53 protein-coding genes and 1 other RNA gene (1 of these 54 running past the window's edge) are annotated in these 57,278 nt (G+C 62.3%); 30 read left to right on the top strand and 24 right to left on the bottom strand.

Going from position 1 to position 57,278, the window contains the following annotated elements; all coding sequences use genetic code 11:
* Positions 1 to 420: the beginning of an RluA family pseudouridine synthase gene (locus tag M0D65_RS27125; protein ID WP_266255337.1), read on the bottom strand. It extends 795 nt beyond the left edge of the window; the window shows 420 of its 1,215 coding nt (coding positions 1-420); the start codon lies at positions 418 to 420; its stop codon lies off the left edge, out of view.
* 128 nt (positions 421 to 548) lie between these two features.
* On the opposite strand from M0D65_RS27125, the gene M0D65_RS27120 reads away from it, so the two are divergent.
* Positions 549 to 1,346 carry an outer membrane protein assembly factor BamD gene (locus M0D65_RS27120; protein WP_091016476.1) on the top strand — a complete coding sequence of 266 codons (798 nt, stop codon included), beginning with the start codon at positions 549 to 551 and terminating at the stop codon, positions 1,344 to 1,346.
* Positions 1,347 to 1,423: 77 nt separating this feature from the next.
* Here the strand turns inward: M0D65_RS27120 and rlmD are convergent, their stop codons facing one another.
* The 6 genes from rlmD to surE all read right to left on the bottom strand — a co-directional run bounded on the left by rlmD (position 1,424) and on the right by surE (position 7,456).
* Positions 1,424 to 2,728 carry a 23S rRNA (uracil(1939)-C(5))-methyltransferase RlmD gene (rlmD, locus tag M0D65_RS27115; RefSeq protein WP_266255455.1) on the bottom strand — a complete coding sequence of 435 codons (1,305 nt, stop codon included), beginning with the start codon at positions 2,726 to 2,728 and terminating at the stop codon, positions 1,424 to 1,426.
* A gap of 231 nt (positions 2,729 to 2,959) precedes the next feature.
* Positions 2,960 to 3,736: a 3'-5' exonuclease gene (locus tag M0D65_RS27110; RefSeq protein ID WP_266255336.1), complete on the bottom strand. Its 777-nt coding sequence runs from the start codon at positions 3,734 to 3,736 to the stop codon at positions 2,960 to 2,962.
* Positions 3,737 to 3,742: 6 nt separating this feature from the next.
* Positions 3,743 to 4,837, bottom strand: coding sequence for an RNA polymerase sigma factor RpoS (gene rpoS, locus M0D65_RS27105; RefSeq protein WP_091016468.1), 1,095 nt, complete (start codon positions 4,835 to 4,837; stop codon positions 3,743 to 3,745).
* Positions 4,838 to 4,848: 11 nt separating this feature from the next.
* Entirely contained in the window at positions 4,849 to 5,778 is a 930-nt protein-coding gene (locus M0D65_RS27100; protein WP_266255335.1) for a peptidoglycan DD-metalloendopeptidase family protein, read from the bottom strand.
* Between the two features lie 5 nt (positions 5,779 to 5,783).
* A complete protein-coding gene (locus tag M0D65_RS27095) occupies positions 5,784 to 6,701 on the bottom strand; it encodes a protein-L-isoaspartate(D-aspartate) O-methyltransferase (protein WP_266255334.1) in 918 nt (305 codons plus the stop codon).
* The gene (gene surE / locus M0D65_RS27090) at positions 6,698 to 7,456 is read right to left on the bottom strand and encodes a 5'/3'-nucleotidase SurE (protein WP_091016461.1); all 759 of its coding nucleotides are present in this window, start codon (positions 7,454 to 7,456) and stop codon (positions 6,698 to 6,700) included. Before surE ends, M0D65_RS27095 begins: the two co-directional genes overlap by 4 nt.
* A gap of 208 nt (positions 7,457 to 7,664) precedes the next feature.
* On the opposite strand from surE, the gene M0D65_RS27085 reads away from it, so the two are divergent.
* Complete coding sequence (locus M0D65_RS27085) at positions 7,665 to 8,639, top strand: NADPH:quinone oxidoreductase family protein (RefSeq protein WP_266255333.1); 975 nt, start codon at positions 7,665 to 7,667, stop codon at positions 8,637 to 8,639.
* Positions 8,640 to 8,761: 122 nt separating this feature from the next.
* Here the strand turns inward: M0D65_RS27085 and M0D65_RS27080 are convergent, their stop codons facing one another.
* The 5 genes from M0D65_RS27080 to ffs all read right to left on the bottom strand — a co-directional run bounded on the left by M0D65_RS27080 (position 8,762) and on the right by ffs (position 14,015).
* A complete protein-coding gene (locus M0D65_RS27080; protein ID WP_266255332.1) occupies positions 8,762 to 9,976 on the bottom strand; it encodes a CaiB/BaiF CoA-transferase family protein in 1,215 nt (404 codons plus the stop codon).
* A gap of 65 nt (positions 9,977 to 10,041) precedes the next feature.
* Positions 10,042 to 10,638: a recombination mediator RecR gene (gene recR, locus M0D65_RS27075; protein WP_091016452.1), complete on the bottom strand. Its 597-nt coding sequence runs from the start codon at positions 10,636 to 10,638 to the stop codon at positions 10,042 to 10,044.
* Positions 10,639 to 10,730: 92 nt separating this feature from the next.
* On the bottom strand, positions 10,731 to 11,057 hold the full coding sequence (locus tag M0D65_RS27070; protein ID WP_007182071.1) for a YbaB/EbfC family nucleoid-associated protein: 327 nt from the start codon (positions 11,055 to 11,057) through the stop codon (positions 10,731 to 10,733).
* Between the two features lie 138 nt (positions 11,058 to 11,195).
* A complete protein-coding gene (locus M0D65_RS27065) occupies positions 11,196 to 13,709 on the bottom strand; it encodes a DNA polymerase III subunit gamma/tau (RefSeq protein ID WP_266255331.1) in 2,514 nt (837 codons plus the stop codon).
* Positions 13,710 to 13,916: 207 nt separating this feature from the next.
* Positions 13,917 to 14,015, bottom strand: an RNA gene (gene ffs / locus M0D65_RS27060) — signal recognition particle sRNA small type.
* Positions 14,016 to 14,404: 389 nt separating this feature from the next.
* On the opposite strand from ffs, the gene trxA reads away from it, so the two are divergent.
* From trxA to M0D65_RS27010, 10 genes are all read left to right on the top strand, one after another.
* Positions 14,405 to 14,731 carry a thioredoxin TrxA gene (gene trxA / locus M0D65_RS27055; RefSeq protein WP_091016446.1) on the top strand — a complete coding sequence of 109 codons (327 nt, stop codon included), beginning with the start codon at positions 14,405 to 14,407 and terminating at the stop codon, positions 14,729 to 14,731.
* Positions 14,732 to 14,958: 227 nt separating this feature from the next.
* On the top strand, positions 14,959 to 16,221 hold the full coding sequence (rho, locus tag M0D65_RS27050; RefSeq protein ID WP_091016443.1) for a transcription termination factor Rho: 1,263 nt from the start codon (positions 14,959 to 14,961) through the stop codon (positions 16,219 to 16,221).
* Positions 16,222 to 16,412: 191 nt separating this feature from the next.
* The gene (locus M0D65_RS27045) at positions 16,413 to 16,973 is read left to right on the top strand and encodes a MerR family transcriptional regulator (protein ID WP_266255329.1); all 561 of its coding nucleotides are present in this window, start codon (positions 16,413 to 16,415) and stop codon (positions 16,971 to 16,973) included.
* A complete protein-coding gene (locus M0D65_RS27040; RefSeq protein WP_266255328.1) occupies positions 16,970 to 18,526 on the top strand; it encodes an MFS transporter in 1,557 nt (518 codons plus the stop codon). Before M0D65_RS27045 ends, M0D65_RS27040 begins: the two co-directional genes overlap by 4 nt.
* Before the next feature lie 3 nt (positions 18,527 to 18,529).
* Positions 18,530 to 19,393, top strand: coding sequence for a zinc-dependent peptidase (locus M0D65_RS27035; protein WP_266255327.1), 864 nt, complete (start codon positions 18,530 to 18,532; stop codon positions 19,391 to 19,393).
* A gap of 114 nt (positions 19,394 to 19,507) precedes the next feature.
* Complete coding sequence (locus tag M0D65_RS27030) at positions 19,508 to 19,774, top strand: type B 50S ribosomal protein L31 (protein WP_091016435.1); 267 nt, start codon at positions 19,508 to 19,510, stop codon at positions 19,772 to 19,774.
* Between the two features lie 246 nt (positions 19,775 to 20,020).
* Positions 20,021 to 21,775, top strand: coding sequence for a glycosyltransferase family 39 protein (locus M0D65_RS27025; RefSeq protein ID WP_266255326.1), 1,755 nt, complete (start codon positions 20,021 to 20,023; stop codon positions 21,773 to 21,775).
* Positions 21,776 to 21,777: 2 nt separating this feature from the next.
* The gene (locus tag M0D65_RS27020; RefSeq protein ID WP_266255325.1) at positions 21,778 to 23,157 is read left to right on the top strand and encodes an MATE family efflux transporter; all 1,380 of its coding nucleotides are present in this window, start codon (positions 21,778 to 21,780) and stop codon (positions 23,155 to 23,157) included.
* 303 nt (positions 23,158 to 23,460) lie between these two features.
* On the top strand, positions 23,461 to 24,033 hold the full coding sequence (locus M0D65_RS27015) for a helix-hairpin-helix domain-containing protein (protein WP_266255324.1): 573 nt from the start codon (positions 23,461 to 23,463) through the stop codon (positions 24,031 to 24,033).
* A 166-nt stretch (positions 24,034 to 24,199) separates the two neighbouring features.
* Positions 24,200 to 24,646 (top strand): YidB family protein, encoded by a 447-nt coding sequence (locus M0D65_RS27010; protein ID WP_091016424.1) that lies wholly within the window; start codon positions 24,200 to 24,202, stop codon positions 24,644 to 24,646.
* Between the two features lie 125 nt (positions 24,647 to 24,771).
* On the opposite strand, the gene clpB is transcribed toward M0D65_RS27010, so the two are convergent.
* Together clpB and M0D65_RS27000 are read right to left on the bottom strand one after the other, a co-directional pair.
* Positions 24,772 to 27,369: an ATP-dependent chaperone ClpB gene (gene clpB / locus M0D65_RS27005; protein WP_266255323.1), complete on the bottom strand. Its 2,598-nt coding sequence runs from the start codon at positions 27,367 to 27,369 to the stop codon at positions 24,772 to 24,774.
* A 121-nt stretch (positions 27,370 to 27,490) separates the two neighbouring features.
* On the bottom strand, positions 27,491 to 27,970 hold the full coding sequence (locus tag M0D65_RS27000) for an Rrf2 family transcriptional regulator (RefSeq protein WP_266255322.1): 480 nt from the start codon (positions 27,968 to 27,970) through the stop codon (positions 27,491 to 27,493).
* A gap of 256 nt (positions 27,971 to 28,226) precedes the next feature.
* Here M0D65_RS27000 and M0D65_RS26995 point away from each other — a divergent pair, with 256 nt between their 5' ends.
* Positions 28,227 to 28,775 carry a group III truncated hemoglobin gene (locus tag M0D65_RS26995; RefSeq protein WP_266255321.1) on the top strand — a complete coding sequence of 183 codons (549 nt, stop codon included), beginning with the start codon at positions 28,227 to 28,229 and terminating at the stop codon, positions 28,773 to 28,775.
* Positions 28,776 to 28,842: 67 nt separating this feature from the next.
* On the opposite strand, the gene moaE is transcribed toward M0D65_RS26995, so the two are convergent.
* From moaE to M0D65_RS26965, 6 genes are all read right to left on the bottom strand, one after another.
* Positions 28,843 to 29,322: a molybdopterin synthase catalytic subunit MoaE gene (gene moaE, locus M0D65_RS26990; RefSeq protein ID WP_266255320.1), complete on the bottom strand. Its 480-nt coding sequence runs from the start codon at positions 29,320 to 29,322 to the stop codon at positions 28,843 to 28,845.
* A gap of 20 nt (positions 29,323 to 29,342) precedes the next feature.
* Entirely contained in the window at positions 29,343 to 29,600 is a 258-nt protein-coding gene (gene moaD, locus M0D65_RS26985) for a molybdopterin converting factor subunit 1 (RefSeq protein ID WP_091016413.1), read from the bottom strand.
* 50 nt (positions 29,601 to 29,650) lie between these two features.
* Positions 29,651 to 30,880, bottom strand: coding sequence for a gephyrin-like molybdotransferase Glp (glp, locus tag M0D65_RS26980; protein ID WP_091016409.1), 1,230 nt, complete (start codon positions 30,878 to 30,880; stop codon positions 29,651 to 29,653).
* Between the two features lie 289 nt (positions 30,881 to 31,169).
* The gene (gene thrC, locus M0D65_RS26975; RefSeq protein WP_266255319.1) at positions 31,170 to 32,633 is read right to left on the bottom strand and encodes a threonine synthase; all 1,464 of its coding nucleotides are present in this window, start codon (positions 32,631 to 32,633) and stop codon (positions 31,170 to 31,172) included.
* Between the two features lie 9 nt (positions 32,634 to 32,642).
* Positions 32,643 to 33,974, bottom strand: coding sequence for a homoserine dehydrogenase (locus M0D65_RS26970; protein ID WP_266255318.1), 1,332 nt, complete (start codon positions 33,972 to 33,974; stop codon positions 32,643 to 32,645).
* A gap of 72 nt (positions 33,975 to 34,046) precedes the next feature.
* On the bottom strand, positions 34,047 to 35,294 hold the full coding sequence (locus tag M0D65_RS26965; RefSeq protein ID WP_091016879.1) for a pyridoxal phosphate-dependent aminotransferase: 1,248 nt from the start codon (positions 35,292 to 35,294) through the stop codon (positions 34,047 to 34,049).
* A 406-nt stretch (positions 35,295 to 35,700) separates the two neighbouring features.
* On the opposite strand from M0D65_RS26965, the gene M0D65_RS26960 reads away from it, so the two are divergent.
* From M0D65_RS26960 to M0D65_RS26900, 13 genes are all read left to right on the top strand, one after another.
* Entirely contained in the window at positions 35,701 to 36,075 is a 375-nt protein-coding gene (locus M0D65_RS26960; RefSeq protein ID WP_091016402.1) for an Mth938-like domain-containing protein, read from the top strand.
* Positions 36,076 to 36,333: 258 nt separating this feature from the next.
* On the top strand, positions 36,334 to 38,016 hold the full coding sequence (locus M0D65_RS26955) for a glycosyltransferase family 39 protein (protein ID WP_266255317.1): 1,683 nt from the start codon (positions 36,334 to 36,336) through the stop codon (positions 38,014 to 38,016).
* 31 nt (positions 38,017 to 38,047) lie between these two features.
* Positions 38,048 to 38,419, top strand: coding sequence for an SMR family transporter (locus M0D65_RS26950; protein ID WP_266255316.1), 372 nt, complete (start codon positions 38,048 to 38,050; stop codon positions 38,417 to 38,419).
* 86 nt (positions 38,420 to 38,505) lie between these two features.
* Positions 38,506 to 39,657, top strand: a complete 1,152-nt coding sequence (locus M0D65_RS26945) for a DegT/DnrJ/EryC1/StrS aminotransferase family protein (RefSeq protein WP_266255315.1) — start codon at positions 38,506 to 38,508, stop codon at positions 39,655 to 39,657.
* A 6-nt stretch (positions 39,658 to 39,663) separates the two neighbouring features.
* Complete coding sequence (locus M0D65_RS26940) at positions 39,664 to 40,692, top strand: glycosyltransferase (protein WP_091016393.1); 1,029 nt, start codon at positions 39,664 to 39,666, stop codon at positions 40,690 to 40,692.
* Positions 40,689 to 41,648, top strand: coding sequence for a formyltransferase (locus tag M0D65_RS26935; protein WP_266255314.1), 960 nt, complete (start codon positions 40,689 to 40,691; stop codon positions 41,646 to 41,648). Before M0D65_RS26940 ends, M0D65_RS26935 begins: the two co-directional genes overlap by 4 nt.
* Positions 41,645 to 42,688, top strand: coding sequence for a bifunctional UDP-4-keto-pentose/UDP-xylose synthase (locus M0D65_RS26930; RefSeq protein ID WP_091016390.1), 1,044 nt, complete (start codon positions 41,645 to 41,647; stop codon positions 42,686 to 42,688). The genes M0D65_RS26935 and M0D65_RS26930 overlap by 4 nt, the downstream gene beginning before the upstream one ends.
* 16 nt (positions 42,689 to 42,704) lie before the next feature.
* Positions 42,705 to 43,601, top strand: coding sequence for a polysaccharide deacetylase family protein (locus tag M0D65_RS26925; protein WP_266255313.1), 897 nt, complete (start codon positions 42,705 to 42,707; stop codon positions 43,599 to 43,601).
* Between the two features lie 120 nt (positions 43,602 to 43,721).
* A complete protein-coding gene (locus tag M0D65_RS26920; protein WP_091016385.1) occupies positions 43,722 to 44,183 on the top strand; it encodes a peroxiredoxin in 462 nt (153 codons plus the stop codon).
* A gap of 102 nt (positions 44,184 to 44,285) precedes the next feature.
* Positions 44,286 to 44,417: a hypothetical protein gene (locus tag M0D65_RS26915; protein ID WP_266255312.1), complete on the top strand. Its 132-nt coding sequence runs from the start codon at positions 44,286 to 44,288 to the stop codon at positions 44,415 to 44,417.
* A 102-nt stretch (positions 44,418 to 44,519) separates the two neighbouring features.
* Positions 44,520 to 46,343 (top strand): PhoH family protein, encoded by a 1,824-nt coding sequence (locus tag M0D65_RS26910; protein WP_266255311.1) that lies wholly within the window; start codon positions 44,520 to 44,522, stop codon positions 46,341 to 46,343.
* A 211-nt stretch (positions 46,344 to 46,554) separates the two neighbouring features.
* Positions 46,555 to 47,700, top strand: a complete 1,146-nt coding sequence (locus tag M0D65_RS26905; protein WP_266255310.1) for a C40 family peptidase — start codon at positions 46,555 to 46,557, stop codon at positions 47,698 to 47,700.
* A gap of 95 nt (positions 47,701 to 47,795) precedes the next feature.
* Positions 47,796 to 48,602: an SDR family oxidoreductase gene (locus tag M0D65_RS26900; protein ID WP_266255309.1), complete on the top strand. Its 807-nt coding sequence runs from the start codon at positions 47,796 to 47,798 to the stop codon at positions 48,600 to 48,602.
* A gap of 68 nt (positions 48,603 to 48,670) precedes the next feature.
* On the opposite strand, the gene M0D65_RS26895 is transcribed toward M0D65_RS26900, so the two are convergent.
* On the bottom strand, positions 48,671 to 49,681 hold the full coding sequence (locus M0D65_RS26895) for an inorganic phosphate transporter (RefSeq protein ID WP_266255308.1): 1,011 nt from the start codon (positions 49,679 to 49,681) through the stop codon (positions 48,671 to 48,673).
* Positions 49,681 to 50,307, bottom strand: coding sequence for a DUF47 domain-containing protein (locus M0D65_RS26890; protein WP_266255307.1), 627 nt, complete (start codon positions 50,305 to 50,307; stop codon positions 49,681 to 49,683). Before M0D65_RS26890 ends, M0D65_RS26895 begins: the two co-directional genes overlap by 1 nt.
* Before the next feature lie 555 nt (positions 50,308 to 50,862).
* Here M0D65_RS26890 and M0D65_RS26885 point away from each other — a divergent pair.
* The 4 genes from M0D65_RS26885 (at position 50,863) to M0D65_RS26870 (ending at position 54,511) form a co-directional block, all read left to right on the top strand.
* Positions 50,863 to 51,315, top strand: a complete 453-nt coding sequence (locus M0D65_RS26885; RefSeq protein ID WP_266255306.1) for an AlpA family transcriptional regulator — start codon at positions 50,863 to 50,865, stop codon at positions 51,313 to 51,315.
* A complete protein-coding gene (locus tag M0D65_RS26880) occupies positions 51,308 to 51,664 on the top strand; it encodes a hypothetical protein (protein WP_266255305.1) in 357 nt (118 codons plus the stop codon). Before M0D65_RS26885 ends, M0D65_RS26880 begins: the two co-directional genes overlap by 8 nt.
* The gene (locus tag M0D65_RS26875) at positions 51,664 to 52,746 is read left to right on the top strand and encodes a hypothetical protein (protein WP_266255304.1); all 1,083 of its coding nucleotides are present in this window, start codon (positions 51,664 to 51,666) and stop codon (positions 52,744 to 52,746) included. Before M0D65_RS26880 ends, M0D65_RS26875 begins: the two co-directional genes overlap by 1 nt.
* A 655-nt stretch (positions 52,747 to 53,401) precedes the next feature.
* Positions 53,402 to 54,511 (top strand): phage/plasmid replication protein, II/X family, encoded by a 1,110-nt coding sequence (locus M0D65_RS26870; protein ID WP_266255303.1) that lies wholly within the window; start codon positions 53,402 to 53,404, stop codon positions 54,509 to 54,511.
* A 137-nt stretch (positions 54,512 to 54,648) separates the two neighbouring features.
* On the opposite strand, the gene M0D65_RS26865 is transcribed toward M0D65_RS26870, so the two are convergent.
* Positions 54,649 to 55,839 (bottom strand): hypothetical protein, encoded by a 1,191-nt coding sequence (locus tag M0D65_RS26865; protein ID WP_266255302.1) that lies wholly within the window; start codon positions 55,837 to 55,839, stop codon positions 54,649 to 54,651.
* Between the two features lie 484 nt (positions 55,840 to 56,323).
* Positions 56,324 to 57,034, bottom strand: coding sequence for a hypothetical protein (locus tag M0D65_RS26855; protein ID WP_266255300.1), 711 nt, complete (start codon positions 57,032 to 57,034; stop codon positions 56,324 to 56,326).
* Positions 57,035 to 57,278: the final 244 nt, after the last annotated feature.

Here is a 57,278-nt window from a genome sequence, read left to right as displayed (position 1 = left end):
CGACAGCGGCACAGGTTCAGGCGTGAACGCGAGTTGCTCGGGAAGCAGATCGGGAATCAGTTCGATGACCGCATCGAGCGGTACCGGTTGACGGATTTTCGCGGGCGCGCCATCCACCCGCACACGTTGCGCCTCGATCCAGCTTTGCAGGCGGCTGCGGGAAAATTCCGGAAATACCTTCGCGAGGACCTTGTCGAGCCGTTCGCCGGCAAGTTCGGCGGGCACCGCGACCACGCGCGGCACCGTTTCTGCCGATCCGGCCTCCGCGGAGGCCGGCGCAAGCGGCACCAGCGCGTCGCCGGCGAGGTCGTCGTCGAGCGAATCCACCCCTGCTGCGTCGGCGGCCTCTGCACCTGGGCTATAATCTTCGTTGCTATTCTGGACGCCGGCAGCGGCTACCGGAGTATAAGAGCGGGTCATCGAGTCTGGGTCACCTGGACGTAAAGCTAGACTGGGAAATGCGAGCCTTGAACACCATTATGAATACGGGCCTGGGGACGGCAACCGCTGAAGCGGCTGTCCAGAAGACTACGGCCCGAAAGACGATCATGAACGTGGCCCGCTATATCGCGTGCGCAGCGGCCGTTGTACTGGTGGCGGCCTGTCACGGGCTACCGCAAAAGACCGACGAAACGGCCACATGGGCGAATAACAAATTATATACGGAGGCCCAGGATGCGATGAACGGCAGCGACTGGGGCAAGTGCGCGAAATATTTCGAAGCACTCGAAGGTCGCGACCCGTTTGGCCACTTCGCCCAGCAGGCACAGATCAACGTCGCGTACTGCAACTGGAAGGATAGCGAAACCGACGCTGCCGACCAGGCCGTCGACCGCTTTATCCAGCTGCATCCGGATCACCCGGACATCCCTTACGCGTATTACCTGAAGGGCATGATCCACTTCAACGACGACCTTGGTCTGTTCGGCCGCTTCTCGGGCCAGGACATGAGCGAGCGCGATCCGAAGTCGCTGCGCGAGTCGTATGACGCGTTCAAGGTCGTGGTCGACCGGTTCCCGAACAGCAAGTACGCACCCGATTCCGCGCAACGCATGCGCTACATCGTCAACGCGCTCGCGTCGCACGAAGTCCATGCGGCCGATTACTACTATCGCCGCGGCGCTTACGTGGCGGCGATCAACCGCGCGCAGCTGGCCATCCAGCAATACAAGAACGCGCCCGCCATCGAAGACGCACTGCACATCATGATGCTGTCGTATCAGAAGCTGGACCAGCCGCAACTGGCCGACGACACGAAGCGCATCCTGGCCGGCACCTTCCCGGACAGCCCGTATATCACAGGGCATGCGCGACCGGGCAAGGAAAAATCGTGGTGGCAGTTCTAGGCCACACGTAGTCCGCCCGCAAAACAGAACGCCACGGCAATCGCCGTGGCGTTTTTCTTTACCGCTCCTGCCGCAGGCTAATCGCGCTCGAACAACGCAATCGATTCGACGTGCGACGTATGCGGGAACATGTTCACCACGCCCGCCCCCTTGAGCCGGTAACCCGCCTCGTGAACCAGCAGGCCGGCATCGCGGGCCAGCGTTGCGGGGTTGCACGACACGTAGACGATGCGTTGCGGCAGCGGCCCGGTGCCGCTCTGCGCGATCTCCGCCAGCGCCTTCGCGATGGCCAGTGCGCCTTCGCGAGGCGGATCGATCAGGTACTTGTCGAATGCACCGAGCGCGCGGATGTCGTCGGCGGTGACTTCGAACAGGTTGCGGCACGCAAACGACGTATGCCCCGCCACGCCGTTCTCCTGCGCGTTTTCGAGCGCACGCGTAGTGAGCACCTCGCTGCCTTCTATACCCACCACCTCACGCGCCAGCCGCGCGAGCGGCAGCGTGAAGTTGCCGATCCCGCAAAACAGGTCGAGCACGCGGTCGTTCCGCGCCGGCGCGAGCAATCGCAGCGCACGCCCCACCAGCACACGGTTGATCTGGTGATTGACCTGGGTGAAGTCGGTGGGCCGGAACGGCATCCGGATATCGAATTCCGGCAGCGTGTAATCGAGCGGAACATCGAGCGGATAGAACGGCACCACCGAGTCCGGTCCTTGCGGCTGGAGCCAGAACTGCACCTTGTATTCGTCGGCGAAATCGCGCAGATGCTGTTCGTCGGCGGCATTGATCGGTTCGAGCACGCGCAGCACGAGCGCGGTCACGGATGCGCCGACCGCGAGTTCGATCTGCGGCATGCGGTCGCGAATCGACAGCGATCCGACCAGTTGACGCAGCGGCACGAGCATCGCCGAAACGTGCGGCGGCAATACTTCGCAGCTCGTCATGTCGGCAACGTAGCTGCTCTTGCGTTCATGGAACCCGACCAGCACGCCGCCCTTCTTCTCGACGTTGCGCACCGTGAGCCGCGCGCGATAGCGGTAGCCCCACGACGGCCCGTGAATCGGCCGGAAGATGGTCTCCGCTCGCAGCTTCGCCAGATGCGCAAGGTTGTCTTCGAGCACGCGCTGCTTCACGGCGATCTGCGCGCGCACATCGAGGTGTTGCATCGAGCAACCGCCGCAAGTGCCGAAGAACCTGCACTTCGGTTTCGTGCGAATCACGCTTTCGCGCAGTACCTCGACGACTTCCGCCTGTTCGAAACTCGGTTTCTTCCGGTAGCTCGCATAGGTAACGCGTTCGCCTGGCAACGCGCCTTCGACGAAGATCACCTTGCCGGGCGTACCGTCTTCGGTGACCGTGCGGCCGACGCCGCGCGCTTCCATATCGAGCGAATCGATTTCCAGAATGGGGGCCGCGACTTGGGCGACGTCGGCAGCGGGGGCCGCCTGCGCAGGCTTTCTTTTGCCTTTACGCATGCGATGACGGGCAGTTTCGGACACCTGCAGCTTCCTGACAGACTAATGGGGAAGGCGAGATTGTAGACGAACGGCGGGCGGCGCCGGGGATCTGACGGTGCGCGCGGCCTGCGGGCAGCGCAGCACGTAGTTGCGGAGTCAGGCTTCGAACGCAGCCAGATACTGGGCCCAGTGCTGCGCGGGCTCCAGTGCCAGCGAGTTCTTCACGAGCACGATCTCGTCGTCGTATTCCGCCTGCGAAAGCCCACCGCGCATCAACTGGAAGCGGCAGTACAGCAGATACGTATTCACGACGTCAGTCTCGCAATAGTTGCGGATTTCTTCGAGACGCCCTTCCTGGAACGCGTGCCACACCTGGCCGCCATCCATCCCGAGCTTGCCGGGAAAGCCGCACAGCTTCGCGAGCGCATCGAGCGGCGCATTCGCGCGTGCCTGATACATCGCGAGTACGTCCATCAGGTCGGTGTGACGCGAATGATAGCGGCTGATGTAGTTGTTCCACTTGAACTCGCGATCGTCCTCGCCGAGATCCCAGTAGCGCGACGCGCGCACGCCGTGCAGCAGCGCGCGGTAGTGCAGTACCGGCAGGTCGAAGCCACCGCCGTTCCACGACACGAGTTGCGGCGTGTACTTTTCGATGGTGCGGTAAAACGACTGGATCAGCGCAGCCTCGCCGTCTTCCAGCGAGCCGAGCGAGCGCACCCGAAAGCCCGCATTGTCGCGAAACACACAGGAGATCGCCGCGATGCGCTGCAGATGATGCTGCAGAAAGTCGCTGCCGGTCTTCTCGCGGCGCGCCGCAAACGCATGCTCGGCGACCTCGGCATCGGTCAGCGTGGCAGGCAGATCTTCGAGGCGGCGTATGCCGGCGACATCGGGAATCGTCTCGATATCGAAAACAAGAATCGGTGTCATCGGTATTTACAGAACGGCGTCCTTGCGCACGCCGTTGGATGCGAAGAAGCGCTTGAGCCGGACGAGTGCTTCCTGCTGGATCTGCCTCACGCGCTCCCGCGTCAGGCCCATTTCGTCGGCCAGTTCTTCGAGCGTGGCCGGCTCGATGTGATTCAGACCGAAACGGCGTTCGATCACGTGGCGATGCTTGTCGGAGAGCCGCGCGAGCCATGCGCGCGTGAGCGTCTCCAGCTCGCGATGCTGCACCTCGGCATCGGGCGACTGGCTTTGATCGTCGGACAACAGGTCGAGCAGACTGCTCGCAGGATCGAGATCGAGCGGCGCATCGAGCGATGCGGTGTGTTCGTTCAGCGCGAGGATGTCGGTGACTTCTTCGGTGGTCTTGCCGGTCAGATAGGCGATGTCGTCGATGCTGGCGTCGCGGCGCTCGGCCGCTTCACCCGAATTCATCGAGTTCTTCTCAAGATGGCGCTTCGCGCGCAGCACCTGGTTCAGTTCGCGGATCACGTGTACCGGCAGGCGCACCGTGCGTGCCTGATTCATGATCGCGCGCTCGATGCTTTGACGGATCCACCACGTCGCGTAGGTCGAAAAACGGAAGCCGCGCGTCGGATCGAACTTTTCGATCGCGTGCATCAAACCGAGGTTGCCCTCTTCGATCAGATCGAGCAGCGGTACGCCGCGATTCAGATACCCCTTCGCGATGCTGACCACGAGCCGCAGATTGCGCTCGATCATGACCTGCCGCGCTTCGAACTCGCCGGCTTTGGCGAGCCGCGAATAGCGCTGCTCTTCCTCGACGGTGAGGAGCGGCTTGACGCTGATGCGATTCAGGTAGTGCTGGATCGTGTCGGCCGTGAGTTCGGCCTGCAGTATTGCGCGGAAATCGTCGGCGTCCGCCGCGGGGCTGCTCGCGCCTTCACGTGTTTCTTCTGCGTCGTCGATGCCGCCCGCGGCCTCGTCGGGTTCCCGTGCGTTATCGAGATCCTCGACGCTGTCGTCATCCGGTTCCGAAACGGCGCCGCTATCCGCCGGCACCCGCGTGACGCGGCTGACCTTCTCAGTCCCGGCTTGCTGCGTACGGCGCTTCGGTTTCGGCATGGTCGTGTCGCTTATTGAGGCGGCAAATACTTCAGCGGGTCGACAGGTTTGCCCTGCCGGCGAACTTCGAAGTGCAACATCACGCGGTCCGAATCACTGTTACCCATTTCGGCGATCTTCTGCCCTTTGGTCACCGCGTCTCCCTCTTTTACCATCAAAGCACGGTTGTGTGCATACGCGGTGAGATAAGTTGCGTCATGTTTGATGATAATTAGATTGCCGTATCCGCGCAGCCCGTTTCCGGCATAAACCACGCGACCGTCGGCCGCGGCTGTAACCGCATCGCCCGCTGCGCCGCCGATATTCACGCCCTTGTTTTTAGCGTCGTCGAACGTACCGAGGATCGGACCGCGTGCCGGCCATGCAAAGACGATCGGACCGCCCGATGCTGCCGCGTCGCTAGCACCTGCACCTGTGCCGGCTGGCGGCACAGTCGCGGTAGCGCCCGAATCGGAACTGTAGAGCGGCGGCGCCGGCATCACGCCCGCTGCAGCACCGGTCGCCGCTGCGCCGGTGCTACCGAGCGGCGCGCTCTGCACACTGCCGCCCGTCACCGGTGCCGTCGCGACACCCGGCGTCACCCCGGCGACGTTCGCTCCCGGCGGCGCAACACGCAGCAACTGGTCGACTTCGATCTGGTTCGGGTTGGCGAGATTGTTCCACGTCGCAATATCGCGATAGTTCTGACCGTTCTCGAGCGCAATCCGGTAGAGCGTGTCACCTGGCTTCACCCGGTAATAACCGGGCGGCGGCGGACCGAGCGGCACGGCAGGCTGCGCAGCCTGCGTAGCGAGCGCGCCGGAACGATCGACGACGGGCGCCTGATCGAGCCGTGTCGCACAGGCCGTCAACAGGGAGAGCGCGACCACGCACACAGTACGCTGGGCTAAGGTCAGGCGGACATTCAAGCTGGTTGTTTGCATCGCGCGCAACATACTCATCGGTATCAAATCACTCCGGATTTTAAGGGTACAAAGAAAACGCGATCAAGCCGCGACTCGCGCCATTGCGCGGGCCCGGTGCGCTCGACGAGCGTCAGCACCTGCGCCGGCCCGCTCTGCGTGCCGACCGGTGCGACGAGCCGGCCGCCGATCGTCAGTTGTTCGAGCAGCGCCTGCGGCACATCGAGCCCTGCAGCGGCAATCACGATCGCATCGAACGGTGCGGCCGACGGCAACCCGAGCCGCCCGTCGCCGTAATGCAGCCGGATGTTCGGGATGCGCAACGGACGCAGATTGATCTTGGCGCGTTCGTAAAGCGGTTTGATGCGTTCAATCGAATACACGTCGCGCGCTACCTGGCTCAACACCGCCGCCTGATAGCCGCAACCGGTACCGATTTCGAGCACGCTCGCAAGCGTCCGGCCGGCTGCCGCGAGTTCGATCATGCGTGCGACCACCGAAGGTTTCGAGATCGTCTGGTGATGGCCGATTGGCAGCGCGGCGTCTTCGTAAGCCTGCGTGGCGAGCCCCGGATCGACGAACATGTGGCGCGGCACCACCGACATCGCATGCAGCACGCGCGGATCGGTCACGCCGTTCGTGCGCAGGCGTTCGACCATGCGCTCGCGCACCCGTTCCGAGGTCAGCGCCTGCGCGCCATTCAAGGCGACATTCGGCGCGGTGCTGCGCTCCGGTGTCTTCACCGGATGACGCGCGGCGCGATGGCTCGCAACTTCCGTGCGTGCGCCGGACGGCACACGTGCCGTGCCCGGGCGCGAGTCCGTTGCGCTGTGACCTGAGGTGACCGATGCGCCCGACACACCGGACGCACGCAGTTCGCCGGATCGCCCTTCGGGCTTGCGCGGCTCGCGCACCAGATCCTCGAGCCCCAGCGGAAAGCGCTTCGCGCGTTCGCCGCTCATGAAGCACCGCTCCCGGCGCGCGCCCATTCGCGCGCCGCGGGCAGCATATGAGTGTGGGTCAGATCGAGTTGCAACGGCGTAATCGACACGTGGCCGTTGGCGACTGCGTGGAAATCGGTGCCTTCGCTGGCATCGCGTGCGCTGCCGGAAGGACCGATCCAGTAGATCGGTTCGCCGCGCGGGTTGGTCTGGCGGATGACCGGTTGCGACGGATGGCGTTTGCCGAGCCGTGTCACCTGCCAGTCGCGCAATTGTGCATACGGCAGATTGGGGATATTGACGTTCAGCAGCGGATGACCGGGCAACGGCGCCTGCAGATAATGCGCGACGATTTCCGCGGCGACGCGGGTCGCGTCTTCGAGATGCACCCAGTCTTTGTCGACGAGCGAAAACGCGATGGCGGGCACGCCGAACATGATGCCTTCGGTCGCCGCAGCGACCGTACCCGAGTACAACGTATCCTCGCCCATGTTCTGGCCATTGTTGATACCGGATACGACAAGATCGGGCGTGTGATCGAGCATGCCGGTCAACGCGACGTGCACGGAGTCGGTGGGCGTGCCGTTCACGTAATAGAAGCCGTTCGGCGCGCGCAACACCGATAGCGGCCGCGACAGCGTCAGCGAGTTCGACGCGCCGCTGCAGTTCTGCTCGGGTGCCATCACGGTGACGTCGGCGAGCGGCTTCAGCGCTTCGTAGAGCGCAGCAAGGCCGGGCGCCAGATAACCGTCGTCATTGCTGAGTAGGATTCGCATCCGGCGATTGTAACCGAGGAAGGAAGGCACGCGAACGACAGGTCCTGCACGATGCGCGCCCGGCCCTTCGCACGATAAAAACGCACGGTCGTTCGGCTTGCTTTACACTCGATCCCTGTCGGGTATTTCATACGACGCCGTGTCGTTCCAATGCCCGTGCCATCCACCCTGCCAGCCGCTGGCAACAGAACCCCGCTGAGGAGACAGCATGCGTGCGATTCGCTGCAACGAATATGGGCCGCCGGAGAGCCTGGTCGTCGAAGATCTGCCGGAGCTGCAACCGAAAACCGGCGAAGTCGTCATCGACGTAAAGGCCGCGAGTGTCAATTTTCCCGATGTCCTGATCATCGAAAACAAATACCAGTTCAAGCCGGCGCTGCCGTTCACGCCGGGCTCCGAAGTCGCGGGTATTGTGCGTGCGGTCGGCGATGGCGTGACGCATGTTCGCCCTGGCGCGCGCGTCGTCGCGTTCACCGGCTCGGGCGGCTTCGCCGAACAGGCAGTCGCGCCTGCCGGCGCGTGTATTCCGCTCGCCGATGGAATCGATTTCGCGCAGGCCGCTGCCTTCACGCTCGTCTATGGAACCTCGCATCATGCGGTGGTCGATCGTGCCGCGCTACAGGCCGGCGAAACCATGCTCGTGCTCGGTGCGGCGGGCGGCGTTGGACTCGCCGCTGTCGAGATCGGCAAGGCGCTTGGCGCGCGTGTCATCGCTGCCGCGTCGACTGACGAAAAGCTCGCGGCCTGCGTCGAACACGGTGCGGATGCAACCATCAACTACAGCCGCGAAGACCTGCGCGAGCGCATCAAGGCGCTAACCGATGGCAAGGGCCCGGACGTGATCTACGATCCGGTCGGTGGGGTCTATGCGGAACCGGCGTTTCGCAGCATCGGTTGGCGTGGGCGCTATCTGGTCGTCGGCTTCGCGAACGGCGAGATTCCGAAGCTGCCGCTCAATCTCACGTTGTTGAAGGGCGCGAGCCTCGTCGGCGTTTTTTGGGGCGATTTTGCGAAACGCGAACCGCAACGCAACGCGGCCGCGTTCAAGGAACTGCTGGGGTGGATGCAGCAAGGCAAGCTGCGGCCCTTCATTTCGGCGCGTTATTCGCTGGAGGATACCGGGCGCGCGTTGCGCGATATGGCTGAGCGGCGTGTGACGGGCAAGATTGTCATCGTGCCGTAGGGGGAAGCTACGGCGCAGTTCGTAGAGTCCAGGATTGTGATTCCTGTCGTCGCGGATTAGTGTCCGGTCGGCTGCGCGTCGCGTAGCAGCCAGACGCCCGACGCAACCCGCGCCGACAGCACTCAGACAATCTGTTGCGCGTGCAACCGTGCAATGCGCTCCGCGTCATAACCGAGCGATTGCAGGACCTCGTCGGTATGCTCACCGAGTTCCGGTCCGAGCCAGCGCGTCTCGCCAGGCGTGTCCGAGAGCTTCGGCGTGACGCCGGGCAACGCAATGTCGCGGCCGTCCTGCCACTTGAAATGCTGGATCATGTGCCTCGCCATGTATTGCGGGTCGGTGAACATGTCGGCCACGCTGTAGATCCGTCCGACCGGCACGTCGGCGGCGTTCAGCACGGCGAGCGCTTCGTCGATCGTGCGGGACGCGAGCCAGGCGGCGATCGCACCGTCGATTTCCGCCGTGCGCGGCACACGTCCATCGTTGTGCGTCAGCGCCGGGTCGTTCGCGAGATCGTCGCGTTCGATCGCGAACATCAGGCGACGGAAAATCGGATCGCTGTTGCCGCCGATCACAATACTGCCGTCGCGACACGGGTACGTATTCGACGGCACGATGCCCGGCAACGACGCACCAGTGCGTTCCCGCACCATGCCGTACACGCCGTATTCCGGCACCACGCTTTCCATCATGTTGAACACGGCCTCGTACAGCGCGACGTCGACGACCTGCCCCTTGCCGCCATTGACCTGCCGATGATGCAACGCCATCAGCGCGCCGATCACGCCATGCAGCGCAGCGATCGAATCGCCGATCGAAATACCGATGCGCGGCGGCGGCAGATCCGGATAGCCGGTGATATGCCGCAAGCCGCCCATCGACTCAGCGATCGCGCCGAAACCAGGCCGGTCGCGATACGGCCCGCTCTGACCATAGCCGGAGAGCCGCACCATCACGAGTCCGGGGTTGTCAGCCGACAGCACGTCGTAGCCGAGCCCGAGTTTCTCGAGCAGCCCGGGCCGGAAATTCTCGATCACGATGTCCGCTTCCTGCGCGAGCCGACGCACGATCTCCTTGCCCTCATCGGCCTTCAGATTCACCGTCACCGATTTCTTGTTGCGCGCCTGCACCGCCCACCACAGCGACGTGCCGCCCGCTTCCGGATAAAGCTTGCGCCATTTGCGCAGCGGATCGCCGCCCTTCGGGTCTTCGATCTTGATCACGTCCGCCCCGAATTCGCCGAGAAAGCGCGCGGCGAACGGGCCTGCAATCAAGGTGCCGAGTTCGAGTACCTTCACGCCCGCAAGCGGGCCGCCCGTGGCGTTCGTCGCGCTCATCTGTCTGGGTTCCTGTGTCTGTTGTGCGGGTTTGCGGTGCTCGACGTACCGGCCGGGTCAGACCGTTATAGCGAGCGTCGGTCGAGCATTGCGCGCGCAATCGTGCCGGCGTCGACGTATTCGAGTTCACCGCCCACCGGCACGCCGCGCGCGAGACGCGTGACGCTCAGGCCGCGTGCCTTGAGCGTCTGCCCGAGATAGTGCGCGGTAGCCTCGCCTTCGTTCGTGAAGTTGGTGGCAAGCACGACCTCTTTCACGATGCCGTCGGTGGCGCGTCTGACGAGTCGATCGAAATGAATCTCCTTCGGACCGATACCGTCAAGCGGACTCAGCCGCCCCATCAGCACGAAATACAGACCGCGGTAGGTCATGGTCTGTTCGAGCATGATCTGGTCGGCCGGCGTTTCGACCACACACAGCAGCGTTGTGTCTCGCTCCGTATCGCTGCAGACCTCGCAGATCTGCGCCTCGGTAAACGTGTTGCACTTCTCGCAATGCTGCAGATGCTCGGTCGCGAACAATAGCGAGCGACCGAGTTTCTCCGCGCCTTCGCGGTCGTGCTGCATCAGGTGATATGCCATGCGTTGCGCGGATTTCGGCCCGACGCCTGGCAATACGCGCAGCGCCTCGACGAGCGCCGACAGGGCGGAAGGTTGTTTCATGCGGTATCGGCGGCGTCGGAGGGAAGAAAGCGCAGGGACTGGGCGGCACGGCGCCGCTTCGAATCGAAGGCGGCGTGCCGTTCAGTGCAGCATCAGAAAGGCAGCTTGAAGCCCGGCGGCAGCGGCAGGCCCGAAGTCATGCCGCCCATCTTTTCCTGCGCGGTCGCTTCGGCCTTGCGTACGGCGTCGTTGAACGCTGCAGCGACGAGGTCTTCGAGCATGTCCTTGTCGTCGGCGAGCAGGCTCGGATCGATCGATACGCGGCGCACGTCGTTCTTGCAGGTCATCGTCACCTTCACGAGACCGGCGCCCGACTGGCCCTCGACCTCGATCAGCGCGAGTTGCTCCTGCATCTTCTTCATGTTTTCCTGCATCTGCTGGGCCTGCTTCATCAGCCCGGCGAGTTGGCCTTTCATCATGGGTGTGCTCCTTCTGGATCGTATGAAATCGTGATTCGGGTTTGCCGGGTCTCGCTGCCCGCGCTCCACGCTGCGCGGAGGGACAAGTTGCCGGCGGATAAGAGATGCGCAAACGCTCTATAAGCGGCGTACCTGCGGTTAATGTGCGGACGGCGGCGTGCCCGCAGCCGTGTCCTGTGCAATCGGCCGGATCGAGCCGGGCACGATGCTCGCACCGAACTCGCGGATCAGCGACTGCACGAACGGATCGGTGCCGATTTCACGCTCGGCTTCCTGCTGACGCTGCGCGCGGGCTGCTGCATCGAACGCGGCGGCCGTGCGCCGTGCCGGTCCGACTTCGACCTGCACATCGACAGCCTGGCCGAGCCGTTCGGCCAGCGCCACTTTCAGCTTCGCGACCTGCGATGCCTCCGCGTACTGCGGTACCGGCACATTCAGGCGCAGCGTCGTGCCATCCAGCGCCATCAGTTCGCTGTTGAATGCCAGTTGATACGAGATGCCTTTCAGCGGCAGGCCGGCGGCAAGCGCGGGCCAGTCGCCGTTGAAGCCGAGCGGATCGAGCGCGATTGCGGGTGGCAGCGGTCGCGTATCGACAGCGGGCGCGGGTGTGGCCGGATTCATGCGGACATCGTCGGGGCCGTTGTCGAACGCGGGCACGAAACCGTCGTCGGGTGGCGCGAAGTACGCATCGTCCAGCGACACCGGGACGTAGTCGTCCGGCGGCATGTCGTCCCACGGCGGTGTCGATGCCGAGCGCGGTGCGGCGGCGCTCGGTCCGCCAGTGGCCGGCGACCGTGCGGTCGGCCCATCTGGTGCCGCACTGCGTGCAGGTCGCGGAGTCGGCACCGGCACATTCACGCGTGGCGCAGCAGCCTTCGCTACGGCAGGCGGCGCCGGCTGGGCCGCGGCATTCGCGCGATCGCGTCCCGACGAAACCTTGAGGCCCGCGTTGCGCAATACGTCGAGTGCCGCGCTTGCACCGCCCGCGCGGCGCGCGGCGCCGGCGGCTGCAACCTCCGGTACGTTTTCTGCAGCGGCGAGCGGAAGATCAGGCGTTGTTTGGGGTACTACAGGCGAAGCGGCGGCTGGCACCTCGGCCGGTTCCGGTCGCGATGCGGGCTCGGCGGCTACGTGCTGCGCAGTGGAATCAAATGTCTCGTCTTGAGCGGGCTGCGAATCTAACTCGACGCTGACCGGTGCGGTTTCAATTGCTTGCCCCGCGTCTGCCGCGGGCGTTTGCGTCGCTCCACTGTCGGTCGGCACAATTGCAGCTGTCGCGGCCGGTGCCTCGATTGGCGCCTCGGTTTCGCGCGACACCACCGGCACGTCCGGCGCGGAAACCCGCTCGATCTTGCCCGCCTGAGCATTCGCCACCGATGAAATTACAGCCGAAGCTGCTGCTGCGCTGACAGACCGCGTCGCGTCATCCGGCACAGCGCGCTCGACCGGACCCGCGATACCCTGCGGCACAGCGGCGGCCACCGGTGCAGTTGCGCGTCGGCCGCCAGCCGCTTCACCCGACGGCGCACGCGCCGCCGGCACAGCCCCACCACCGCCACCACCGCCCGGCGCCGGCTCGAACGCCAGCATGCGCAGCAGCGTCATCGTAAAGCCCGCGTATTCATCGGGCGCAAGGCCCAGCTCGCTGCGTCCGATCGTCGCGATCTGATAGAACAGCTGCACCTGCTCCGCGCTCAACGCGTCGGCAAAACGACGCAGATCGGTGGCTTCCGGCCATTCGTCCAGCACCGACGCCGGTGCGAACTGTGCCCATGCGATTCGATGCAGCAGGCTAGCCAGATCCTGCAGCGCCGTCGAAAACGACAGGCTGCGCAGCGACATTTCGTCGGCGATCGCGAGCACTGTGGCACCGTCACCGGTGGCCAGTGCATCGAGCAGACGCACCAGATAACTCTGGTCGAGCGCGCCGAGCATGCCGCGGATGGCGTCCTCGGTAATCTGGTTAGCCGAGTAAGCGATCGCCTGATCGGTCAGCGACAGCGCATCGCGCATCGAGCCGTCCGCCGCACGCGCGAGCAAACGCAGCGCCTGAGCCTCGAAGCTGATCTGCTCTTCGCCGAGAATCCGTTCCAGGTGCGACACGATGTGGCCAGCCGGCATCTGCTTCAGATTGAACTGCAGGCAGCGCGACAGCACAGTGACTGGAATTTTCTGCGGATCGGTCGTGGCGAGAATGAACTTGACGTGTGCGGGCGGTTCTTCCAGCGTCTTCAACATCGCGTTGAACGCATGGTTCGTCAGCATGTGCACTTCGTCGATCATGTAGACCTTGAAGCGCGCATCGACCGGCGCATAAACCGCGCGTTCGAGTAGCGCGGCCATCTCGTCGACGCCGCGATTGCTCGCCGCATCCATTTCCACGTAGTCGACGAAGCGGCCTTCATCGATCTCGCGACACGCACGACACACGCCGCACGGCGTGGACGTAACACCGGTCTCGCAGTTCAGCGCCTTTGCGAAGATCCGCGAGAGCGTCGTCTTGCCGACGCCGCGGGTACCGGTAAACAGATAGGCGTGATGTAGCCGGCCACCGTCGAGCGCGTGCGTGAGCGCGCGCACCACGTGCTCCTGTCCGACGAGCGAAGCGAAATCCTTCGGCCGCCATTTGCGTGCGAGAACTTGATAGGTCATCGAGAAATTGTATCAGTAACGATGCTGCGCAAAGACGAATCGAAAACGGCCGCTGGGGAGACAGGCGTACATCGCCACACCATTGATTTTCACTAATAGAAAGATAGTTCGAAATCGCGAAGCAACAGAAAACTGCTCGGGGACACGCTAGCTGACGCGGCAGGAAGTGGTAGAAAAACCGGGAGGAAAGCAAAGCAGAAAGAGGAAGGTGACGAGCCTGACCCTCGGCACTGGTGGAAAACGGCTGTGGCTGCTTCGTTCCCGACCTGACCAGGTTGACCGCCCCTCCATGCGAGGAGGCCCGTCACGTTGAATTGTATCATCGGAGCCCCGGCAACGCGACAGTTAATGGCGGCAAATCTGCGAAGACCGTTGAGCCAACGCTCGTCGTGAGCCTCTTGTGTTTGTCTCCGGAATCACCAGATAAGGAACGTGGCAGCACGTCGGCAGCATGAAACCCCACTGCCCTGATGACTACTATCACGGCGGGCAACACATAGTGATTTAAGCTAAACTGGCGTGCAGATGTCCCGCAATACCTGGCACCCAAGCACCCTTCCGAGGCCGCTTACGCGGATTATCGAACGGGTTCGACGGGGTCCGGCTCGCGGCAACACGAACAGAAGTTTTTCCGGTTTTGGTGTATCGTGGCGAGCAATTCAGGCCGGCCTCGATCCGAAAGAGGTATTCATACAATGAGCGAACAAATCAAGCATATTAGCGACGCATCGTTTGAAGCGGACGTCGTCAAATCCGATAAACCCGTGCTACTCGACTTCTGGGCCGAATGGTGCGGTCCGTGCAAGATGATTGCGCCGATCCTCGACGAAGTCGCGAAGGAATACGACGGTCGCGTGCAGATCGCCAAGATCAATGTCGACGAACATCAATCGACGCCAGTGAAGTTCGGCGTGCGTGGCATCCCGACGCTGATCCTGTTCAAGAACGGCGCGGTCGCTGCACAGAAAGTGGGCGCCCTGTCGAAATCGCAACTCACCGCGTTCCTCGACGGCAACCTGTAACCTGTTTTTGCACGGCGCGCAGGCTGCGCCCTGAATCGGGCGTGTTGTCGACCGACAACACGCCCGATCGTTAGATGCCGCTCGGCCAGGTTGGCGGATGCCGGCGTGTGCTATGCTAGAATCTAGAAAACGTCGAAAAGACGTGTAACGCGTAAGTCCTTGAGCGGTTCCGCTCAACTCTCCTCCCAGATTTCATTTCGTCGCACCTTCTCCTGCGGGTTCTCCGTATGCATTTATCCGAGCTCAAGACACAGCACGTGTCCGAACTGATCGAGATGGCCAATGGCCTCGAGATCGAAAGTGCGAACCGCCTGCGCAAGCAGGAACTGATGTTCGCTATTCTTAAAAAGCGCGCCAAGACGGGCGAAACAATTTTCGGTGACGGCACACTCGAAGTGCTTCCGGACGGCTTCGGCTTCCTGCGTTCGCCGGAAACCTCGTATCTCGCGAGCACGGACGACATCTACATCAGCCCGTCGCAGATCCGCCGCTTCAATCTGCATACCGGCGACACGATCGAAGGTGAGGTCCGCACGCCGAAGGACGGCGAGCGCTACTTCGCACTGGTCAAGGTCGACAAGGTCAACGGGCAGGCGCCCGAGGCCTCGAAGCACAAGATCATGTTCGAAAACCTCACGCCGCTGCACCCGAACAAGGTGCTGCTGCTCGAGCGCGAAATGCGCGGTGAGGAGAACGTGACGGGCCGCGTCATCGATATGATCGCGCCGATCGGCAAGGGCCAGCGCGGCCTGCTGGTCGCTTCGCCCAAGTCCGGCAAGACCGTGATGCTTCAGCACATCGCACACGCGATCAAGCAGAACCATCCCGATGTCATCCTGTTCGTGCTGCTGATCGACGAACGCCCGGAAGAAGTGACGGAAATGCAGCGTTCGGTGGCCGGCGAAGTCATCGCGTCCACGTTCGATGAACCCGCCGCACGTCACGTGCAGGTCGCCGAAATGGTGATCGAGAAAGCGAAGCGCCTCGTCGAAATGAAGAACGATGTCGTGATTCTGCTCGATTCGATCACGCGTCTCGCGCGGGCGTACAACACGGTTGTACCGGCGTCGGGCAAGGTGCTGACGGGCGGTGTCGATGCCAACGCACTGCAGCGCCCGAAGCGCTTCTTCGGCGCCGCGCGCAATATCGAGGAAGGCGGCTCGCTGACCATCATCGGCACCGCGCTGATCGAAACCGGTAGCCGCATGGACGACGTGATCTACGAAGAGTTCAAGGGCACCGGCAACATGGAAGTGCACCTCGAGCGCCGTCTCGCCGAGAAGCGCGTCTACCCATCGATCAACCTCAACAAGTCCGGCACGCGCCGCGAAGAACTGTTGATCAGGCCAGAAATCCTGCAAAAAATCTGGATCCTGCGCAAGTTCATCCACGACATGGACGAAGTCGAAGCGATGGAGTTCCTGCTCGACAAGGTTCGCCAGACCAAGAACAACTCCGAGTTCTTCGACATGATGCGACGCGGCAGCTAGCGTAACGTAACGCTGCGCGGCGGCCTCAGCAAAGCCTGCGTCGCAACAGAAAACCGCCCGCCTCACGCGGGCGGTTTTTTTTCGCGCGTCGTGCGCGATGTTCTCCTGTCGCATCCACTCGCCATCAACCTGTACGTGAACGTTCACGTTGTACTATAATTCGAGCTATCGATTCAGGCTCCCCATTCGCCATGCCGACAGATCCCGCCTCTCCCCTGCTGACCGTGCAGGACGCCGCCAAGCAACTGCAGGTCACGCCGCGCACGCTGAAGTACTACGAGGAACGCGGTCTCGTCACGCCGACGCGCAGCGAAGGCCGCTACCGTCTGTACGACGACGCCGACCTCGAACGTTTCGCGCGAATCCTGCGTCTGCGTTCGCTGGGCTTTTCGTTGCAAGGCATCACCGAGATGCTGAAGCGTCCGTTCGAGCGTCATGAGAACGGGCGCGCACGGCTGTCGGACGAGTCGCTACGGGAAGTCCGCGACGCACTCACACAGCAGATCGATGCGCTCAATACGCGTATCGACGCCGTCCGGCGCGAACTGAAGGAAGCGCAAGCGCTGAAAGCCGAGTTGAGTCGAGATCTCGAATATGTGGAGCGGCGCGTTGCGGGAGAAAGCGTGGACGTGCTGCTCGAACAGCGGCGCAATGCGCTTGCCAGAAAGCGGACTACGGCCGCAAAGCAAACAGATCAGACCCAACCGGCAAAGGCCGCAAAGCAAACCACGGTGCGGAACCGCTCTGCATGAACGCGGCACCATCACGTGTCCCGCTTTTCAGTGCCGAAAAGCTGCGCGGCGACTTTTTCCCATGGGTACTCGCGGTCGTCACCGGTCTCGATTACTTCGACAACGCCATCTTCTCGTTCTTCACGAGCTATATCGCGGGCGGTGTCAATGCGTCACCGGACGAACTCGTCTGGTCATCGAGCGCCTATGCCGTCGCTGCGGTGCTCGGCATCCTGCAGCAGCAATGGTGGGTCGAGCGGATCGGTTATCGGCGCTACGTTGCGGGCTGCATGCTGCTCTATGCAGCTGGCGCGGTCGCGGCGGCGCTCTGCGAAAGCTCCGTCGAACTCGCGTTTGCACGCGGCTTCCAAGGCTATTTCATCGGCCCGATGATGGGCACCTGCCGCATCCTGATCCAGCTCAGCTTCACGCCCCAACAACGCCCCGCCGCCACGCGCGCATTCCTGATCCTGATCGTCGTGAGCACCGCGCTGGCACCGCTGCTGGGCGGTCAGCTCGTCGCGCATTTCGACTGGCGCGCGCTCTTTGCCTGCACGGCGCCGGTCGGTGTGCTGTTCGCGATCCTCGCGTTACTGGCGCTGCCCAACTCCGGTGACGTGCAGCCCGAGGAACGTGGCGCGACACATTTCTGGCCCTACCTGATCTTCGCGTTCGCACAAGGCGCGCTCCAGATCGTGATGCAGCAGGTCCGCTTCAAGCTCTTTAGCGCGTCGCCGGAACTGGTTGTGCTGACCGTCTCCGGCATCGGCGCGCTTGCCTGGTTCGCCTGGCAGCAATGGCATCATCCGTCGCCGCTCGTGCGCCTGCATGCATTGCGCGAAAAGACCTTCCAGATGGGCCTGATTCTCTACATGTTCTACTACTACGAGTCGACCGCGTTCAGTTATCTGATCGCGCGGTTTCTCGAAGGCGGGCTGGACTATCCGGTGGAAAACACGGGGCAACTGGTCGGCGTGACGTCGCTCATTTCCGCCAGTGCACTCTTCGTCTATCTGCGCTACGCAAAACTGCTGCCGCGCAAGAAGTGGCTCATCGTGTCAGGTTTCGCGATTGCCGCTTTCGCCGCCACGTGGATGACGCGGATGTCGCCCGACGTCGGCGAAGCCGCCTTGATCGTGCCGTTGTTGCTGCGCGGGCTGCTGTTGCTGTTCATCGTGCTGCCGGTCGCCAACCTGACCTTCAGGATCTTCGCGATCGAGGAATTCACGCACGGCTATCGCCTGAAAAACATCGTTCGACAGTTGACCATTTCATTCGCGACGGCATCGGTCATCATCATCGAGCAGCATCGTCAGGCGCTGCATCAGGCGCGCCTCGCCGAATACGCGAACCCGTTCAATCCCGCATTCCAGAGTACGATCGCGGCACTGACGAACGACTTCGTCTCGACCGGACGCTCGCTCGCCGAAGCGCACGCGCTGGCTATCGTCGAAGTCAGCAGAATGGTGGCGCGGCAGGCCAGCTTCCTGACCTCGCTGGATGGCTTTTACTTCCTGATCGGCGTGGCCGTCTGCGGCGGCATCTTCGCCGCGTGGCAAAAACAGATCGACTGACCGATGCTTGCGAAACTTACCCGCTGGTTCGATTCCCGCCGCCGCGATCGCGCGCTGCGCCTCCACGCGATTCCCGATGCGCTCTGGCAACAGACGCTCGATGGCCTGCCGTTCCTCGCCCATCTCGACACCGCCGACCTCGTCCGTCTACGCGAACTGACCAGTCTGTTCATCGCGCAGAAGCAGTTCTCGACGGCACACGAACTCGAACTGACCGATGCGATCACCGTCGCGATCGCCGCGCAGGCGAGCCTGCCGGTATTGAATCTCGGGCTGGAGCTGTATCGCGGCTGGGTCGGCGTAATCGTCTATCCGGGCGAATTCGTGATCCGCAAGACCGTCGAGGACGAAGACGGCGTCGTTCACGAAGTCGAACACGACGCCAGCGGCGAGGCATGGGAAGGCGGCCCGGTGGTGCTGTCGTGGGAAGACGCGCAGATGACCGACGGCCAGGACGCGTACAACGTCGTGATCCACGAATTCGCGCACAAGATCGATATGCTGAGCGGCGAAGCCGACGGCCACCCGCCGCTCTTTCGCCGCTGGCACGCGCCGCTCGACGCGTCGGCCTGGGCTAGCGTGTTCGACCATGCCTACGACCAGTTCTGCGCGAAAATCGACGCGGTGCCGCAGCGCCGCTGGTCGCGCTTCGAGCGGGAATCGCTGATCGATCCCTACGCAGCGGACCATCCATCGGAATTTTTTGCCGTTTGCAGCGAAGCGCTGTTCGTCCAGCCGCACGCCTTCGAGGCCGAGTACCCCGAGCTGTACCGGCTGCTCGCGCGCTATTACCGGCAGGATCCGGCGCGCACCGGGGCGCTTGAGGGACTTGAGGCGCAGGCACCTAAAAAGTCGTCAACCAACTGATTTTCTGGCATAATCGCCGTTTTTCGACCGTAGGCAAGTGGCTCGCGCCAAAATGCCGTTCGCGCCCGACGCGGCGGCACGCGGGTTGGCTACCGCCAGATTAAAGGAACGACCATGAAAGAAGGCATTCACCCGAATTACCGCGAAGTTCTGTTCGTCGATATGTCGATCGACTTCAAGTTTGTGACGCGCTCGACCATCCAGACTCGCGAAACCGGCGAATTCAACGGCAAGACCTACCCGCTCGCGAAGATCGAAGTGTCGTCGGAATCGCATCCGTTCTACACGGGTCAACAAAAGATCATGGACACGGCCGGCCGTGTCGAGAAGTTCAACAAGAAGTTCGGCGCACGCGCCATCGGCAAGGTCGCCGCGAAGTAAGCGGGCGGCATTGCGGGCCTCGATTGATCTCGTGGCCGAAGCAAGGCACCAAGGGGCAGCGTAAGCTGCCCTTTTTTATCGCCTATCCCCCGCAACCCGACAGCCCCACGTAAGCACCGGCAAGACAGCCAGCCGTGACGGCCAACGCGCAGCACGTCTACAATGCCGGATGCTCCAGACCGGCCGTCGTCCCGGGCCACGGTTCACGCTGCCTGCCGCACTGCCTCTCCGATACCAGACACCTGCATGAGACCTGCCGTTCGCCTCACCGCCTCCGCGACCAGTGCATTACCTCGCTGGCTGCTGCTCGCCATCTGCATCATCTACGCTTCGTTCGGCCTGTTCGGCCGCGATCCGTGGAAGAACGAGGATGCAGCGGGCTTCGGCGTCATGTGGACGATGGCGACGGGCCATCTGCACGACTGGCTGCTGCCGAATCTGGTCGGCAAGTACATCACCGCGGAAGGACCGCTCGGCTACTGGCTCGGCGCCAGTGCGATCCGCATGCTGGCACCGTGGGTCGACGCGAGCAACGCGTCGCGCGTCTTCACCGGGTTGCTGTTTTGCGTCGCCTGCGCGTTCGTCTGGTACGCCGCTTACCTGCTCGGTCGCCGCCCCGAAGTGCAGCCGTTCAAATATGCGTTCGGCGGCGAGCCGGAGCCACGTGACTTCGGCCGCACGCTGGCCGACGGCGCGCTGCTCATTCTTCTCGCCTGCTTCGGTCTCGCCGAGCGCGGCCACGAAACCACACCGCAGATCATGCAGTTCGTCTGCGTCGCGATGCTCGTCTATGGCCTCGTGCGGATGATCGACAAGCCGCTGCAAGGCGCGCTGGTCTGGGGACTCGCGATCGGCCTCGTCGCCCTGTCGAGCTCGCCGGTGCTGGTCGGTGCCCTGCTCATCGGCACGCTCGCGATGACACTGACGGTCCGCGAAACGCGCTCGCGCTGGCTGCTGCTAGCCGGTTTGCCGGTTGCGCTCGTGGTATCGGTCTCGTGGCCGCTTGCCGTGCTGTCGATCTTCCCCGACGACGCCGTGTGGTTCCTGAACCAGTGGATGCGTGGCAGCGTCAACGCGTTCGGCGGCTCGCCCGACCCCGTACTGCGTTACGCGCTGAAGAACCTGCCGCTCTTCACATGGCCCGCATGGCCGCTCGCGCTGTGGGCGTTCTTCAGTTGGGCCGGGTTGCGTCGCGCGCCGCACGTCGCGATTCCGCTGTCGGTGATTACGCCGCTGCTGATCCTCGTGGTGCTGCAAAGCCATGAATCGAACCGGCTTTACATGCTGTTGCTGCCGGCCCTCGCGGTGCTCGCCACGTTCGCGTTGCCCACGCTCAAGCGCGGTGCGATCAATGCAATCGACTGGTTCGCGATGCTGAGCTTCACGATCATCGGTTCCGCGGTGTGGCTCTTCTGGCTTGCGGGCCTGACCGGGTTCCCGCAGCCGCTCGCACGCAATCTCGCACGCTATGCGCCGGGCTTCACACCGCAGTTCAAGATCCTGTCGTTTGTCTGCGCGGTGGCGGTCACCGTTTGCTGGTTCGCACTCGCGCGCTGGCGGATGTCGCGGCATCCGAAGGTGCTATGGCGCAGCGTCGTGCTATCGAGCGCCGGCACCACGCTGATGTGGGTGCTGCTCATGACGCTGTGGCTGCCGCTCATCAACTACAGCCGGACCTACAAGGACGTCGCCGAACAGATCTCGAGTCATCTGCCCGAGGACTACAGCTGCATCTCGCCGGTGCGGCTCGGCGATGCGCAGATCGCGACCTTCGCGTACTTCGGCGACATGCACTTCTCGTTCAACGAAGACTGCGACGTGATCCTGCGTCAGGACCGCCAGGACTTCGGCGAACCGAGCTCGATGCCCACCTACATCTGGAAGCTCGTGTGGGAAGGCCGGCGCGTCGCCGACCGTGACGAGCGCTTCCGCCTGTACGTTCGGATCGACCGGCCGAAGCCGCCGGTCAAGCGTCGCACGATCCGTCGCCAGCCGGACTGATCATGCTGGCCGACGTGCGGAAAATCGCCGGGCTTGCATGGCCCGTGCTGATCGGTCAGCTTGCGATCGTCGCCTTCGGCGTGATCGATACGGCGATGGTCGGGCGCTACTCCGCGCTCGATCTTGCGGCTCTCGGCCTTGGTGCGTCGATCTACATATCGGTCTTCATCGGCCTCACGGGCATTCTTACCGCACTGCAGCCGATCGTCGCGCAGCTCTATGGTGCGCGGCGCTACGGCGAGATCGGCGAGGAAGTCCGGCAGGCACTGTGGCTCGCGCTTGCACTGGCCGTGCTCGGTTTCGCGATCCTCTATTTTCCCGGCCCGTTGTTGCGTATCGCACGCGCGCCCGAGGCGTTGAGCGACCGCACCGTGGCCTATCTGCGCATCCTGTCGTTCGGACTCCCGGCGAGTCTTGCGTTTCGCGTCTACAGCTCGCTCACCAATGCCGTGGGTCAACCACGGCTCGTGATGATCCTGCAGATCGGCGCGCTGCTGCTCAAGATTCCGCTCAACACCTGGCTGATCTTCGGCGGCCTCGGCATTCCGGCACTCGGCGGCCCGGGCTGCGCGTTCGCCAGCACCGCGATCAACTGGACGCTCGCCATAGTCGGCATGACGCTGCTCACCAAGCTCGATATTTTCCGGCCCTTCGCGATCTTCACGCGCTTCTGCTGGCCGGTATGGCAGCGGCAGATCGAACTATTGAAGCTCGGCATTCCGATGGGACTGTCGTATCTGATCGAGGTCACGTCGTACACGTTCATGGCGCTCTTCATCGCGCGCTTTGGTACGACCACGCTCGCGGGCCACCAGATCGCAGGCAACATCGGCGCAGTGCTGTACATGACGCCGCTGTCGATCGGTATCGCTGCGTCGACCCTCGCCGCCCAGGCAATCGGCGCGCGGCGCTACGAAGCCGCCCGCACGCTGTCGCGGCACGGCATCGCGATGGCCTGCACGATCGCCTGTTGCTACGGCATCATCGTGCTCGCGCTGCGGCCGTTGATCATCGCGGGCTACACGCCCAATCCACAGGTGACGGCAACGGCGATGCAGCTGGTGCTGATTGTCGTGTGCTACCACCTGTTCGATGCATTGCAGGTCACGACGGCATTCGTGCTGCGCGCCTACAAGGTCGTGGTGGTACCGACCGTGATCTATGCAGTCGCGCTGTGGGGCGTCGGTCTCGGCGGCGGATATCTGCTTGGCTTCGACGTAGGCGGTGCGATACCCGAGTGGCTGACCGGCGCGCGCGGTTTCTGGGCCGCCAACGCGGCGAGCCTCGCGATCGCCGGCAGCGGGCTGCTGCTGTACTGGCGCAGCGTCAGCGCGCGCTCGGTTCGCGAAGCCGCGATCGCACGCACCGATACAGTCGTTTGATACGCGCGCGGTGCGCCCGCACCGCGTCGAAACACCCGCCCGGCCGGGCTCGCACCGCGCGGATTAAAAAGAAAAAGTGCGTATGCGGAATCGCGGGAAACCTCTGAAAAACATAAACCCCAAGATTCAACGAATGTTAAATATCGCGTGAAGTGATTTACTTAGGATTAATCGATCGGTATAAATCGACGGCCTTTTCATAAAAAGGGCGCGCAATTTGTCCTATGCTTAAGCGCAGCGCTTGCTGACTGGATGCGCGATCCGTTCCCGGCTAACTTTTTTGCCCTCAATGGAGTGCCTGCCATGCTGAAAAAGCTGTTGATGCTGTGTGTTGCCCTGATCCTGTCGATATCGGCGGGTTTTGCGGCTGCCGTCGAAGTCAATACCGCCGATCAAGCCGCACTCGAATCGGTAAAAGGTATCGGCCCCGTTCATGCAAAAGCGATCCTCGACGAGCGCGCGAAAAACGGTCCATTCAAGGACGCTGACGACCTCGCGACCCGCGTCAAGGGAATCGGCACGAAGTCGGTGGTGAATCTCGAAGCGGCCGGTCTGACGATCAACGGCTCGTCGAGCGCACCGACCGGCGCCAAAGCGGCAGCGACGAAGTCCACGACACCGGCTGCAACGACCCCGGCAGCGCCGGCAGCCAACACACCAGCGGCTCCGCCGGCAGCAACCACCGCAGCGGCCTCGGACGGCAAGGCCACCAAGACGAAGCGCTCGAAGAAGAGCAAGGCTGCGGCTTCCGACGCCGCCGCAGCTTCCGCTGCGGCACCGGCCACAGCTGCAGCCGCCTCGGACAGCAAGCCCGCAAAGACGAAGAAGTCGAAAAAGAGCAAAGCTGCATCGGCGGCAGCCGCTTCAGGCACCTGACACATAGCAGTTGCAAACTGCATCAACGAGGCGAACCGGCGGCGCGTTGCGGTCCATCCGGTGAGCCTCGCGAATCATCCGTGCCGCGCATCCGCGCGGTGTTTTCCCCCTCCGGCTCGCGCTTCGCAGAGCGAACCATGCAAGCCGGACATCCAGTGAGATCGCCATGAGCCTACTCGACACACTCGGTTCCCTGCTTGGCAAGTCGCCCGATGGCGGCGGCGGCCAGCAAGCCCTGATCTCCGCAGCCCTCGAGCTCGTCAACAAACAGCCGGGCGGTCTGAACGGCCTGATCCAGCAGTTCCAGGCAAACGGCGCAGGCGACATCATCAAGTCCTGGGTCGGCAACGGCGAAAATCAGGCGATCTCGCCCGACACGCTGCACAGCGTGCTCGGTTCGGATCTGGTCAGCGGGCTTGCCGCGAAAGTGGGCGTGCAACCCGAGCAGGCGGCCGGTCTGCTGTCGCAGGTGTTGCCGCACATCGTCAATACCGCTACGCCGCAGGGCGAAGTGCCCGCCGGTGGACAGCTGAACACTGAAACGGTGCTTGGCGCGCTGGGCGGCCTCACGTCGCTGTTCGGCAAAAGCGGCGACGCCGGCAAGACGTCGTAGCTGTGCGACGGAAGGCGCAGCACATGCGCCTTCCATGCAGGACATAAAAAAGCGGGCAACGAATCGCTTCGTTGCCCGCTTCACCGTGCCTTCGAAGAGGCTGGCTAAAGACCGCCCGCGCCTACCTAGTGCACGACCCGATCGAACACCAGCTTCCCGTCCTTCAGTTCAACCGGAATCACATCCTTCGGACCGAACTTGCCGGCCAGAATCAGCTTGGCAACCGGGTTCTCGATTTCCTGCTGGATCGCACGCTTTAACGGCCGCGCGCCGAACAGCGGATCGTAGCCGACCTTGCCGATCTGCTCGAGCGCCGCATCCGACACGACAAGCTGCATGTCGAGTTTTGCCAGCCGCTCGTGCAACCGTTGCAGCTGGATCTTCGCGATCGACTGGATATTCGCCCGATCGAGCGCATGGAACACGACGACGTCGTCGATCCGGTTCAGGAACTCGGGGCGGAAGTGCAGCTTGACCTCCTCCCACACCGCGTCCTTGACCGCTTCCTGCGGTTCGCCGACCATCGACTGGATCACCTGCGACCCAAGGTTCGACGTCATCACGATCACCGTGTTCTTGAAGTCCACGGTGCGCCCTTGCCCGTCGGTCATACGGCCGTCGTCGAGTACCTGCAGCAGCACGTTGAACACGTCCGGATGCGCCTTCTCGACCTCGTCGAGCAGAATCACGCTATACGGCTTGCGACGTACCGCTTCAGTCAGATAACCGCCTTCCTCGTAGCCGACATAACCCGGCGGCGCGCCGATCAGCCGCGCGACGCTGTGCTTCTCCATGAACTCGCTCATGTCGATACGGATCAGGTGATCTTCCGAATCGAACAGGAACGCTGCGAGCGCCTTGCACAGCTCCGTCTTGCCGACACCGGTCGGGCCAAGGAACAGGAATGAGCCATACGGCCGGTTCGGGTCCGACAGGCCTGCGCGCGAACGACGAATCGCATCGGCAACCGCGCTGATCGCTTCGTCCTGACCGACCACGCGTGCATGCAGCTTCTCTTCGATCTGCAGCAGCTTTTCGCGCTCGCCCTGCATCATCCGCGAGACCGGAATACCGGTTGCGCGCGACACGACGTCCGCGATTTCCTCCGCGCCAACCTGCGTGCGCAGCAGGCGCCGCCGCGTCGGATTGCTCTGCTCCTGCGCTTCGGCCTGCGTGACCTGCTTCAGTTGCGCTTCGAGTTGCGGCAGCTTGCCGTACTGCAACTCGGCGACTTTCTCGAGTTTGCCTTCGCGCTGCAGCCGTACGATCTCAGCGCGCGCACGGTCGATCTCTTCCTTCAACTGCGCACTGCCCTGCACCGTGGCTTTTTCCGCGGTCCAGATTTCTTCGAGGTCCGCGTACTCGCGATCGAGCCGGTCGATTTCTTCCTCGATCAGCTGCAGCCGCTTCTGCGACGCTTCGTCCTTCTCTTTCTTCACGGCTTCACGTTCGATCTTCAACTGAATGCGCCGACGATCGAGCCGGTCCATCTCCTCGGGCTTCGAGTCGATCTCCATCTTGATCTTCGAAGCCGCTTCGTCGATCAGGTCGATCGCCTTGTCCGGCAGGAAACGGTCGGTGATATAGCGATGCGACAGCTCGGCGGCCGCAACGATTGCCGGATCGGTGATATCGACGCCGTGATGCAGCTCGTACTTTTCCTGCAACCCACGCAGGATCGCGATCGTCGCTTCAACCGACGGCTCATCGACGAGCACCTTCTGGAACCGGCGCTCGAGCGCCGCGTCCTTTTCGATGTACTTGCGGTATTCGTCGAGCGTGGTTGCGCCGACGCAATGCAGTTCGCCGCGCGAGAGCGCCGGCTTCAGCATGTTGCCCGCATCCATCGCGCCTTCGGCCTTGCCGGCGCCGACCATCGTATGGATTTCGTCGATGAAGACGATGGTCTGGCCTTCGTCCTTCGCAATATCGCTGAGCACGGCTTTCAGGCGTTCCTCGAACTCGCCGCGATACTTTGCACCGGCCAGCAACGCCGCCATGTCGAGCGACAGCACGCGCTTGCCCTTGAGCGACTCCGGCACTTCGCCGTTGACGATGCGCTGCGCGAGCCCTTCGACGATCGCCGTCTTGCCAACGCCCGGTTCGCCGATCAACACCGGGTTGTTCTTGGTGCGGCGTTGCAGGATCTGGATCGAGCGGCGAATTTCGTCGTCGCGACCGATCACCGGATCGAGCTTGCCGGCGCGGGCGCGCTCGGTCAGGTCGACGGTGTACTTCTTCAGCGCCTCGCGCTGGCTTTCCGCGTCCTGGCTATGCACCTGCGAACCGCCGCGCACCGCAACGATGGCCGCTTCGAGCGACTTGCGCGTGAGACCGTGCTGACGCGCGATGCGGCCCGCTTCGCCCTTGTCGTCGGCGATGGCGAGCAGGAACATCTCGCTGGCGATGTAGCTGTCGTTGAGCTTCTGTGCTTCCTTGTCGGCCTGGTTCAGCAGGCCCGTCAGATCGCGCCCGATCTGCACGTTGCCGTCGGTGCCCTGCACCTGCGGCAAACGCGTGATCGCGTCGTTGAGCGCGGTTTGCAACGCCTGCACATGCACACCCGCGCGCGACAGCAGCGAGCGAGCCGAACCGTCCTGCTGGGCGACCAGCGCCGCAAACAGGTGAACGGGTTCAATGTATTGATTGTCGTGACCGACTGCCAGACTTTGCGCATCCGCGAGCGCTTCCTGGAATTTGGTGGTGAGTTTGTCGATTCTCATCAAGAGACTCCAATTTCGAATATCACCAAAATGAGGCGTTTTATGCCGGTTTCAAGCGCTTTTTTGCGTTTCTAATGAAATTCTGCCAATCAGCCCTGCAACCAGCGTAGCGGCTCGACCCTCAGCCGTCGGCTGCCACGGGCGCGATCGAAATGATCGAAGCGAGGCCCAGCAACGCCGCGAGCGGCGCAGCGGGTTGCGCGACATCGTCGATCGTATGGCGGTCCAGTTCGGCGAAAAACGCATCGCGGGCCGCGGCAAGCGCAACTTGCAACCGGCACTCGGTCTGGATCGCGCATGGGCGATGCAGGCCCGTTTCGTCCGGGAAACAGCCGACGAGCGCGAAGTCGCCTTCCATCGCGCGCACTACCTCGCCGACTGTCAGCGCGCCCGAGTGCTCCCCGAGCCGCAGGCCACCGTTGCGCCCACGGACCGTCTCGACCCAGCCTAGGTCGCCGAGTCGCTGCACGATCTTCATCAGATGATTCTTCGAAATGCCGTACGCGTCGGAGATATCCTGGATCGTCGAGAGCCCGTCGCGACGGACCGCGAGATACAACATGACGCGCAGCGAGTAGTCGGTATAGTCGGTCAGTCTCATAGGCGCTGTGGCTCGCGAAGAACAGAGAGCGGCAGTACGGGCCATGGCATGACCGCACCGCTGCAAGGGTTGCCGGTCGCGGGACTTGCTCATAACATGCAGAATTCGCGCATGTTAGTCGCCCGGCTGCCGCTTATTGTGTCGTACTTTGATGCAGCCCGTCCGGGTTGCTTCGGGGGCGTCTCCGGGATGTCCCCGGGGTGTCCCCGCTAGCCGCAACTGCCCGTCCCGATCCGCTCTCTCTGTGTAACAGGCAATGACCTCAGTCACTCCCCCCACCGCCCCACGCGACGCCGAACCGACGGAAGCGAACATTCGTGCGCTCGTTTACGCGTTCTACGACCGGATCCGGGCGGATGCATTGCTCGGCCCGGTTTTCGAGCAAAAGCTCGCGGGACGCTGGGACGAACATCTGCCGAAGATGTGTGCGTTCTGGGCCGGCCTCGTGCTCGGCGCGAAACAATATCGTGGCAATGTGCAGCAGGCTCATCAGCCGTTGCCGGGCATCGAGCCGAAGCATTTCAGCCACTGGCTGTACCTGTTCCTCGATACCGTCGAGTCGCGCTACGAACCCGCCGCCGCGGTTCGCTTCATGGAACCCGCGTTACGCATCGCGCAGAGTTTGCAGTTAAGCCGATTTGGTTGGGACTATCCGATTCCGCCCGAGCAACAGGTCCTGCTGGAGCGTGTCGCGCCAAGGCGCCCGCGCACGGGCGAGGATGCGGATGTCGACCGGCACGTGCCGGCGAAGACCCGCGGCGAACCTTTCCCGACCCGGATCATCGGTCGCTCGACCGACGAATGATCGGCCGGTGGTCGCGAGCCCGTAAGCCGTGTCGCGCCAGATCGCCAGGCGTTCTAGCTACCGGTATTTAGCGGCGTTTAGCGACGTCACCTTCCGCCGTATTCCAGCGCGCGAGCGCAGCCTCGTCGCTCGTACGGGCATCGACCCAGCGCTCGCCCTGCTCCGTCTTTTCCTTTTTCCAGAACGGCGCCTGAGTCTTCAGGTAATCCATCACGAACTCGCACGATGCGAACGCGTCGCCGCGATGCATGGAGGTCGTGGCAACCAGCACGATCTGATCGAGCGGAACCAGCTTGCCGACCCGGTGGACGATCAGCACGTCGGTGCCTGGCCAGCGTTCGCGGGCTGCCTCGACGATCGCTTCGAGCGCCTTCTCCGTCATCCCCGGATAGTGTTCGAGTTCCAGCGCTTCGACGGCGCTGCCGTCGTTCAGATCGCGCACCGTCCCGACAAAACACGCCACCGCGCCGATCTTCGGATTGCGCGCGCGCAACGCCGCGACCTCGCTCGTGAGATCGAAATCTGCGGTTTGGACGCGCACGGTCATGGGGTTTCCTTTGTCGACGGTCAGCCGCCCGTCACCGGCGGAAAAAACGCGACTTCGCAACCGTCGGTGATGCGGGTGCCCGCATCGGTCATCACGTGGTTGCAAGCCATCCGCAGTGCGCGGCCCTCGGCCAGCGTGTCGGCCCATACGCCGCCGCGCACGCGCAGCCATCCGCGCACGTCGCCGAGCGTCGCGATGCCATCGGGTAGATCGACCGATTCGTCCGCGGTACCGAGCGCTTCGCGCACGCTCGCAAAATATTTCAGCTGGATTTTCATCTGCACTATCGGCGGTATTCGCCGTCAGGGTTGTGTCTCGCCGTGCCCGCTCAGTTCAGCAGCTCGGAAAACGGAATGAAGCGCACGGTCTCGCCGGCGCTGATCGCGTGATTCGGCGGATTGTCGATCAGTCCGTCGCCCCATACCGTCGATGTCAGCACCGCCGAACTCTGGTTCGGAAACAGGTCGAGGCCGCCAGCCGGATTGACCCGCGCACGCAGAAATTCGTTGCGCCGGTCGCCCTTGTGCTGCGAGAAATCCGCGCGCAGCGACAGCGCGCGCGGCGCCACCGTTCGCACGCCCGCGAGACGCAGCACGAACGGCCGCACGAACAGCAGGAAGGTCACGAAGGTCGATACGGGGTTGCCCGGCAAGCCGATAAAGAACGTTTCGGCGGATCCACCAGCGGCGCCACCTGCACCTGCTCGCCGCACTGCGCCGAAGGCAAGCGGCTTGCCCGGCTTCATCGCAATCTGCCACATCGACAGCCGGCCTTCGGCCTCGACCGCCGGCTTCACATGATCTTCCTCACCCACCGAAACACCACCGCACGTGAGGATCAGATCGTGCGCCTGCGCCGCTTCGCGCAACGTCGCGCGGGTCGCGTCGAGTTGATCGGGGACGATGCCGTAGTCGGTGACTTCGCAACCGAGCTTCTCCAGCAGTCCGCGCAGCGTGAAACGATTCGAGTTGTAGATCGCACCGGGTTTTAGCGGTTCGCCGGGCATCGTCAGTTCGTCGCCGGTGAAGAACACAGCCACTTTCACACGCCTCACTACAGTCAGCGCTGCGCATCCCACCGATGCCGCAAGCCCAAGTGCCTGCGGCGTAAGCCGCGTGCCCACCGGCAGAATCGCCGCGCCGCTGCGAATGTCCGCGCCCTGCATCGTGATCCATTCGCCGGCTTTGGGTGCGTGGAGGATCGTGACCTCGTCGCCGGCAACTTCGGTCTGCTCCTGCATCACGATCGCGTCGGCACCCGGCGGCACCGTCGCACCGGTGAAGATGCGCGCGGCCGTGCCCGCTGCGAGCGGCCCCGGTGCGTGGCCGGCCGGGATGCGCTGCGAGACTGGCAAACGGCGGTCGCCGTGCGAGAGATCCGCGATCCGTACGGCGTAGCCATCCATCGCGCTGGTGTTCATCGGCGGGACGTCGAGTGGCGAGACGACCTCGGCGGCCAGCACGCGGTTCAGCGCATCGAGCGTGGGCAACGATTCGGTGTCCGTTACCGGCGCCACGGCGCCGAGCAACGTCGCGAGAGCCTCGGCGGTCGAGAGCATCGGTGCACGCGGCGCGGGAGGCGCCGAAGACGTAGGGGTGGACATCGATCGGAGATAGGCGGGGACTGAAAGAACCATTGTAGCGGTCGACGGCGTAAGGCGGGAGCGATGCGCGTTATGCGCGCGTTTTGTTGTGTCGGCGACTGCCGGGATTGAAAGGTGCGAAGATCGCCACTCAAACGACAAGGCGGCCATGACGCGCTCCCTTGGGACAGGAATCGCATCAAGACCGCCTGAACCGCCTATGCCGCTATCGACAAACCAGCGAGCGCACCCCGAGTGCGCCCAGTCAGTCGCCTGTATGCGCAGCCACAAAGTCCTTCACGCGCTGCGCGTCCGCCGGCAGCACTTCGAAACGCTGCGGCAGCGCCTCGAGCCCCGCGAACGCCGCCGGACGTTCCGGCTCGCGCAGCAATGCTTCGCGAATCGTTTCGCCGAACTTGATCGGCTGTGCCGTTTCCAGCACGATCATCGGAATGCCCGGCTGCAGATGTTCGCGCGCAACCTTCAGACCGTCGGCGGTATGCGTATCGATCATCGTGTCGTAACGCTCGAACACATCGCGAATCGCGTCGACACGATCCGCATGGCTGCTGCGTCCCGACACGAAACCGAACTGCTGCACGCGCGCGAAGTCGCCGCTCGCCGCCAGATCGAAGCCGCCCTTCTCTTCGACATCGCGGAACAGCTGCAGTACGCGTGCCGGATCGCGACCGAGCAGATCGAACACAAAACGCTCGAAGTTCGACGCCTTCGAAATGTCCATGCTCGGGCTGCTCGTGTGATACGTCTCGGCGGCCTTGCGCACCCGGTAGATGCCCGTGCGGAAAAATTCGTCGAGCACATCGTTCTCGTTGGTCGCGACGACGAGCTTTTCGATCGGCAGGCCCATCATCCGCGCGATATGTCCCGCGCAGACGTTGCCGAAATTACCCGACGGCACCGCGAACGACACACGTTCGTCGTTCGATTGCGTCGCGGCGAAGTAGCCCTTGAAGTAGTACACGACCTGCGCCACCACGCGCGCCCAGTTGATCGAATTGACCGTGCCGATCTTGTACTGCGCCTTGAACGCGTGATCGTTGGACACCGCTTTCACGATGTCCTGGCAGTCGTCGAACACGCCTTGCACCGCCACGTTGAAGATATTCGGGTCCTGCAGGCTGTACATCTGCGCGGTCTGGAACGCGCTCATCTTCAGATGCGGCGACAGCATGAACACGCGCACGCCTTGCTTGCCGCGCATCGCGTATTCGGCGGCGCTACCGGTATCGCCGGAAGTCGCGCCGAGAATGTTCAGCGTTTCGCCGTGCTTCGCGAGCGTGTACTCGAACAGGTTGCCGAGCAACTGCATCGCCATGTCCTTGAACGCAAGCGTCGGCCCGTTCGACAGTTCGAGCAGCGACAGCGTTGCGCCGTTTTCGACACCGAGCGTTTTTAGCGGCGTGATCTGCGCGGCGAGTGCGCCGGATGCATCGTCGTCGCGCACGTTGCAATACGTCTGCGCCGTATAGGTACGGCGCGTGAGCGCACGCAGATCTTCGGCCGGAATGTCGTCGCTGAATTTAGAGAGGATCTCGAACGCGAGGTCCGCATACGACAACGCGCGCCAGCGCGCCAGTTCGTCGGCGGACACGCGCGGATAGTCCGCCGGCAGATACAGGCCACCGTCTTTCGCGAGACCGCCGAGCAGGATGTCCGAAAACGTGTGGCGTTCGCCGGCACCGGCGCCGCGGGTGGAAATGTAGTTCATCAGTCTGGCCTAGTTCAGTGCTTCCATACGGAGCTTGGTCACGTTCGATACCACCGTCGGCAACGCCTCGATGCTTGCGATCGCGGCATTGATATTCTTTTCGACCGTTTCGTGCGTGATCAGCATGATGTCGGTTTCGCCCGCGTGGGACGCATCGACCCGTTCCGATTCTTTTTGCAGCAGCGCATCGATCGAAATGCCGCGGTCGGCGAGGATTCGCGTGACATCGGCCAGCACACCGGTCACGTCGGCCACACGCAGACGCAGGTAGTAGCCGCTCGTTATTTCGTCGATTGGCAGGATCGGTGTATTCGACAGGCGGTCCGGCTGGAACGCCAGATGCGGCACGCGATGTTCCGGATCGGCCGTATGCAGCCGCGTCACGTCGACCAGATCGGCCACCACCGCCGATGCCGTCGGCTCGGCGCCCGCGCCCTTGCCGTAGTAAAGCGTCGTGCCCACCGCGTCGCCATGCACGACGACCGCGTTCATCGCCCCCTCGACATTGGCCAGCAGACGTTTGGCGGGAATCAACGTCGGATGGACGCGCAGTTCGATACCGCGGTCCGAACGACGCGCGATGCCAAGCAGCTTGATCCGGTAGCCGAGTTCTTCCGCGTAACGGATGTCGATCGCGGCCAGTTTGCTGATGCCTTCGATATACGCCTTGTCGAACTGCACCGGCACACCGAACGCAATCGCGCTCATGATCGTCGCCTTGTGCGCGGCATCGACACCTTCGACATCGAAAGTCGGGTCTGCTTCCGCATAACCGAGTTCCTGCGCGGCCGTGAGCGCGGTCGCAAAGTCGAGACCGCGGTCGCGCATCTCGGACAGGATGTAGTTGGTCGTACCGTTGATGATGCCCGCGATGTACTGGATGCGGTTCGCGGTAAGCCCTTCGCGCAGCGCCTTGATGATCGGGATGCCGCCCGCAACGGCCGCCTCGAACGCGACCATCACGCCGTTGGCCCGCGCGGCTTCGAAGATCTCCGTGCCGTGCACCGCGAGCAGTGCCTTGTTGGCCGTGACGACATGCTTGCGGGCCGCAATGGCGCGCAGCACGAGTTCGCGTGCGAGCCCTGTGCCGCCGATCATTTCCGCGACGATCGAAATGGACGGGTCGTCGACGACCGCGTTGAAGTCGTCGGTAATCGCGACGCTACCGGCTTCGCTGCCAAGCGCAGCCGCAGCCTTCGCCGGATTGCGCACCGCAATGCGCGCGATCTCGATGCCGCGACCCGCGCGACGTTTGATTTCTTCCTGATTGCGGCGCAATACCGTAAAGGCGCCGCTGCCCACCGTGCCGAAGCCCAGCAGTCCAACTTTGATCGGTTCCATGCAGCGTGTGTGCTCGAGTAATGAATTAAGGGAAACCAGGCAGACAGAACGAACGTTCCGCCGGCCCCGTCGTCACGCCGCGTGACGCTTGCGATAACCGTCGAGAAAACGCGCGATCCGGTTGATCGAGTCCGCGAGATCGTCGACGTTCGGCAGGAACACGACGCGGAAATGGTCCGGCGTCTTCCAGTTGAAACCGCTGCCCTGCACGAGCAGCACGCGCTCCGCGAGCAGCAGATCGAGAATGAACTGCTGGTCGTTCTCGATCGGATACATCTTCGGGTCGAGCCGCGGGAACATGTAGAGCGCCGCTTCCGGTTTCACGCAGGTCACGCCGGGAATCGCGGTCAGCATGTCGTACGCGAGTTCGCGCTGCCGGTAGAGGCGCCCGCCCGGCAAGATCAATTCGTTGATGCTTTGATAGCCGCCGAGCGCGGTCTGGATCGCGTACTGGCCCGGCACGTTCGGGCACAGCCGCATCGATGCAAGAATGCCGAGCCCTTCCAGATAGTCCTTCGCACGGCGCCGGTTCTCGCCGGTCATGCCCGACACGAACATCCAGCCGGCCCGGTAGCCGCACGAGCGGTAGCTCTTCGACAGGCTGTTGAACGTAACCGTCAGCACGTCGTCGGCAAGCGAGCCGATCGCCGTGTGCTGCTTGCCGTCGTAGACGATCTTGTCGTAGACCTCGTCGGCGAAGATCACGAGGCCGTGTTCGCGTGCGATCGCAATCAGGTCGCGCAACAGTTCGTCGGAGTACAGCGCGCCGGTCGGGTTGTTCGGGTTGATCACGACGAGCGCACGGGTGTTCGGCGTAATCTTCGCGCGGATGTCGTCGAGATCGGGCATCCAGCGGTTGCCCTCGTCGCAGATGTAGTGAACCGGCGTACCGCCGGACAGGCTCACGCCGGCCGTCCAGAGTGGATAGTCGGGCGCGGGCAGCAGAACCTCGTCGCCGTCGTTGAGCAGGCCCTGCAGCGCCATCACAATCAGCTCGGACGCGCCGTTGCCGATGTAGATGTCGTCGAGTTCGACGCCCTGCACGCCTTTTTGCTGCGCGTAATGCATGATCGCCTTGCGCGCGGCGAACACCCCTTTCGAATCCGAATACCCGGACGAGCCCGGCAGATTCAGGATCATGTCCTGGATGATCTCGTCGGGCGCCTCGAAGCCGAACGGCGCGAGGTTGCCGATGTTCAGCTTGATGATGCGGTGACCCTCTTCTTCGAGGCGCTTCGCGTGTTCGAGCACGGGCCCGCGGATGTCGTAGCAGACATTCAGCAGTTTGTTGGATTTAAGAATCGGTTTCACGGCGGGCACTTCATCCAGGTGATTCATCTAGGGTAAGCGTTCAGCGTATCGTTCGGCGAATTGGCCGGGCCAGCTAGCCGGGCATTCCCGAAAGACGGACACAGCGTGAGGAGCGGTGCGCCCAGTGCGCTCGCGGAGGCGCCGGCGGGCGGGTTTGCCGGCATTTTGCGCGCGGCTCGTGACAGCGCAGGTGCGAGGGGCGCCGCGGGGCGGCTAAAAAGCTATAATTTAGCGGATTTTGGCCGACTTCCGCAATGCACCAACCGCATCGGCAAGCCTTTTCGGCCCTGTCCGTGTCCGCTGTGCACGGCTCGCCCGTCCTGTCCCGCTCCGCGCATCCGTGCGTGTACCGCGCGGGTACCGGTTCACGAGCCGCCTCGCGCGCGGCACCTCACGACGATCTCGGAACAGCGATTTGAAATTACATCAGGATTCCAGCGGCGCGCTCAACACCGTCACCGGTTACGGCGCCGACTATGTCGAAATCAATCTCGAGCGCCATCTGGGCAGCATCATCGTGATGCCAGCCGCACCGGTCATCGCATGGCCGGTTTCGTCGTTCGACGCGCTCACTCCCGAACACTTTGCCCTGCTGGTTGAACCGGCCCCGGAAGTCGTGGTGTTCGGCAGCGGCGGCCGGCTGCGCTTTCCGCATCCGCGCCTGACGGCCGCGCTCACCGCGCAGCGCATCGGCGTCGAAACGATGGATTTCAAGGCTGCCTGCCGAACCTACAACATTCTGATGGCCGAGGGCCGCAAGGTGGCGGCCGCGCTGCTGATCGAAGGCTGAATCGGGGCTGAATGGGCCGGTGAGGCCGTGGAGCCTGCCACCGTGCCGCACGAACCCTGACCCGAAGCCCTAAGGCCGGGCTAAGGTCGATGCAGTACACTGCGCGGCTGCGTGCGCCGGGCCGGCTCGCAAGATCGGCGGTACGCGGCGCCCGCAAGCGCGCCGCTCGCACCCGATCATGTGTTTGCGGCCGGTGTCCACGCTTTCAACAACATCCGTACGTCCGCGTGAGGCGGCGTCGACAGAACAGGTAAATTCATGAACGATACGCCGTCGAGGCTACCGCTCAACCGTACGACGATCCTGCTGCTCGTCATTGCGCTCGCTGTCATCTGGTTCGTGCCGCTCGGCTGGCGCCACCTGATCCCGAGCGACGAAGGCCGCTACGCCGAAATGGCTCGCGAAATGCTGGTAACCGGCGACTGGATCACCCCGCGCTACAACGCCTACAAATACTTCGAAAAACCGCCGCTGCAGACCTGGGCGAACGCGCTCACGTTCGCGTGGTTCGGCATCGGCGAATGGCAGGCGCGGCTGTACACGGCGCTGACCGGCTTCGCCGGCGTGCTGCTGATCGGCTTTACCGGCGCGCGTGTGTTCAACGCCGCGACCGGCGTGTTCGCAGCCGTCGTGCTCGCCAGCTCGCCGTACTGGAACCTGATGGGCCACTTCAACACGCTCGACATGGGCCTGTCGTTCTGGATGGAGCTGACGCTGTGCGCGCTGCTGCTCGCGCAGCGGCCCAACCTGCCGGGTTCGAGCGCGCGGCTCTGGATGTGGGTGTGCTGGATCTCGATGGCGCTCGCGGTGCTGTCGAAGGGGCTGATCGGCGTGATCCTGCCCGGCGCGGTGCTGGTGATCTACACGCTCGTCGCGCGCGACTGGGCGCTCTGGAAGCGCCTCTATCTGGTGAGCGGCCTGATCCTGTTCTTCGCGGTTGCGACGCCATGGTTCGTGCTGGTCCAGCAGCGCAACCCCGAGTTCCTCAATTTCTTCTTCATCGTCCAGCAGTTCGACCGCTACCTGACGCCCGAGCAGAATCGCCCGGGTCCGATCTACTACTTCGCGGCCGTGATGCTGGTCGGTTTCCTGCCGTGGCTGTCGGTGGCCGTGCAGAGCGTGCGCCATGCGCTGCGCATGCCGCGCCAGCCCAACGGCTTCTCGCCGGCGCTGGTGATGCTCGTGTGGTCGGCATTCATCTTCGTGTTCTTCAGCGTGTCGCATTCGAAGCTCGTCTCGTACACATTGCCGATCGCACCGCCGCTCGCACTGCTGATCGGCATGTATCTGCCTCTCGTGCCGCGCGCGACGTTCCGCCGCCATCTGGCGGGTTATGCGGTGTTTTTCGTCGTCGCCGCGTTCGGTGCAATGTTCCTGTACTGGGCCGGCGATGCGCGCAACCCGAACGCGCTGTATCGCGAGTTCCAGCTCTGGGTGTACGCGGCGCTCGGCGTTGCGTTCGTGCTAACGCTGGTGGCGCTGTGGATCAATCGCCGCAGCCGTGCCGGCATCTTCGGCGCGACCGCGACGTTCGGGCTCGCGTGGCTGCTGTTCGGCACCATCGGCGGTACGGGGCACGAAGTGTTCGGCCGTCTCAGTTCAGGCGCGCCGATCGCGCCGGCCATCAAGGCGGCAATCGCGAAGCTGCCGCCCGACACGCCGTTCTATTCGGTCGACGTGCTCGACCATACGCTGCCGTTCTACATCGATCACACGATGATCATGGTCCAGCACGCGGACGAACTGGCCTTCGGCATCTCGGTCGAACCGCAGAAGTGGGTACCGACGGTCGAAGCATGGATCCTGCGCTGGGAAGCCGACCGCTACGCGTTAGCGCTCATGTCGCCGGCCCGCTACGACCAGTTGCTTGCGCAGCATGTCCCGATGCAGGTCGTCGTGCGCGACCCGCGCCGCGTGATCGTCGAGAAGCCGCAGCCGTAAGCGCCGCCATGTCCCTTTATACGAACCTTCGATGAATCCGATCTCCCTTTTTTGCATCCTTGCTGGCGTCGCGCTGAATGCCTGTGCGCAATTGCTACTGAAGGCCGGCACGAATGCCGTTGGACACTTCGAATTCACCCGTGCGAACATCCTGCCCATTGGCTTTCGCCTCGCGACGCAGTTGCCGATCATCGGTGGCCTCGCCTGCTATGTGGTGAGCGTCGTCGTGTGGGTGGTCGGGTTGTCGCGGGTCGACGTATCGATTGCGTATCCGATGCTCTCGCTCGGCTATGTCGTCAATGCGTTCGCCGCGTGGTATTTATTCGGCGAAGTGCTGTCGGTGCAGCGGCTGATCGGCATCGGCATCATCCTTATCGGCGTGTTCGTGCTGGCGCGTAGTTGAGCACGCACTTGAGCACGAACTGCGCCCTTGCCGGCGCGACTTAAGCATACATATACATTGCAGTCTTTTCATTGAGCGAAGCCTTCATGTCCGAGTCAACCGTCCCGTTTTTGCCGTTCACCCGCCCCGAAATCGATGAAGAAACCATCGAGGGCGTCGCCGAGGTGCTGCGTTCAGGCTGGATCACGACCGGCCCGCAGAACCAGCAGTTCGAGGCCGCGTTATCGGCGTTCTGCGGCGGCCGTCCGGTGCGTACGTTCAACTCGGGCACCGCGACCCTCGAAGTCGGTCTGCGGATCGCGGGCGTCGGCGTGGGCGACGAAGTCATCACGACACCCGCTACCTGGGTCGCGACCAGCAACGTGATCATCGAAACGGGCGCGACGCCGGTATTCGTCGATATCGATCCGCGCACCCGCAACATGGATCTCGATCTGCTCGAAAAGGCCATCACGAGCCGCACGAAGGCGGTCATTCCGGTTTACCTGTCGGGCCTGCCCGTCGATATGGACCGGCTGTACGAGATTGCGCGCGCGCACAAGCTGCGCGTGATCGAAGATGCGGCGCAGGCGTTCGGCTCGACGTGGCGCGGCGAGCGCATCGGCCGGCTCGGCGACATCGTGTCGTTCAGCTTCCATGCGAACAAGAACCTGACTTCGATCGAAGGCGGCGCACTCGTGCTCAACAACGAGGACGAAGCGCTGCTCGCGCAGAAGTACCGGTTGCAGGGCGTGACGCGCACCGGCTACGACGGCATGGACTGCGACGTACTGGGCGGCAAGTACAACCTCACCGATGTCGCAGCACGCGTCGGCCTCGGCCAGCTCAAGCACCTCGAACGCTTTCTCGCGCAGCGCAAGCAGCTTGCGCGCGCCTACTTCGCGGGTCTCGAAGGTGGTGCCGCCGTGCGGCTCGGCATCGGCCTGCCGGTCGCCGACTTCGAGAACAGTAACTGGCACATGTTCCAGATCACTTTGCCGCTCGAGAAACTCTCGCTCGATCGCGCCGGTTTCATGGCGCAACTGAAGGAGCGCGGCATCGGTTCAGGCGTTCACTATCCAGCGATCCACCTGTTTTCGCTGTACCGCGCACGCGGTTTCAAGGAAGGCATGTTCCCGCATGCAGAGCGTTTCGGCGCAACGACGGTCACGTTGCCGCTTTTCACGTTGATGAATGAAGGCGACGTCACACGCGTCTGTCGCGCCGTCAACGAAATTTGCGAACAATACGGAAAATAAGCGGATATGAGTCAAACGCAACCCGAGGTCTCGGTCATCATCCCGGTCTACAACGAGGAGGCCGGGCTCCCCGCGCTGTTTGCCCGGCTCTATCCGGCGCTCGATGCACTCGGCACGCCCTACGAAGTGATCTTCATCAACGACGGCAGCCGCGACAAATCCGCGATGCTGCTCGCCGATGCATTCCGCGCGCGACCCGATACCACTCGCGCGATCCTGCTGAACGGCAACTACGGCCAGCACATGGCGATCCTCGCGGGCTTCGAGCAGTCACGCGGCGAGATCGTCATCACGCTCGACGCCGATCTGCAGAACCCGCCCGAAGAAATCGCCAAGCTCGTCAACAAGATGCGCGAAGGCTACGACTACGTCGGCACGATCCGTATGCAGCGGCAGGACAGCCTGTGGCGCCGCAAGGCATCGCGGGTGATGAACCGGCTGCGCGAACGCATCACGCGCATCAAGATGACTGATCAGGGCTGCATGCTGCGCGCCTACAGCCGTCACATCATCGATACGATCAACCGCTGCGGCGAAATCAATACCTTCATTCCGGCGCTCGCGTACACATTCGCGCAGAATCCGGTCGAAGTCGACGTCGCTCACGAAGAGCGCTTCGCCGGCGAATCGAAGTATTCGCTGTACAGCCTGATCCGTCTGAACTTCGATCTGGTCACGGGCTTTTCAGTCGTGCCGCTGCAATGGCTGTCGTTTATCGGCGTGATCCTGTCGATCGGTTCGGCCGCGCTGTTCGTCCTGCTGCTGATCCGCCGCTTTATCGTCGGTGCGGAAGTGCAAGGTGTGTTCACGCTGTTCGCCATCACGTTCTTCCTGCTCGGCGTGATCATCTTCGCGCTCGGCCTGCTCGGCGAATACATCGGACGGATCTATCAGCAGGTGCGTGCACGGCCGCGCTACCTCGTGCAGACGATCCTCGAGCAGCGCGACGGCGAAGCGGTGGCGAGCGCGCCGCGCCAGTCGTTCGTGCAGGGCGTGCAAGCCGCCCAGGTGCTCGACTCGGAGCCGCCGCGATGAAACCGCGCGCGGTCGTTTTCGCCTATCACAACGTCGGCGTGCGCTGCCTGCAGGTGCTGCTCGCGCGCGGCGTCGACGTCGCGCTCGTCGTCACGCACGAAGACAACCCGCAGGAAAACATCTGGTTCGGCAGCGTTGCGTCGGTCGCCGCCGAACATGGCATTGCGACCATCACACCGGCCGATCCGCGCAGCCCCCAGCTGCGTGCAGCAGTCAGCGCCGCGCGTCCAGACTTCATCTTCTCGTTCTACTACCGCCACATGTTGCCCGTCGATCTGCTCGCGCTCGCCGCGCGCGGCGCGTACAACATGCACGGGTCGCTGCTGCCGAAATACCGCGGCCGCGTGCCGACCAACTGGGCGGTACTGAATGGCGAAACGGAAACCGGCGCAACGTTGCATGAGATGGCCGCGAAGCCCGATGCAGGCGCGATCATCGCGCAGACGCCGGTACCGATCCTGCCCGACGACACCGCCACGCAGGTCTTCGACAAGGTCACCGTGGCCGCCGAACAAACGCTGTGGCGCGTGCTGCCGGCTGTGCTCGCCGGCGAAGCGCCGCATCTGCCCAACGATCTCGCGCACGGCAGCTACTTCGGCGGACGCAAGCCCGAAGACGGCCGCATCGACTGGACACAGCCCGCGCAGCAGGTCTACAACCTGATCCGCGCGGTCGCGCCGCCCTATCCCGGCGCGTTTACCGAGGTCGACACGGCGTCCGGCACCGAGCGCTTCATCGTCGCGCGCGCCCGCCTCACACCGCCGGGCGCCCTCCGCTCAGATTTGCCCGTCGGCCTGCACGTAAGCGATAATGCGCTTTTTGCGATATGCGGCGATGGCCGGTCGATCGCAATCCACGAACTCTGGCGCGAACGGCAACTGCCGCACGACGGCAGCAAGACCGTCGTCACCCCAGCCGAATTTACGCAGCTCACTCACTCCCCCCGTCATTCATGAAAAAAGTCCTGATCCTGGGTGTCAACGGCTTCATCGGCCACCACCTGTCCAAACGCATTCTCGAAACGACCGACTGGGAAGTGTTCGGCATGGACATGCAGACCGAACGTCTCGGCGATCTCGTCAACCACGAGCGGATGCATTTCTTCGAAGGCGACATCACGATCAACAAGGAGTGGGTCGAGTATCACGTGAAGAAGTGCGACGTGATCCTGCCGCTCGTTGCGATCGCTACTCCAGCCACCTATGTGAAGCAGCCGCTGCGCGTGTTCGAACTCGACTTCGAGGCGAACCTGCCGATCGTCCGCTCGGCCGTGAAGTACGGCAAGCATCTGGTGTTCCCGTCGACCTCCGAGGTCTACGGCATGTCCCCCGACGAAGAGTTCGACCCGGACGCGTCGCCGCTCACCTACGGTCCGATCAACAAGCCGCGCTGGATCTATGCGTGCTCGAAGCAGTTGATGGATCGCGTGATCTGGGGCTACGGCATGGAAGGGCTCAACTTCACGCTATTCCGTCCGTTCAACTGGATCGGGCCGGGCCTCGACTCGATCTACACGCCGAAGGAAGGTAGCTCGCGTGTGGTTACGCAGTTCCTCGGCCATATCGTGCGCGGCGAGAACATCAGCCTCGTCGACGGCGGCGCACAGAAACGCGCGTTCACCGATATCGACGACGGCATCGATGCGCTGATGAAGATCATCGAAAACCGCGACGGCGTTGCCTCGGGCAAGATCTACAACATCGGCAATCCGAAGAACAATTTCTCGGTGCGCGAACTCGCCAACAAGATGCTCACGCTCGCAGCAGGCATCCCCGAGTACGCGGAAACGGCCAAGAAAGTGCAGCTCGTCGAGACGACTTCGGGTGCGTACTACGGCGCCGGCTATCAGGACGTGCAGAACCGCGTACCGAAGATCGACAACACGATGCAGGAACTCGGCTGGGCGCCGAAGTCGACCTTCGACGAAGCGCTGCGCAAGATCTTCGAAGCGTATCGCGGCCACGTCGCCGAAGCACGCGCACTCGTCGAACAGTAACCGTCAGAGCGCACTCTTGGCCCGTATCGTTCTGAAGATCGACGTCGACACGCTGCGCGGCACCCGCGAAGGCGTGCCGAACCTTGCGCGTATTTTCGACCGCTTCAAGGCGCGCGCCACTTTTCTATTCAGCCTCGGACCCGACCACACCGGCTGGGCGATGCGGCGCGTGCTGCGGCCGGGTTTTCTGCAGAAGGTGTCGCGCACGTCGGTGGTCGAGCATTACGGGCTCAAACAACTGATGTACGGCGTGTTGCTGCCCGGTCCGGACATCGGTGCGCGCGCGGCGTCGAACATGCGCGCGATCCACGAAGCCGGCTTCGAATGCGGCATTCACACGTGGGACCACGTGTACTGGCAGGACAACGTTCGTACCCGTACACGCGAATGGACCGTCGCGCAGATGCAGAAGAGCCATGCGCGCTTCGTCGAGATATTCGGTACGCCGCCCGTCACGCACGGCGCAGCAGGCTGGCAGATGAACGGCCACGCGTTCGAGCAGATCGACGCGTGGGGCATGCGCTACGCGTCCGATGGGCGCGGCCATACGCCGTATTTTCCGGTGGTCGACGGCAAGACGTTGAACCATGTGCAGATGCCGACCACACTGCCCACGCTCGACGAAGTGCTCGGCGTGGACGGAGTCGACACCGACACGGTGGCCGCATGGCTGCTCAAACGCACCGAAAACAATCCGCACGATCAGGTCTTCACGCTGCATGCGGAGCTCGAAGGACAGAAGCTCGCACCCATCTTCGAACAACTGCTCGACGGATGGCGCGCGCAGGGCCATACGTTTGCCACGATGGGCGACTATCATGCCGCGCTGGACCGCGACTCGCTGCCATCGTACCCTGTCACGTGGGGTGAAATTCCCGGCCGCTCCGGCGAACTGATTGTTCAGCCCGGCTGATCGACCAAGCGTCAGTTCGGCCAGCTGTCCGCCACCGGGCTTGTCCTCCCCGCCTCGATGCTCAGGTCCAGTGGTGTCGCACTCAGACGACGGCGCAGACCATAACAAACGGAGAACCTCGTGCCCATCGCAGTCGACCAACCCGTCCCCGACTTCACCGCACCGGCAACCGGCGGAGATTTCACGCTGTCCGGTCTGCGGGGCAAAAAGGTGGTGCTGTATTTTTATCCGAAGGACAACACGCCGGGCTGCACGACCGAAGGTCTGCAGTTTCGCGATCTGTACCCGAAGTTCAAGAAGGCCGGCGCGGAGATCGTCGGCGTATCGCGCGACAGCGTTCGGTCGCATGACAACTTCAAGGCGAAGCTGGAATTGCCGTTTCCGCTCGTCTCCGATAGCGACGAAACGCTGTGCGCGCTCTTCAGCGTCATCAAAATGAAGAAAATGTATGGCAAAGAAGTACGTGGAATCGAACGCTCCACGTTTCTGATCGACGGCAACGGTGTATTGCGCCAGGAATGGCGCGGCGTCAAGGTACCAGGCCATGTCGACGCTATTCTGGAGGCTGTACAAGCGCTATGAGGCGCGTTATATTGGGCTGCAATGAGTGCCTGTCTACCCCATTCTCTTCTCCGCTGCGCCAGGTTTCGCGCTAATCGCGCTGGAATCGCAAGGCGCACCGTGATGATCGAAGTCGAGCCGCTTGTCCCGGTTGCCGGGACGGCGGCTTTTTTAATTGTGCGTAGCCGTTCTTTCATGCGCCAGCGCACTTTCGTCAAGGAGACGATCGAAGACCAGGCGAACCGGCATCTCTAAACCGAAGCGCGCCTCCGGGCGCAAACTGCGTGCGCAGCATGGGCACCGGCAGGATGCGACAGGCGGCGCACGATATGCGACCCGATTTCTTCGAGGGAAACCATGCCTTTGCCTACCCCGCCCAGCAAGCTCGGCAATCTGTTGCCGCCTGACGAATACAAGGCCAAAGCCCAACCGGCCAAATCCGCCAGAAAGCCGGGCAACGCCGCCGAGCCGGCCACGTCTGTGACGTCGGCCGAATATGCTCCGGCGAACGTCGCCGCTCCGATGACTCATGCGGCCAACGCCGCCACCACGTTGCACCCTGTCCCCGCCGCCGCGGCCGAACCGGCCACGCAGGCTCGTGGGAAGAAATCCCGCCAAACCGCTGCCTTGCTGCAACCGGTGCCTGCCGCGCGCCCGGAAGCCGAACCGGTGGTCGAACCCGTCGTCGCGCGCTCGCCCCGGCAACCGGCGGCCGTTGCGCCGACCGCCCGGGCACCGGCCCCGCGCGGCACCGAGAAGAAAAACGGCAAGGCGACTGGCGCAGTCGAAGTCCGCAAGCTGTTCGTACTCGACACCAACGTGCTGATGCACGATCCGACCTGCCTGTTCCGTTTCGAGGAACACGACGTCTATCTGCCGATGATGACGCTCGAAGAACTCGACAACCACAAGAAGGGGATGTCGGAAGTCGCGCGCAACGCTCGTCAGGTCAGCCGCACGCTCGATGCGCTGGTGGCCAACGCGGGCGAGATCTCCGCGGGGATTCCGCTGTCGCGTCTCGGCAGCCGGGAAGCCGCCGGTAACCTGTACTTCCAGACCACGCTGACGCACATCGAACCGGTCGAAGGTCTGCCGGAAGGCAAGGCCGACAACCAGATTCTCGGTGTCGTGCGCGCGCTGCAACGCGACCGCGCGGATCGCCAGGTCGTGCTGGTGTCGAAAGACATCAACATGCGCATCAAGGCGCACGCGCTCAGCCTGCCCGCCGAAGACTACTTCAACGACCAGGTTCTGGAAGACAAGGACCTGCTCTATACGGGTATCCGCGCCCTGCCGCAGGACTTCTGGACGAAGCACGCGAAGGGGATGGAAAGCTGGCAGGACACGAAGACCGGCACGACCTACTACCGGGTGACCGGCCCGCTGTGCGCGTCGATGCTCGTCAACGAGTTCGTCTTTCTCGAACCGCAGAACGGCGAACCGGCGTTCCATGCGCTCGTGCGCGAGCTGAACGGCAAGACCGCGCTGCTGCAGACGCTGCGCGACTACGGCCACCACAAGAACAACGTGTGGGGCATCACGGCGCGTAACCGCGAGCAGAACTTCGCGCTGAACCTGCTGATGAATCCGGACATCGATTTCGTCACGCTGCTCGGCCAGGCAGGTACCGGCAAGACGCTGGTCGCGCTGGCGGCCGGTCTTGCGCAGGTGCTCGACGAGAAGCGTTACAACGAGATCATCGTCACGCGCGCCACGGTGCCGGTCGGCGAAGACATCGGCTTCCTGCCGGGCACCGAGGAAGAGAAGATGCAGCCGTGGATGGGCGCATTCGACGATAACCTCGAAGTTCTGCAGAAAACCGACGATGCCGCCGGCGAATGGGGCCGCGCCGCCACCCAGGAGCTGATCCGCTCGCGCCTGAAGATCAAGAGCATGAACTTCATGCGCGGCCGGACCTTCGTCGACAAGTACCTGATCATCGACGAGGCCCAGAACCTGACGCCGAAGCAGATGAAGACGCTGGTCACACGGGCCGGTCCCGGTACGAAGATCATCTGCCTCGGCAATATTGCGCAGATCGATACGCCGTACCTGACGGAAGGCAGTTCGGGGCTCACGTACGTGGTCGATCGGTTCAAGGGCTGGGCGCACAGCGGTCATGTGACACTCGCCCGCGGCGAGCGCTCGCGGCTGGCCGATTACGCGTCCGACATTCTGTAGTCGCAGCTGGAAAGCCATGCAAAACCGCGCCCGGTGTGATGCCGGGCGCGGTTTTTTTCGTTTACAGCCGCCCATTTGAGCAACCACCGAGCAACACTTAGCGCGTAAACTTCAAGTAATTTATCAACTTTTCTTGCCGGAGCCGCCCCGGACGGGCTACCATCCGCTCATCGTCCGCCTTAAGCGAGCGTTTAGCTCGCCCGTGCTTTTCATGCGCCGACTCGGATTTTCGCTGCTGATCGTCGTGCTGCTCGCCGCGTGCTCCAGTGCACCGCAGCGGATTTCGCGCAGCCCATCCAGTGCGCCGGTAGCCGGCAACGCCTACCGCACCACCCCGCCCGGCTTTCCTAATTTCGTCGATCACAGCGTCGGACGTGAGGAAATCTCGATCCAGGCGATGAGCCTCGTTGGCATTCCGTACCGCTGGGGCGGTAACACGCCGGAGGCCGGATTCGATTGCAGCGGGCTGGTGCGCTACGTGGTGGATCGGGCCGCCTCGGTGAATCTGCCGCGCACGACCGCCGACATGAGCGGCCGCGGTGAAACGATCGAGCCCGACGAAGTCGCGCCCGGCGACCTGATTTTCTTCAATACGACCGGCCGGCCGCATTCGCATGTGGGCATCTATGTCGGCAAGCTGCGCTTCGTCAACGCGCCGTCGACGGGCGGCACGGTGCGCATCGATTATCTGACCAATCCGTACTGGGCCAAGCGCTTCGACGGTATCCGCCGGGTTGCGCCGGCGAAGACCGCGCCGTTCGATACGCCGGTGTATCAGGCGTCGACGGTACCGGAGCGTGTCGCACCGGCCGCACCGGCCACGGTGGCTGCCGCCGTGCCGCAAGCGGTCCCGCTGGCCGCTGCGCCGACGATGCGTGCCGTGTCCAGCCAGCCGCCGCTGACAGCGAGTGTGGCGCCTACGGCCGCCACGGCGTCCGCATCCGCCGATCCGTTCGAGCCGCCGCCTCCGGGCATGAGTGCCGCGCAGATGCAGGCCCGTGCTGCGGGTGCAGTGACGCCACCAACGGCATCGGCACCGCCGGTTGAGCCTGCTTCGATGCCGAACAGCAACGCAGTGGCCGCCACGGAAACCATTCCTGCTGCCAGCACCGCTGTGCAAACCAATCCGGCGATTGCCACCACACGGCAGTCGGCGGACCCGATCGACGCCGCCGCCGACGCATTCGAGCCGCCTCCACCCTCCTCCATCGCGGTTCGCCAGGCGCAACAGGCGCGCCGGGCCGGTACGGCGGAAAGCGTGCAGATCATGCGCGCATCGACGGCCTCGCGTCCGATCCCAGCCCCCACCCAGACCGGCGACGACCCGATCGCCCGCTTCGCCAACGGCAGCGACTGACACGCAGCCGGCTCCCTGGCCGGCTAGTTCGCGTACGGAGTCATCACAGCTCTGCTATCGTTTTCGTTATTCCCCTCGACTGCGGAGTAACGGCGATGGATCTCGGGCTTGCAAACAAAGTGGTTCTGATTACCGGCGGCAGCAAGGGCATTGGCCTGGCGTGTGCGCGTGCCTTCGCACTGGAAGGCGCCAAAGTCGCGATCGTGTCGCGCGATCCGGCCAATCTCGCGCGGGCCCGCGAGCAGCTCGCGAGCGAAGGGCTGCATGTGCACCTCACGCGCGCCGATCTGCACGACCCGCACAGCGCCGCCGATGTCGTTGAAGATGCGACGACCGCGGTTGGTCCGATCGACATCCTGATCAACAGCGCCGGCGCCGCGCGCCGCTACGATCCAGAATTGCTCGACGCTGACGCGTTCCGCGCGACGATGGAAGCGAAGTACTTTCCCTACATCTACCCGCAGCAGGAAGTGCTGCGCCGGATGGCCGAGCGGGTCAAGAATGGCCAGGCGAAGGAGCCTGGCACGATCGTGAATATCATCGGGATGGGCGGCAAGGTCGCGAGCGATATTCACATCGCGGGCGGCGCGGCGAATGCCGCACTGATGCTCGCGACTGTCGGGCTCGCGCATTACTACGCGCGCTACGGCATCCGGATCAATGCGATCAACCCGGGCGCCACGCTGACCGAGCGGGTCGAGGAGGTACTGAAGATGGACGCCGACAAGCAAGGCATCGAGGTCGCCGAAGCCCAGGCGCGCAGCGAAGCACGTGTGCCGCTCGGACGCTATGCGAAGCCGGAGGAAATTGCGGATGTCGCGCTGTTTCTGGCGAGCCGCCGCGCGAGCTATGTGACCGGTGCAATCGTGCCGATGGATGGCGGGAGTACGCCGCTCATCTGATGTCGATGATGGCCGGCGCCCTGGACAGGACGCCGGTCCGCTACCGCCTTACTGAACCCGCGGGAAACTCACAGCAAACGGTGCCCCAGCCACCACCCGACCGCCGCCAGCAGCGCAGACGCGGGAATCGTCAGCACCCAAGCCCAGACGATGTTGCCCGCAACGCCCCAACGCACCGCACTCAGCTTACGCGTCGCGCCGACACCGACGATGGCCCCGGTAATGGTATGCGTCGTCGACACCGGAATGCCGAGCCACGAAGCCAGGAACAGCGTGATCGCACCACCCGATTCGGCACAGAAGCCGCCGACCGGTTTCAGCTTGGTGATCTTCTGCCCCATCGTGCGCACGATGCGCCAGCCGCCGAACAGCGTGCCGAGCCCCATCGACAGATAGCACGCACCGATCACCCACAACGGCGGCGCGTCGGCGGTACTTGCTGCGTAGCCTGTGGCGATCAGCAGCATCCAGATGATGCCTATGGTTTTCTGCGCATCGTTGCCACCGTGGCCGAGGCTGTAGAGGCCCGCCGAAATGAGCTGTAACCGGCGGAACCGCCGGTCGACCTTGCTAGGCGGCGTGCGGAAGTAGATCCACGAGACCGCCAGCATGAAGAACGAGCCGAGCACGAAACCGAGCAGCGGCGACAGGAAAATAAACGCAACGGTTTTCAGCAGGCCGTCGACGTTAAGCGCGCCCCACCCCGATTTCGCGAGCGCCGCACCGACCAGGCCGCCGATCAACGCATGCGACGAACTCGACGGAATGCCGTAATACCACGTGACGATGTTCCAGCCGATCGCGCCGATCAGCGCGCCGAACACGACGTAGTGATCGACGATAGCGGGATCGATCGTCCCTTTGCCGACGGTCTGTGCGACTTTCAGATGGAAGACGAAATAGGCGATGACATTGAACGCGGCCGCAAACGCCACGGCCTGCTGTGGCTTCAGCACGCCAGTCGACACGACGGTTGCGATCGAATTCGCCGCGTCGTGGAAACCGTTCATGAAATCGAAGACGAGCGCGACGACGACGAGCGTGGCCACCACTCCGATGGCGAGTTGAATCGAATGCATCAGGCGTTTTCCAGCACGATGCCTTCAAGGATGTTCGCGACGTCCTCGCACTTGTCGGTGATCAATTCGAGCAGTTCGTAGACGGCCTTCAGTTTAATCAGCGTCTTGACGTCGTCTTCCTCGCGAAAGAGCTTCGACATCGCGGAGCGCAGCACGCTGTCGGCTTCCGATTCGAGCCGGTCGATCTCCTCGCAGACCTTGAGGATCTGGCTCGCCTGCTTCATGTCGGACAGCATCGCGACCGCGGCCTGCACACGCTCGGCCGTGGCCGTGCAGATGTGCGCGAGCTGGCTCGCTTCGGAGGTGACCGCCTGCACGTCGTACAGCGAAATGGTCGTGGCAACGTCCTCCATCAAGTCGAGGATGTCGTCCATCGTGGTGATCAGCTTGTGGATTTCGTCGCGGTCGAGCGGCGTGATGAAGGTCTTGTGCAGCAGGTCGATGGTTTCGTGCGTGAGCTTGTCGGCGGCTTTCTCGGCTGTTTGCACGTTCTGCTTGTGAATCTCCGCGTCAGCGAGATTGTCGATCAGCAGTTCGAGTTCGCGGCTCGCCGAAACGATGTACTTGGCGTGCTCATTAAATATTTCAAAGAACTTGCCCTCGGTGGGCATAAATCGGCTGAACATATGAGATAGATTATCGCAGTTATATTCAATTTAATCAAACAGTTACCGAAGCACCTCACCTCAATTCCGTGTGCCGTACGGAGTTAGTACGGAATTCAGTGTATGTGCATCTAACCGTGACAAATTTGTGATAGCCCGGATTCTATAGGAAAGTGGTAGCGGAAGCGCCATGACTTGCGACGCCTGCGCGGTACCCTGATGCAGAATCCGGGCGCGCCCGAAAACATTGTTCGCCGCCGTGGCGATCAAGCATCCCAAAGCGACAAACCGCCTGACCGCTCCTAGCGATTGATGAGAATCCGTCCGACGGGGACGTTACAGTCTTGGCGGGATTGACTACGTTCGCCCGTGTAGATATGATGGATTGGTTGTGAATGAATATTCACAACGTTTTCCAAGGTGGAGATGGTAGCTGTTCTCCCCTTGGGCAAGTGAACGGGGTTCACCTGCATCTGTTTATGTTTGCGCGTCCAGACGCGCTCGCACACTTGGCCTGCGGCCTTGGGTGCGAAGACAGATCGGTGGACCCTTTCTGCGTCTGGAATTTATTGCGCCTTGCGCGCGCTAACCTTATTCCAGATCGCCATGGGTTCACTAAAATTTTATCCCTCGCCACCGCTGCTCAGCGCGGCCCCGATCGACTGCGACACGGCCGCCAGCATTGCAAGCCCTCCGCAGTCGCCCCACGTCGCGCCTAGCAAAGACTACGTCAATCTTGACGAGTTGCCGCGTCGCATGCGCCGCCGCATCACTCAAAACGGCCGCTTTGCGAATCCCTCGGCTAACGAGTCTGCTGCAACCAACATGATCGCAGTTTCGGATCGCATCATTCGCATGGCGGAGCTGCTCGAAATTCTGCAGATCGGCCGTACGACCGCTTACGAAATGATGAAGCGGGGTTCCCTGCCGCAATCGATCCGAATCGGCGCACGCGCGATAGGCTGGAAGCTCTCGGATATCGAACGCTTCCTCGCCGCGCTCGGCACCACGGAGGCGCACGATGATTAACGAGATCAAAGTCGATGGCGAATCGCTCTCCCGTGACTTAGAAGTAGTTGCGCTCCCGGCATCGGTATCTGAACGGGTGCCGGACGATGACGAGGCCATTACAAAACTCGAGGGCAACTGTGCGATGCAAGCAGCGTCTACGCCTGCGATTGAAGTAATTTCGACGCTGAGTGCTTGCGCATCGGCAAAACGCGCGCACGCGGTGCCGGTGAATGCTGGCACACCTGCCGACCCGGTGATCGCCCATGTTGCGCAAGGCCAGATCACCGCAATCGGCATCTATAACGTGCCGCACAGTTCGAAGCTGTCAGCCACCCAGCAGCTTCTCGCTTCGGTGGAGGGCAAGTAATGCCGATTTCTCGTTCAACTACCGTGAGCCGCCAGCGATCGACTGCCAGCAAAACTTCCTCGCCTTCGGCAAAGGCGCGGAAGAACATGGCCGACAGCGCACGTGCAGTAATTCCCGCCTTCGATTGTGGAGTCATAGTTGTCCAAGTCCTCGACCCGTCCTTACTGTCGTATGCGCGCGCAGCCATCGAGCAGCGTGTGCGCGAAAAGCAGAATATCGCGGACCGCATAATTCCGGCGGTTACCGGGTTGACCTCGTTGTATGGTCGTGCAGCTACGCATGAACTCGCGATGGCTCGCCTCCTCAGTGAAACCGACAACGAGCTACCGTCAACTGCCACCGTACGCCATCGCATTGAAGCGATTGGTAGCACCACCGATATTGATTGCCTGTCCAATGAAGGCAACCATCTTCTTTTTTCGCACGTCGATCGCGGTGGCTGCGTTACGCTAGAGCAGACGCTCCCTAAGAAGTTGCAGGAAGAAACAAAGGAGATGCTGCTGCGGCTGGAAACGAAGGCGAAACAGGAGGGTGTTGTCGTCCTCCTGTTCTTGCACGGACCGCACGGCGACTGCAAGACGTGGCGCGGGAACTACTGTAGCGAGGTCCTTGTGGTCGACGCGTACGAACCGGAACCCGATGCTTCGCTCGGCTTTTCGATCTCCGCAATGTCGCTCCAACGTTCGCATCCTCTGGGCGTTGGCATGGCTTCTTGCAACCTAACGAAAACGGACGATCGGATGCACTTCGATTGGGGCATTTTCATAGCTCCTACCGTTGAAGAGCGCGCCATGTGGTATCTGCATCAGAAGGGCCGCGCGCTCCGGGAGATCGCCCAGATTCTCGGGATTGACGACCACATCAAGGTCTGGAGAGCGCTGAATAAAATTCCGAAGAACATCGGCTCGAATCCTCCTGACGACTGGCACGAGAAATATTCCGAGTGCCTCGGGCTCAACCATGGGGACAGCGAGACTGCGGAAGCGAACACGAATGACGACTCGGAAGCAGAAGCCGATTTCGACGATTGGGACGATCCCCCCACTCCGCCCCCGGTGACTCGCTCTCGCCGCATTGGCTAGTTTGTTTCAGGTGTTGTGGCGTAGAGCAATTGAAGTGTGACACGGGTACCAAGCGTAACAAATGCAACACGCCTCAGATTCGAATTGAGCAAGTGCACCGCCGGAGAGAAAGTCATTCGCTCACTCTCTCCGGCCCCCACCCTGAATCACCACAGTCCCACGCGCACACGCTATTCCCGACTACTCCAACGCAGATCGTGACACGGCCACCGGCTTCATATGTTCGCTGTGCAGTGGCGACGGGGTCTTGATCGACGCCAGTAGGCTGGTGCTAGGTTGAGGCAATCGTTCGATTCAACAACGCCAGTTACCGCTGCCTGACCGTGGTCGTATTGCCACGTACGTGTTCAGCAAGTCCGCAATCTTCAATGAATGACGAGCATTTGCAGCTAGTTCATGGGCCGCCGAAATCTACATTTCTACGTAGATTTCGGCAGGAAAGAGCAGGCGGCGGGATCGACCTCGCCGCCGTGTTCCAATTCCGAGCGCGTTCGATCACCATCCGCATACTAATTCATACTGTCTATATATCTATGGTCATCCTCTACTCCGAAGAATTTTAGACAAAGTGCCGATTTCCGAAAATTGTAAAGGTTGAGTGCAGTACATCGCTGCGATATGCAGCTCACAACGCACTCACCTTTTCGGGATCGACATGATCGACTTACTTGATATCGAAATTTCACATCCACACCGCGCATTCGGCAACAAGCGGATCAAGGTTTCCGACAACCGGCCTGCAACAACAAGCCGTTTCAGTTCCGCCGTACAACTCGTACCAAACGGAGCCAGAATCAATGCCACCTCGCTGCGGAAAGGCACCGCAATCAGCATCAAATGCAATCCGCTGAAAGTGCTGCAGGGGCACAACGTGTTCGGTACGAACAATCTTCGTACACTCGCAGCGGAAATCATCGTCCGCGTTCTCGATCACCTGAACATCATCTACGCTGATGACGATGTTGCTGCTTGGGTCGCAGGAGAGTTCGACATCCATGCCGTCGATATCACTCATCGCTATCGGTTGCCTGAGAACGTGACCGTCTTCGAAATTCGCCAACACATGATCCGCAATATGGCATTCGATCAATATCGACCGAGTGTGTTGCGTGAAGGCGAAGGTGTTCGGTTCAACGCATCGTCAAGCTACGCCGGCTGGATAATCTACGACAAGCGTAAGGAACTCGAAGACAAGCGTCACCATGCCTATCCCGCTCTCGGTGCGCTTCTCGGCGAGCAGGCGGATGAAGTGTGGAAGTGTCTGTTGGTTACAGCAAAAATGAGCGCTCGCGTAGAGCTGAAGCTTGGAAAGAAATATCTGGAGCAGCGCGGGCTGAATCGCGGTTCTGCGTGGACGTTGCCCACGGCAAATGAAATATACGATCGCGAGCTTGCGGCGCTGCGACTGGAGCGTCACAACCCGATGAATGTGCTGCGTGATTCGATATCGGCCGTCACCAACCCTACGCATCGACGTACGCTCGAAATGTGGGCATCAGGAAGTAATCTGAAGACGCTGTTCAGCAGGGGTTCGCTGGCGGTACATCGAAAAGCGATCATTGATGCCTGCGGTATCGATGTAGAACGCGATGTGCCTGCGATTGATCCGCTGCCGGTGTCGCAGATGTTTGATGTGAGCAACCGCCTGGAAGGTGCGCCGAACTGGGCTCGGCAGTACCCGCGTGCTTACGTTCGTTTCGGCGCGGCATCACAAGCAGTCCAACACCGTGCCATCACAAATCGCAAGTCACGGTGGGGCGATTAAAAGCGCATCGTCAAAAAGGTGCAAGAGATGGATCGCTAAGGTGCGATCCATCGGCGTCCGAATGTCGAACCTGTCAGCAATGCAAGGCACTGGTCATCGTTGCTCAATGAGCCGTACCTCAAGGCGACGGCCGTTTGCTAACTACCGTCGTTACCGGGGAACATTTCCGGCATCATCAGATGGGGGCATTCACGCATGCTTTTTGCCACCGCCTGAAACTGATGGAATTGCTGCAGTTTCTCTTTGTATTGAGAATCGGTCTGCGGAACATCGAAGTCTTTGTCGTCCGTCGAAAGCGCTTTTCCGACCTTCAACATATAGGAATAACTGCCGTGCAGAGCTGCGAAAACGTAGGCGGGATTAACGTCGCTGCTATGGCCATCCATCCCCGTGGCCATTACGTCGTCAATATACTTGCCATACAGAACTCCAGCCTTAAGCGACTGTAACCATTCCTTGAGCTGAAGCCAGCGCCACGCAAGTGCAAGATTGCCATTGTGACGGACGTTGATTTCGGTATCGAGTTCAAAATAAATGAATTGCCGTGCTTGCCAGTTCCCCTGTCTTCCAGCGTCAACAAGGCCATCCCAGGCTCGCCGTTGCTCTTCGTCGGACACCCCTCGGCGCTGACTCTTTACATAGGCAGTTACCGCAGCAGCATCAGGCACCGGAGCAAATTGGCCGGGTGTCTTGCACTCAAATGTGAGGATCGTCTGGTACGAATCGTCGAAGTGATCTAGATCACCCTTCATCCGGTCGTAGACGGCATCCAGACGTTTCTTGAACGCATCCTCCGACCATTCCGGAGGCAATTTCCCAAGCCAAGACAACTCATCGTCGTTGGCTACGGCGGTCTTGTGATACCGCTCAAGCCGGTCCTTCTGCACTTGTTGATCTTGCGATTCCTGAAGCGTCTTTTCTTTCTGCTGTGCGGCAACACTTTGCGCATCGTCAAAACCATCGTGCTGCGTGGTCTTGATCAATTTCGCGCATGTCTCCAGGTTCTGTGACCAGCATCGGGGTTCGACTCGCATATCCCAACGCGCGTTGGCATTTTCAAGCGCATAGTCGCTGGTCCCTGGAGCCTGTGATACCGCCGCGTATCCTCTTTCATCAGTAATCCCGTTGTTCAGTACCCGTCCGTCTTTGGTGACCCACTCATAGGGTTCGCTGGCAAGAGGAACACTGCAATCGGCGATTTCACACATTCTCAGCTTGTGGCTGGAAGACGCGGCGTTCTGTCCACCATCACTTGCCATGGCCACATGTGTGTAGATACCAGCAGTAAAAAGAACCAGCATGCTGCTGGCGATAAAGCGACTGTGCATTTCTCCCCCTGTCTGCAGAAAGTATTAGAAGTGCCGTCTTTCACCCCGTCGTAATCTCATCCAGAAGTGGCTCACGCAACGGTCGATCAAACACAAGGATCGGGACCGGCCCAGTAAGCGGCATGAAATTCTGGCGCACGGCGTCTAGTTTCGCGAGGCACCAAAAAACTACCCCGTAACTACAGTATCCGAAGGTTCCGGATACGGCCAATGTTTGGAGACCTCTGCCGTATCAGCCCGGTGAGGTACTCCGGCAGCATCGCCCGTGGGATTGTCGCCGGCACATCGATAACGACCTGCGATGGCACCTGAGAGATAAACTGGTCGGGACGATCAGCGAAACTGTGCTCGTATGAGATGCGGTAGTCCATGGTGGCCTAGTTTCATTTTGTATTCGAAAGCGTGGCAGAAGTTTAATCTGCGGCGGTGCGCTCGTCAGTAGAATCGTCTGCCGCCCCTTCGGGGGTGCGGCAAGAAACCTGGACTACCCGGAACTTGCACAGGAGCGTCCCGGCGTGGACCAGACGGCATCGGCCCCCGAACTCGCGACAGGCGAGTCCTGTCGCGAAGCCAGGTACTGACATCGTGCATCTTGCGTCCACATGTCGATGCGTACATCGAAACATCGATCGTTCTCATAGCGCCGCTCGTCCATACGTCTCGCGGCAAAATCAGGAGCGTCATCGTCCTTGAGATAAGCATTACGGTCCATGAGTGCCATAGCAAGATGACGGCACATCTCACGCCGGGCCCAAGGGCTGGCATCATCCATCAGCGCTGCAAAATGTTCTGGCGAGAATGCCAGGTAGCGGACGTTGAACTGGTCATCGGGACCAAGCCGTAGCATCCAGTCGGTTGAGAGGGGTGGCAGCTCGCTGTCTTCGTTGTCGTACCTCACCTGATGCACGCTGCCGTCGTTCGTTTTCAGCTCGACCCGGAAATTCGACCATCCCGCGTGGCGATCGCCATAGGTTCCCACTACCCTCGCCGTCCCAGGCCGCCCCCAGTTCACGAGGACAAAGTTGGGAAGCGGTGTTGAGAAAACACAAAAGACAAACGCTGCAAGGGTCCACAACCCGACGAAGCGGGCTCCGGACCGCCCTCTCATCACTTCAATAACGAGAGCGACAGGAATGAGGACCCATCTATACCTTGCAAGAATAAAGAGAATATAGACGGCTGTGTCCTGAAGCATCGATATCACCCTTGTGGAAAACGGCTTTCAGCGGTACCCAGTTAGCTGGTTTGGGCGTACCTGTTACAACTAACTGTGATGATAGACCGTCGGCGTTTCTCACAGGGGGTTGTTCGTTGATCAAATACGCTGCGCGCTCGACGGGCGATACCAATTGGACCAGATGCTTACGCATTAGGGGGTTGTAAGCCAATACTGTTCGGTTAGATATTTTTAGGCATCCGCCATGATGCCGATAGCGGTT

Source organism: Paraburkholderia sp. CHISQ3 (genome assembly GCF_030464945.1).
GTDB classification, from domain to species: domain Bacteria; phylum Pseudomonadota; class Gammaproteobacteria; order Burkholderiales; family Burkholderiaceae; genus Paraburkholderia; species Paraburkholderia megapolitana.
This window is presented reverse-complemented; position numbering and strand designations above follow the sequence as displayed.

Bases quoted from the DNA above. Each gene is read 5' to 3' on its own strand.
- M0D65_RS27120 (WP_091016476.1), top strand. From the start codon at position 549: ATGAACGTGGCCCGCTATATCGCGTGCGCAGCGGCCGTTGTACTGGTG.
- rlmD (WP_266255455.1), bottom strand. From the start codon at position 2,728: ATGGAAGCGCGCGGCGTCGGCCGCACGGTCACCGAAGACGGTACGCCC.
- M0D65_RS27110 (WP_266255336.1), bottom strand. From the start codon at position 3,736: ATGACACCGATTCTTGTTTTCGATATCGAGACGATTCCCGATGTCGCC.
- rpoS (WP_091016468.1), bottom strand. From the start codon at position 4,837: ATGCCGAAACCGAAGCGCCGTACGCAGCAAGCCGGGACTGAGAAGGTC.
- M0D65_RS27100 (WP_266255335.1), bottom strand. From the start codon at position 5,778: ATGAGTATGTTGCGCGCGATGCAAACAACCAGCTTGAATGTCCGCCTG.
- M0D65_RS27095 (WP_266255334.1), bottom strand. From the start codon at position 6,701: ATGAGCGGCGAACGCGCGAAGCGCTTTCCGCTGGGGCTCGAGGATCTG.
- surE (WP_091016461.1), bottom strand. From the start codon at position 7,456: ATGCGAATCCTACTCAGCAATGACGACGGTTATCTGGCGCCCGGCCTT.
- M0D65_RS27085 (WP_266255333.1), top strand. From the start codon at position 7,665: ATGCGTGCGATTCGCTGCAACGAATATGGGCCGCCGGAGAGCCTGGTC.
- M0D65_RS27080 (WP_266255332.1), bottom strand. From the start codon at position 9,976: ATGAGCGCGACGAACGCCACGGGCGGCCCGCTTGCGGGCGTGAAGGTA.
- recR (WP_091016452.1), bottom strand. From the start codon at position 10,638: ATGAAACAACCTTCCGCCCTGTCGGCGCTCGTCGAGGCGCTGCGCGTA.
- M0D65_RS27070 (WP_007182071.1), bottom strand. From the start codon at position 11,057: ATGATGAAAGGCCAACTCGCCGGGCTGATGAAGCAGGCCCAGCAGATG.
- M0D65_RS27065 (WP_266255331.1), bottom strand. From the start codon at position 13,709: ATGACCTATCAAGTTCTCGCACGCAAATGGCGGCCGAAGGATTTCGCT.
- trxA (WP_091016446.1), top strand. From the start codon at position 14,405: ATGAGCGAACAAATCAAGCATATTAGCGACGCATCGTTTGAAGCGGAC.
- rho (WP_091016443.1), top strand. From the start codon at position 14,959: ATGCATTTATCCGAGCTCAAGACACAGCACGTGTCCGAACTGATCGAG.
- M0D65_RS27045 (WP_266255329.1), top strand. From the start codon at position 16,413: ATGCCGACAGATCCCGCCTCTCCCCTGCTGACCGTGCAGGACGCCGCC.
- M0D65_RS27040 (WP_266255328.1), top strand. From the start codon at position 16,970: ATGAACGCGGCACCATCACGTGTCCCGCTTTTCAGTGCCGAAAAGCTG.
- M0D65_RS27035 (WP_266255327.1), top strand. From the start codon at position 18,530: ATGCTTGCGAAACTTACCCGCTGGTTCGATTCCCGCCGCCGCGATCGC.
- M0D65_RS27030 (WP_091016435.1), top strand. From the start codon at position 19,508: ATGAAAGAAGGCATTCACCCGAATTACCGCGAAGTTCTGTTCGTCGAT.
- M0D65_RS27025 (WP_266255326.1), top strand. From the start codon at position 20,021: ATGAGACCTGCCGTTCGCCTCACCGCCTCCGCGACCAGTGCATTACCT.
- M0D65_RS27020 (WP_266255325.1), top strand. From the start codon at position 21,778: ATGCTGGCCGACGTGCGGAAAATCGCCGGGCTTGCATGGCCCGTGCTG.
- M0D65_RS27015 (WP_266255324.1), top strand. From the start codon at position 23,461: ATGCTGAAAAAGCTGTTGATGCTGTGTGTTGCCCTGATCCTGTCGATA.
- M0D65_RS27010 (WP_091016424.1), top strand. From the start codon at position 24,200: ATGAGCCTACTCGACACACTCGGTTCCCTGCTTGGCAAGTCGCCCGAT.
- clpB (WP_266255323.1), bottom strand. From the start codon at position 27,369: ATGAGAATCGACAAACTCACCACCAAATTCCAGGAAGCGCTCGCGGAT.
- M0D65_RS27000 (WP_266255322.1), bottom strand. From the start codon at position 27,970: ATGAGACTGACCGACTATACCGACTACTCGCTGCGCGTCATGTTGTAT.
- M0D65_RS26995 (WP_266255321.1), top strand. From the start codon at position 28,227: ATGACCTCAGTCACTCCCCCCACCGCCCCACGCGACGCCGAACCGACG.
- moaE (WP_266255320.1), bottom strand. From the start codon at position 29,322: ATGACCGTGCGCGTCCAAACCGCAGATTTCGATCTCACGAGCGAGGTC.
- moaD (WP_091016413.1), bottom strand. From the start codon at position 29,600: ATGAAAATCCAGCTGAAATATTTTGCGAGCGTGCGCGAAGCGCTCGGT.
- glp (WP_091016409.1), bottom strand. From the start codon at position 30,880: ATGCTCTCGACCGCCGAGGCTCTCGCGACGTTGCTCGGCGCCGTGGCG.
- thrC (WP_266255319.1), bottom strand. From the start codon at position 32,633: ATGAACTACATTTCCACCCGCGGCGCCGGTGCCGGCGAACGCCACACG.
- M0D65_RS26970 (WP_266255318.1), bottom strand. From the start codon at position 33,974: ATGGAACCGATCAAAGTTGGACTGCTGGGCTTCGGCACGGTGGGCAGC.
- M0D65_RS26955 (WP_266255317.1), top strand. From the start codon at position 36,334: ATGAACGATACGCCGTCGAGGCTACCGCTCAACCGTACGACGATCCTG.
- M0D65_RS26950 (WP_266255316.1), top strand. From the start codon at position 38,048: ATGAATCCGATCTCCCTTTTTTGCATCCTTGCTGGCGTCGCGCTGAAT.
- M0D65_RS26945 (WP_266255315.1), top strand. From the start codon at position 38,506: ATGTCCGAGTCAACCGTCCCGTTTTTGCCGTTCACCCGCCCCGAAATC.
- M0D65_RS26940 (WP_091016393.1), top strand. From the start codon at position 39,664: ATGAGTCAAACGCAACCCGAGGTCTCGGTCATCATCCCGGTCTACAAC.
- M0D65_RS26935 (WP_266255314.1), top strand. From the start codon at position 40,689: ATGAAACCGCGCGCGGTCGTTTTCGCCTATCACAACGTCGGCGTGCGC.
- M0D65_RS26930 (WP_091016390.1), top strand. From the start codon at position 41,645: ATGAAAAAAGTCCTGATCCTGGGTGTCAACGGCTTCATCGGCCACCAC.
- M0D65_RS26915 (WP_266255312.1), top strand. From the start codon at position 44,286: ATGATCGAAGTCGAGCCGCTTGTCCCGGTTGCCGGGACGGCGGCTTTT.
- M0D65_RS26910 (WP_266255311.1), top strand. From the start codon at position 44,520: ATGCCTTTGCCTACCCCGCCCAGCAAGCTCGGCAATCTGTTGCCGCCT.
- M0D65_RS26905 (WP_266255310.1), top strand. From the start codon at position 46,555: ATGCGCCGACTCGGATTTTCGCTGCTGATCGTCGTGCTGCTCGCCGCG.
- M0D65_RS26900 (WP_266255309.1), top strand. From the start codon at position 47,796: ATGGATCTCGGGCTTGCAAACAAAGTGGTTCTGATTACCGGCGGCAGC.
- M0D65_RS26895 (WP_266255308.1), bottom strand. From the start codon at position 49,681: ATGCATTCGATTCAACTCGCCATCGGAGTGGTGGCCACGCTCGTCGTC.
- M0D65_RS26890 (WP_266255307.1), bottom strand. From the start codon at position 50,307: ATGTTCAGCCGATTTATGCCCACCGAGGGCAAGTTCTTTGAAATATTT.
- M0D65_RS26880 (WP_266255305.1), top strand. From the start codon at position 51,308: ATGATTAACGAGATCAAAGTCGATGGCGAATCGCTCTCCCGTGACTTA.
- M0D65_RS26875 (WP_266255304.1), top strand. From the start codon at position 51,664: ATGCCGATTTCTCGTTCAACTACCGTGAGCCGCCAGCGATCGACTGCC.
- M0D65_RS26870 (WP_266255303.1), top strand. From the start codon at position 53,402: ATGATCGACTTACTTGATATCGAAATTTCACATCCACACCGCGCATTC.
- M0D65_RS26865 (WP_266255302.1), bottom strand. From the start codon at position 55,839: ATGCACAGTCGCTTTATCGCCAGCAGCATGCTGGTTCTTTTTACTGCT.
- M0D65_RS26855 (WP_266255300.1), bottom strand. From the start codon at position 57,034: ATGCTTCAGGACACAGCCGTCTATATTCTCTTTATTCTTGCAAGGTAT.